This window comes from Acinetobacter sp. GXMZU3951, assembly GCF_054457875.1.
In genome coordinates this window covers 230,687-271,470 of the sequence record NZ_JBTLFO010000004.1, presented here as the reverse complement: position 1 = coordinate 271,470, position 40,784 = coordinate 230,687, and the positions used below count along the sequence as shown (strand labels likewise).

39 protein-coding genes and 1 riboswitch (1 of these 40 cut by a window edge) are annotated in these 40,784 nt (G+C 42.0%); of the genes, 15 read left to right on the top strand and 24 right to left on the bottom strand.

What is annotated here, in order from left to right:
• The 9 genes from ACX17N_RS09055 to ACX17N_RS09015 all read right to left on the bottom strand — a co-directional run.
• Positions 1-168 (bottom strand): CoA-transferase (locus ACX17N_RS09055; protein WP_458892252.1); only part of this gene is annotated, 168 nt, incomplete at its 3' end.
• Positions 169-198: 30 nt separating this feature from the next.
• A complete protein-coding gene (gene benE, locus ACX17N_RS09050) occupies positions 199-1,419 on the bottom strand; it encodes a benzoate/H(+) symporter BenE (protein WP_458892233.1) in 1,221 nt (406 codons plus the stop codon).
• A 55-nt stretch (positions 1,420-1,474) separates the two neighbouring features.
• On the bottom strand, positions 1,475-2,260 hold the full coding sequence (gene benD / locus ACX17N_RS09045; protein ID WP_458892232.1) for a benzoate diol dehydrogenase BenD: 786 nt from the start codon (positions 2,258-2,260) through the stop codon (positions 1,475-1,477).
• A gap of 52 nt (positions 2,261-2,312) precedes the next feature.
• Entirely contained in the window at positions 2,313-3,329 is a 1,017-nt protein-coding gene (gene benC, locus ACX17N_RS09040) for a benzoate 1,2-dioxygenase electron transfer component BenC (protein ID WP_458892230.1), read from the bottom strand.
• Between the two features lie 94 nt (positions 3,330-3,423).
• Positions 3,424-3,915: a benzoate 1,2-dioxygenase small subunit gene (gene benB / locus ACX17N_RS09035; RefSeq protein WP_458892229.1), complete on the bottom strand. Its 492-nt coding sequence runs from the start codon at positions 3,913-3,915 to the stop codon at positions 3,424-3,426.
• On the bottom strand, positions 3,912-5,300 hold the full coding sequence (gene benA, locus ACX17N_RS09030; RefSeq protein WP_458892228.1) for a benzoate 1,2-dioxygenase large subunit: 1,389 nt from the start codon (positions 5,298-5,300) through the stop codon (positions 3,912-3,914). The genes benB and benA overlap by 4 nt, the downstream gene beginning before the upstream one ends.
• Positions 5,301-5,375: 75 nt before the next feature.
• Positions 5,376-6,296 (bottom strand): catechol 1,2-dioxygenase, encoded by a 921-nt coding sequence (catA, locus tag ACX17N_RS09025; RefSeq protein WP_458892227.1) that lies wholly within the window; start codon positions 6,294-6,296, stop codon positions 5,376-5,378.
• 155 nt (positions 6,297-6,451) lie between these two features.
• Complete coding sequence (catC, locus tag ACX17N_RS09020; RefSeq protein WP_458892226.1) at positions 6,452-6,742, bottom strand: muconolactone Delta-isomerase; 291 nt, start codon at positions 6,740-6,742, stop codon at positions 6,452-6,454.
• Between the two features lie 13 nt (positions 6,743-6,755).
• Entirely contained in the window at positions 6,756-7,865 is a 1,110-nt protein-coding gene (locus tag ACX17N_RS09015; RefSeq protein WP_458892225.1) for a muconate/chloromuconate family cycloisomerase, read from the bottom strand.
• Between the two features lie 115 nt (positions 7,866-7,980).
• Here ACX17N_RS09015 and ACX17N_RS09010 point away from each other — a divergent pair, with 115 nt between their 5' ends.
• Positions 7,981-8,895 carry a LysR substrate-binding domain-containing protein gene (locus ACX17N_RS09010; protein WP_458892224.1) on the top strand — a complete coding sequence of 305 codons (915 nt, stop codon included), beginning with the start codon at positions 7,981-7,983 and terminating at the stop codon, positions 8,893-8,895.
• A gap of 19 nt (positions 8,896-8,914) precedes the next feature.
• Here the strand turns inward: ACX17N_RS09010 and ACX17N_RS09005 are convergent, their stop codons facing one another.
• Complete coding sequence (locus ACX17N_RS09005; protein WP_458892223.1) at positions 8,915-9,823, bottom strand: alpha/beta fold hydrolase; 909 nt, start codon at positions 9,821-9,823, stop codon at positions 8,915-8,917.
• Between the two features lie 21 nt (positions 9,824-9,844).
• A complete protein-coding gene (locus tag ACX17N_RS09000) occupies positions 9,845-10,381 on the bottom strand; it encodes a PadR family transcriptional regulator (protein ID WP_458892222.1) in 537 nt (178 codons plus the stop codon).
• Between the two features lie 134 nt (positions 10,382-10,515).
• Between ACX17N_RS09000 and ACX17N_RS08995 the strand changes: the two genes are divergently transcribed.
• Genes ACX17N_RS08995 through ACX17N_RS08980 form a run of 4 tightly spaced genes read left to right on the top strand, consistent with a single transcriptional unit; the run spans position 10,516 to position 14,867 of the window.
• Positions 10,516-12,543, top strand: coding sequence for an FAD-dependent oxidoreductase (locus tag ACX17N_RS08995; RefSeq protein ID WP_458892221.1), 2,028 nt, complete (start codon positions 10,516-10,518; stop codon positions 12,541-12,543).
• A gap of 48 nt (positions 12,544-12,591) precedes the next feature.
• Positions 12,592-12,999, top strand: a complete 408-nt coding sequence (locus ACX17N_RS08990) for a nuclear transport factor 2 family protein (protein ID WP_458892219.1) — start codon at positions 12,592-12,594, stop codon at positions 12,997-12,999.
• A 40-nt stretch (positions 13,000-13,039) separates the two neighbouring features.
• Positions 13,040-13,756 (top strand): SGNH/GDSL hydrolase family protein, encoded by a 717-nt coding sequence (locus tag ACX17N_RS08985; RefSeq protein WP_458892218.1) that lies wholly within the window; start codon positions 13,040-13,042, stop codon positions 13,754-13,756.
• Positions 13,757-13,775: 19 nt separating this feature from the next.
• Positions 13,776-14,867, top strand: coding sequence for a YheT family hydrolase (locus ACX17N_RS08980; RefSeq protein WP_458892217.1), 1,092 nt, complete (start codon positions 13,776-13,778; stop codon positions 14,865-14,867).
• Positions 14,868-14,941: 74 nt separating this feature from the next.
• Here ACX17N_RS08980 and ACX17N_RS08975 read toward each other — a convergent pair whose 3' ends face one another.
• On the bottom strand, positions 14,942-15,346 hold the full coding sequence (locus ACX17N_RS08975) for an internalin (protein ID WP_458892216.1): 405 nt from the start codon (positions 15,344-15,346) through the stop codon (positions 14,942-14,944).
• 227 nt (positions 15,347-15,573) lie between these two features.
• Between ACX17N_RS08975 and ACX17N_RS08970 the strand changes: the two genes are divergently transcribed.
• The 7 genes from ACX17N_RS08970 (at position 15,574) to ACX17N_RS08940 (ending at position 23,483) form a co-directional block, all read left to right on the top strand.
• Positions 15,574-17,211, top strand: coding sequence for a CTP synthase (locus tag ACX17N_RS08970; RefSeq protein WP_458892215.1), 1,638 nt, complete (start codon positions 15,574-15,576; stop codon positions 17,209-17,211).
• 35 nt (positions 17,212-17,246) lie between these two features.
• Complete coding sequence (kdsA, locus tag ACX17N_RS08965; protein ID WP_458892214.1) at positions 17,247-18,104, top strand: 3-deoxy-8-phosphooctulonate synthase; 858 nt, start codon at positions 17,247-17,249, stop codon at positions 18,102-18,104.
• Between the two features lie 60 nt (positions 18,105-18,164).
• Entirely contained in the window at positions 18,165-19,454 is a 1,290-nt protein-coding gene (gene eno / locus ACX17N_RS08960) for a phosphopyruvate hydratase (RefSeq protein ID WP_241625177.1), read from the top strand.
• A gap of 17 nt (positions 19,455-19,471) precedes the next feature.
• Positions 19,472-19,873, top strand: coding sequence for a cell division protein FtsB (ftsB, locus tag ACX17N_RS08955; protein ID WP_458892212.1), 402 nt, complete (start codon positions 19,472-19,474; stop codon positions 19,871-19,873).
• Positions 19,833-20,555, top strand: coding sequence for a 2-C-methyl-D-erythritol 4-phosphate cytidylyltransferase (ispD, locus tag ACX17N_RS08950; RefSeq protein ID WP_458892211.1), 723 nt, complete (start codon positions 19,833-19,835; stop codon positions 20,553-20,555). The genes ftsB and ispD overlap by 41 nt, the downstream gene beginning before the upstream one ends.
• A 126-nt stretch (positions 20,556-20,681) precedes the next feature.
• Positions 20,682-21,818: a rod shape-determining protein RodA gene (gene rodA / locus ACX17N_RS08945; RefSeq protein WP_458892210.1), complete on the top strand. Its 1,137-nt coding sequence runs from the start codon at positions 20,682-20,684 to the stop codon at positions 21,816-21,818.
• Positions 21,819-22,008: 190 nt separating this feature from the next.
• A riboswitch (glycine riboswitch) is annotated at positions 22,009-22,099 on the top strand.
• Positions 22,100-22,238: 139 nt separating this feature from the next.
• Positions 22,239-23,483 carry a D-amino acid dehydrogenase gene (locus tag ACX17N_RS08940; RefSeq protein WP_458892209.1) on the top strand — a complete coding sequence of 415 codons (1,245 nt, stop codon included), beginning with the start codon at positions 22,239-22,241 and terminating at the stop codon, positions 23,481-23,483.
• Positions 23,484-23,608: 125 nt separating this feature from the next.
• Here the strand turns inward: ACX17N_RS08940 and ACX17N_RS08935 are convergent, their stop codons facing one another.
• Positions 23,609-24,259: an A1S_1983 family putative colistin resistance protein gene (locus ACX17N_RS08935; protein WP_458892208.1), complete on the bottom strand. Its 651-nt coding sequence runs from the start codon at positions 24,257-24,259 to the stop codon at positions 23,609-23,611.
• 97 nt (positions 24,260-24,356) lie between these two features.
• Here ACX17N_RS08935 and ispF point away from each other — a divergent pair, with 97 nt between their 5' ends.
• The gene (ispF, locus tag ACX17N_RS08930; RefSeq protein ID WP_458892207.1) at positions 24,357-24,848 is read left to right on the top strand and encodes a 2-C-methyl-D-erythritol 2,4-cyclodiphosphate synthase; all 492 of its coding nucleotides are present in this window, start codon (positions 24,357-24,359) and stop codon (positions 24,846-24,848) included.
• Here ispF and ACX17N_RS08925 read toward each other — a convergent pair.
• From ACX17N_RS08925 to ACX17N_RS08905, 5 genes are all read right to left on the bottom strand, one after another.
• Positions 24,836-25,360, bottom strand: coding sequence for a protein tyrosine phosphatase family protein (locus tag ACX17N_RS08925; protein ID WP_458892206.1), 525 nt, complete (start codon positions 25,358-25,360; stop codon positions 24,836-24,838). The two genes, ispF and ACX17N_RS08925, sit on opposite strands and share 13 nt — an antisense overlap.
• A gap of 59 nt (positions 25,361-25,419) precedes the next feature.
• Positions 25,420-26,511 carry a 3-deoxy-7-phosphoheptulonate synthase gene (locus tag ACX17N_RS08920; protein ID WP_458892205.1) on the bottom strand — a complete coding sequence of 364 codons (1,092 nt, stop codon included), beginning with the start codon at positions 26,509-26,511 and terminating at the stop codon, positions 25,420-25,422.
• A 126-nt stretch (positions 26,512-26,637) separates the two neighbouring features.
• Entirely contained in the window at positions 26,638-27,528 is an 891-nt protein-coding gene (locus ACX17N_RS08915) for a sulfite exporter TauE/SafE family protein (protein ID WP_458892204.1), read from the bottom strand.
• Between the two features lie 425 nt (positions 27,529-27,953).
• Positions 27,954-29,510, bottom strand: a complete 1,557-nt coding sequence (locus ACX17N_RS08910; RefSeq protein ID WP_458892203.1) for a PepSY-associated TM helix domain-containing protein — start codon at positions 29,508-29,510, stop codon at positions 27,954-27,956.
• 359 nt (positions 29,511-29,869) lie between these two features.
• Positions 29,870-31,969 carry a TonB-dependent siderophore receptor gene (locus ACX17N_RS08905; RefSeq protein ID WP_458892202.1) on the bottom strand — a complete coding sequence of 700 codons (2,100 nt, stop codon included), beginning with the start codon at positions 31,967-31,969 and terminating at the stop codon, positions 29,870-29,872.
• Between the two features lie 222 nt (positions 31,970-32,191).
• On the opposite strand from ACX17N_RS08905, the gene lpxB reads away from it, so the two are divergent.
• On the top strand, positions 32,192-33,391 hold the full coding sequence (gene lpxB, locus ACX17N_RS08900) for a lipid-A-disaccharide synthase (RefSeq protein ID WP_458892201.1): 1,200 nt from the start codon (positions 32,192-32,194) through the stop codon (positions 33,389-33,391).
• Here lpxB and ACX17N_RS08895 read toward each other — a convergent pair.
• The gene (locus ACX17N_RS08895; protein WP_458892200.1) at positions 33,384-34,304 is read right to left on the bottom strand and encodes an AraC family transcriptional regulator; all 921 of its coding nucleotides are present in this window, start codon (positions 34,302-34,304) and stop codon (positions 33,384-33,386) included. The two genes, lpxB and ACX17N_RS08895, sit on opposite strands and share 8 nt — an antisense overlap.
• 205 nt (positions 34,305-34,509) lie before the next feature.
• On the opposite strand from ACX17N_RS08895, the gene ACX17N_RS08890 reads away from it, so the two are divergent.
• Positions 34,510-35,709: an alkane 1-monooxygenase gene (locus ACX17N_RS08890; RefSeq protein ID WP_458892251.1), complete on the top strand. Its 1,200-nt coding sequence runs from the start codon at positions 34,510-34,512 to the stop codon at positions 35,707-35,709.
• Positions 35,710-35,784: 75 nt separating this feature from the next.
• Here the strand turns inward: ACX17N_RS08890 and ACX17N_RS08885 are convergent, their stop codons facing one another.
• From ACX17N_RS08885 to ACX17N_RS08865, 5 genes are all read right to left on the bottom strand, one after another.
• Positions 35,785-36,270 carry a GNAT family N-acetyltransferase gene (locus ACX17N_RS08885; RefSeq protein ID WP_458892199.1) on the bottom strand — a complete coding sequence of 162 codons (486 nt, stop codon included), beginning with the start codon at positions 36,268-36,270 and terminating at the stop codon, positions 35,785-35,787.
• Between the two features lie 84 nt (positions 36,271-36,354).
• Positions 36,355-37,554 (bottom strand): acyl-CoA dehydrogenase family protein, encoded by a 1,200-nt coding sequence (locus ACX17N_RS08880; RefSeq protein ID WP_458892198.1) that lies wholly within the window; start codon positions 37,552-37,554, stop codon positions 36,355-36,357.
• A 21-nt stretch (positions 37,555-37,575) separates the two neighbouring features.
• Positions 37,576-38,862 (bottom strand): acyl-CoA dehydrogenase family protein, encoded by a 1,287-nt coding sequence (locus ACX17N_RS08875; protein WP_458892250.1) that lies wholly within the window; start codon positions 38,860-38,862, stop codon positions 37,576-37,578.
• A gap of 231 nt (positions 38,863-39,093) precedes the next feature.
• Positions 39,094-40,467 carry an ABC1 kinase family protein gene (locus ACX17N_RS08870; protein WP_458892197.1) on the bottom strand — a complete coding sequence of 458 codons (1,374 nt, stop codon included), beginning with the start codon at positions 40,465-40,467 and terminating at the stop codon, positions 39,094-39,096.
• A 144-nt stretch (positions 40,468-40,611) separates the two neighbouring features.
• Positions 40,612-40,784, bottom strand: partial view of a hypothetical protein gene (locus ACX17N_RS08865; protein WP_458892196.1) — the 3' portion only. It continues 130 nt past the right edge of the window; 173 of the gene's 303 nt are visible here — the last part of the coding sequence; the start codon falls outside the window, past its right edge; the stop codon is at positions 40,612-40,614.

The following is a 40,784-nucleotide window of genomic DNA, read 5'->3' as shown; positions in this document are numbered from 1 at the left end:
GCCGGCGTTGTTGCTGACAATGGTCAGGTCTTTACGTCCAAGCTTGATCAGCCCGTCAATGAGTTCAGCGGGTTGGCCTGCTGTGCCAAAACCACCGATCATGATGGTTGAGCCATCGGTGATTTGGGAGAGCACCTCAGTCAGAGATGCATTACTTTTGTCAATCATAATATTTCCTAGACCATAATGTAGGTCAGATTAACTTTTACTTGATTGGGTGGATGAAAGCGGGGCTGGTTCTGTGGAACGTTTGGTTAAAATTACATGTGCCAATAAACCAATACAGATGCCCCAAAAGACGGAACTCAGCCCTAGAAAATGCATGCCTGATGCTGTGGCCAGAAAAGTAATTAAGGCAGCATCACGGTGGGCTTTATTTTTCATGGCAGCACTCATGTTGGTTGCGATCGCGCCAAGGAGTGCCAAACCTGCTAAGGCAGCCACCAGCTCTTTAGGGAGTAAGCTAAACAGCATCACGATACTGCCCGCAAAAAGCCCACCTAGAATGTAGAAAATCCCGTTGGCAATCCCTGCGATATAGCGTTTTTCTTTTAGCTCGTGCGCATCCTTACCCATACATAAAGCAGCGGTAATGGAAGCCAGAACGATGGTAATACCGCCCACACAGGCCACAGCTAAGGACGCAATGCTGGTGGTCATAATGATGGGCTTGGCAGGGGTGTCATAACCACTGAGTTTCATAATGGCCATACCAGGTAAAAACTGACCCGTTAGACTTACCAAAATGAGCGGGAGTGCCAGATTTAAAGTGGAATTCCACGTCCATTCGGGTTGAATGAAATGTGGAATCGCCAGTGAGAATTGCATGCTGACAGGATTCATTTTGCCCAAGAACAGGCTGAGTGCGACGCCCGCACACAAGACCCAGACCATGGCATAACGAGGACTGAACCGTTTTGCAAACAGAAAGGCCACAAGCATGCCAAACACGATCACAGGCATGCTGTCGGTGGCTAAGAAAAGCCCAAGCCCAAATTGCAATAGAATACCCGCCATCATCGCTGCTGCAATATCTTGAGGAATCCAAGCCAACAACTTGTCAAAATAACCTGAAGCACCAATCACAAAAATAGCAACCGCAGTGGTGATATAGGCAGCCACCGCTTCATTCAGTGAAATATCTGGAAATAGGGTCACAAGCAGGGCTGTACCTGGTGCAGACCAAGCCGTGATGACAGGAACTTTGAATTTAATGGAGAGCAAGATGCCTGCCAGTGCCGCACCAATGGATATTCCCCAAATCCAGGAAACCATCATATCGGTAGACACTTGGGCTTGCTGTGCCGCCTGAAAGAAAATAATCAGTGGTCCTGAATATGAAATCAGAACCGCTAAAAATCCTGCCACACTGGCTGAAATTGACCAATCACGTTTTAAGCGCTCTAACAGGTGTACCATTGCATTGCCTCCATGCTGATGTGTTCAATGTTCCTGTAAAAATCAAATGATCAGGTTAACCCTGATCACCACCACCTACAGGTACGACTGTACCTGTCATATAAGAAGATTCATCTGAGGCAAGGAATAAGATGGCATTCACTTGCTCTTGAATGCTGCCGTAGCGACCCAAGAAAGTACGGTCAATGGTTTGATCGACCACTTGCTGCATCCACTCTTTTTCGGATTCAGACAGTGGGTTTGCATTACGTGGCACCTTACGTGGTGGCGCTTCTGTACCGCCAGTCGCGACAGCATTTACACGAATACCATCTTTGGCATGTTCAAAGGCAAGGGAAGCGGTTAGGCCATTCACGCCACCTTTTGAGGCCGAATAAGGCACACGGTTAATGCCACGTGTTGCAATTGAAGAGACGTTTACAATTGTCCCTTGCTGATTTTTAATCATTTCTGGTAGGACTGCTCGGCAGCACCATAGGGTTGGGAACAATGAACGATTCACTTCCTTGATAATTTCTTCTTCAGAAAACTCTTGGAACGGTTTCATCCAGATTGCCCCACCCACGTTGTTAATCAGTACATCAACACGCCCGTAGGTATCTAGTGCTTTGGCAACCACAGATTCTGCGCCTGCAAATGTTTCAAGGTTGGCTTTTACCGTTACGGCATCGCCACCAAGCTCTTCAATTTCTGCCAACACTTCTTCTACATAAGGAGAAAGATCAGCCATAACCACTTGAGCACCTTCGCTCGCCACTTGTACCGCGACACCGCGACCGATGCCTTGGGCGGCACCAGTGACGATGACCACTTTGTTTTCAAATCTTTTTGAACGGTTCATTTTGTTCTCCGACTTCTAGAGGATGTCTAACAATAGAGGATGTCTAACAAACTTAGTTGGCAGAGAATTTTTCAAATAGGAAGTTTGCCGGTTTAACACCTTCTGCATCTAACCAGCCGCGAACCGCTTCAACCATAGGGACAGGGCCACATAAATAGATATCGACATCGCCAGCGTTGAGCCATTCATTCTCGATATGACCTGTGACATAACCTTTACGCGCATGTGCAGACTCTGGATTGGCCACTACAGTGCGATACTCGAACCAAGAGAATTTGTCTTGAAGTTCGTTTAATTTTTCAATCGCGACCAAGTCAAAATCATTGGTTACGCCAAAGACTAAACGGACGGGCTGTTCTGACCCTTTTTCTTCGAGTACTTGCAACATCGACATGAAAGGAGCAATGCCTGTACCACCCGCCAACATCAGCACAGGACGTACGACATTACGTAAATAGAAGCTACCAAATGGGCCGGTAAAGGTCATTTTGTCGCCTGCTTTTGCATTTTGGCTTAAGAATTCACTCATTTTGCCGTTTGGTACGTTACGGACCACAAAACCTGTTAAGCGGTTGCCTGGCTTAGAGCTAAATGAATAAGAACGGGTTTCTGTTGTACCAGGAATACCCACATTCACATATTGACCTGCCAAGAAGTGAATGTCAGGTTGACCTTCATCTAACTGAATATCAAAAGTAATGGTCGAGTCTGATAAGTTTTCGACACGTGACAAAGTACCTTCAAAGGCATGAATTTCAGTTTTACATACATCCGAGGTTGCTTGAATTTGGAATACGGCGTCTGAAGTGGGTTTACATTGACAGGCCAGAATGTAGCCTTGTGCAGCTTCTTCAGGGGTCAGTGCATCTTCAATATAAGTTTCTTCAGGCATGTCATACGAACCTGATTCACAAAACGCGCGGCACGTTCCGCATGCACCGTCACGGCAGTCCAAAGGAATATTGATCTTTTGACGGTAAGCTGCGTCTGACAGTGTTTCACCATCGGTAACAGAAATAAAACGTGTAACGCCATCTTCAAATTGAAGTGCAATATTGTGGTTTGACATGGCTGAATATCCTATATAAATCTTTGAAACTTGACCTTCCAGCCAAGATTCCATCTGGCTGAAAGGGTTTACCTTGCTGTAAATGAATACAGTCTTAGAGGTGATAAATATCAATTACTTGGTTGATGTAATCGTTTTTCAGCACCACGTACTTGCTTAAAATTTGCGGTTTGTCACCCGAAAAATCGATTTCATAGCGTGACATCCCAAAGTAGCTGTAGTTAGTTTTGTAACGGAAACTCAAGGTATTCCAGTTAAAACGTACAGTCACTTTATCGCCATCACGTTCAACAATTTCGATGTTGTTGATGTTATGGCTCGTACGTGTGTCTGGCATGGTTGCAGAGGAACGCTCAGTTTTAATACGGAACACACGGTCTTCTAAACCTTGACGGTCTGGATAGTAAATTAACGAGATTTCAGACTGAGGGTCTTGGGTTAAACGGTCATCGTCATCCCATGCTGGCATCCAGAAAGACGCAGTAGGTGCATAGCACTGTAACCAATCATCCCATTGCTCATCATCTAAAAAGCGCGCTTCTTGATAAAGGAATTGGGCAATATTTTCTAAAGTAATCGCGCTCATGCGTTTTCTCCTTCAGTTGCTGCCGCAATTTCTTTTTCAGTTGCGATGCCTTGTTTAATCAGTTCTAACCAGTGCTGGTGCTGAGCAAGGTATAAGCCTTCATCTTCAGTTTTAATGCCAGAGAGTTTTGGTTTTAAGCCAATTTCGTTGGCAGCATCATCGGGACCTTGAATCCAATGCTTAGAACCACGGCACATATCGTTCCACTCAAGCGCGATACCTGCGTAACCCGCTTGGCATGCACGGAATTCTTCAAGATCGTCTGGCGTCGCCATACCTGATGCGTTAAAGAAGTCTTCGTATTGACGAATACGGCGTGCGCGTGCTTCTGGCTCTTCACCAACAGGGGCAATACAGTAAATCGTCACTTCAGTCTTATCGACAGAAAGCGGACGCAATACACGAATTTGTGAACCGAACTGATCCATGAAGTACACGTTTGGATAGATACACAAGTTACGTGAACGTTCGATCATCCATTTCGCCATTGCTTCACCGTATTGTTCGGTGTATTCATCTTTCTTGGCAAAGTTAGGACGGTCTTCAGGGTTCGCCCATTGCGTCCAAAGTAGCATGTGACCATTTTCAAAGCCGTAAGAACCACCGCCTTGTTTACCCCATGAGCCTGCGCTCATGGCACGAATATTGTCACCCGCTTCTTTTTCTTTACGTTGCTGAGTAGTTGCAGCATAGTTCCAGTGCACGGCAGACACGTGGTAACCATCGGCACCATTTTCAGCAGTTAACTTCCAGTTACCTTCATAGGTGTAAGTCGACGAACCGCGTAAAACTTCAAGACCTTGTTGTGATTGACCCACAATCATGTCAATAATTTTAGTGGCTTCACCGAGGTATTCTTCTAAAGATGGAACATCTGGGTTTAAGCTACCAAATAAGAAACCTTTATAGCTTTCAAAGCGGGCAACTTTTTTCAAGTCATGTGAACCGTCTTTGTTAAAGCAATCTGAATAGCCCGCATCGGCAGGGTCTTTCACTTTTAATAACTTACCCGAGTTGTTAAAAGTCCAACCGTGGAATGGGCAAGTATAAGTTGCTTTGTTACCACGTTTGTAACGACATAACTGTGCACCACGGTGTGAACATGCATTGATCATGGCATTCAATTCGCCATTGCGGTTACGCGCAATGATAATTGGCTGGCGACCAATGTAAGTGGTGTAGTAGTCGTTGTTGTTTGGAATTTGGCTTTCATGTGCCAAATAAACCCAGTTGCCTTCAAAAATGTATTTCATTTCTAGGTCAAACAGAGCTTGGTCTGTAAAGACTGAACGGTGTAGTTTAAATTCACCAGATTCAAAATCATCAACCAGTAATTCGTCAATGCGGTCTAAGTGGCTGGTATTAATTACAGGAATACGAGGCATGTCCTTTCTCCGACTTTCCAAGGAGGGGAAGTCATCGGGATGAATTTCAATCATCACATCCCGATTCCATTTAAATTATGCGCTTGCGCGACGACGCTCAACTTCAGTAGAAGGCGCACCTTCTTTATCATGCTGAAGAGCAATGTTGAACTGGATGTGTTTGAAAGGCGCTTTCAATCCACGACGAGCGATCTCAGCTTCATCTGTTACGTCTATCGCTTCTGCAACCAGACCTTCACGTGTACCGAATGCGAAGTCATCCCAAAGGTATTTGTCACCTTCGATGTTGAATTGAGTCGTGAGCTTACGGTAGCCAGGTGCAGAGATGAAATAGTGCACGTGTGCTGGACGCTGACCGTGACGCGAGATTTGGTTTAATACACCTTGCAGTGGACCTTCTGGGTTTAAGCCATACCCTACAGGCATCGTTGTTTGTGCAACATATTGGCCATTTTCGTCAGTAAAGATTGAGCGACGAAGATTAAAGTGGCTTTGTGACTTATCAAAGAATGAATAGTTACCGTGGCTGTTTGCATGCCATACTTCAACTTTGGCATTAGGAATGATATTGCCTTCAGTATCTGTAACCGTACCTTCAATGATTAAAGTCGGGATTTTGCCTTCTTCTGAACCATCGTCCATACGGGCAAAACCAGTCGATTCAGGCGCACCCGCCACATACAGTGGGCCTTCAATAGTACGCGGTGTACCACCTGTTAAGCCTGCTTTCGCATCAGCTTCGTCAGCACGTAAGTCTAGGAAGTGCTCAAGACCGACAGCAGAGCCCATCAATGCAAATTCGTCTGCTTTTGCAATATCAATAATCTTTTCAATACCTTTCCAAACTTCTGATTGGCTTAAATCTAAGTCTTCAATCGCTTGGAATAAATCTGTAACTAAACGGACAAGTACTTGTTGTACTCGTGCATTGACTGGACCTTCAGATGTGTCAACGTTACAAGCTTTAACAATATTTTCAATGGTTTGACGATCCATTTCGTTACTCCTTGGATGTATGCGCTTTGGTGGCGAATATCTCTGAACTTTAATAAGAGATAATTGGCTGCCACGTTCCTTGTTTACTCGGTGTGTTAAATATCTATATCTTTTTGGTTGCTGGAAAAATGACTGATTCCAGTGCCTGTGTTGTATCAGCTGTCATCTTCACGAATAGATGAGGGGTGACGATTTAATGCCATCACTTCAATATTCATGTAAGGGTAGAGAGGAAGGACTTGTAAAATGTTGTGAAGTTCTTCATTGCTCTCGACATCAAAAATACTGATGTTGGAATACTGGCCCGTAATGCGCCAAATATGACGCCACTTGCCTTGACGCTGTAATTCCTGTGAATAAGCTTTTTCTACAGCTTTAATGTCGTTGACCGTTTCAGCTGGCATGTCCAATGGAATGTTTACATCCATACGTACGTGGAAAAGCATGGGTTTCTCCTCATTATTGACGACGTAAGTTGTCAATTTTGTCTTCATCAAGCTCAATACCCAGTCCAGCTGTGGCCGGTAACATCAGCTCAAAATTTTGATATTGCAGGGGGGTCTTTAAAATTTCTTCGGTGAGTAATAGTGGACCAAACAGTTCGGTGCCATAGGCTAGATTGTGAAAAGTGGAAAAGACTTGTGCCGATGCCATCGTGCCAATCGGCCCTTCAAGCATGGTGCCACCATACAGATCAATTCCTGCCAATTTGGCAATTTTCCCGACTTCGCTGGCTTCGACCAAACCACCTGATTGCGCGATTTTCACGGCAAATACCGAAGCACCATTGCGTTTTGCAAGTCGATAAGCACTGTCAGGACCCATCAATGATTCATCTGCCATAATGGCAATATCAAAACGGCGGGTAAGACGCTGCATGGCATCAATGTTGTCAATTGCACATGGCTGTTCAATTAAATCGATACCGCCATCTTGTAGGCGTTGAATGCCTTTAATGGCTTCAAGTTCGGACCAAGCACGATTCACATCTACTCGAATGGAAATGTCTGGACCCAGTGCTTGTTTAATCGCTAAAACATGTGCCACATCTTCTTCAACACGACGTGAACCAATCTTTAACTTGAAGGTATTGTGTCGTTTGCAAGCAATCATTTGCTGTGCTTCAGCAATATCTTTATCAGTATCACCAGAGGCCAAGACCCATAGCACAGGGACGCTATGTCTTAAACGACCTCCAAGCACTTCACTGATTGGTAAACCTAAACGTTGTGCTTGAATATCAAATAAGGCGGTCTGAATGGCGTTTTTCGCAAAGCGATTGCCATTGATATTTCGTTTCAATGTTTGTATGGTTTGCGCCACATTCAAACCGGATAAAGATTTCAGTAATGGGGCAAAATAAGTTTCGATATTGGTTTTAATACTCTCGGGACTTTCTTCGCCATAGCCTAAGCCGCCAATCGTGGTTGCTTCGCCCCAGCCCACAAAGCCATCTTCGGTGGTGACTTTGATCAGGACCAGCGTTTGAGTTTGCATTGTTGCTACCGCCATTTTGTGTGGGCGGACAGTTGGTATTTCTACAAGCAACGTTTCAATCGATTTATACATCTTTCGGCTTCGCTATCTTGATTTGTCTAATTCATGTGGTATACCTTAAAAGAATGAATTAATCCTGTCGAAGATCATTTTTGCATTTTTTTATATTTTAAAGGTATGAAGTCTTATGGAACTTAGACACCTACGCTATTTTGTAGCGGTTGTAGAGGAACAAAGCTTTACCAAAGCTGCGGAAAAACTATTTATTGCTCAACCACCACTTAGTCGGCAGATTCAAAATCTGGAAGGAGAGCTGGGAATTCAATTATTTGAGCGAGGGAGTCGACCTTTACAGACCACGCCAGCAGGTCAGTTTTTCTATCAGCATGCGGTCAAACTTTTGTCTAATGCTGAAGAAATCAAGTCGATGACCAAGCGCGTGGGCATGGTCGAACGGACTGTTACTATGGGCTTTGTTGGCTCTTTGCTGTACGGTTTATTGCCAAGAATTGTGTACTTGTTTCGCCAGCAGCAACCTCAGCTTAAAATTGAACTGATTGAAATGAGCACTAAAGATCAGATTCAAGCCCTCAAGGAAGGGCGTATTGATGTTGGTTTTGGACGATTAAGAATCTCAGATCCAGCCATTCGTCGGGTATTGTTACGTGAAGAACCGTTAATGGTCGCTGCACACAGTAGCCATCCATTGGCATCACAAAAACAAGGGGTATACCTTGCAGATCTGGTTGAAGAGAGTCTGTTTTTATATCCAAGTCATCCCAAACCGAATTTCTCTACGCAAGTCAGAGGCTTGTTTTCTGAGTATGGCTTAGAGCCAAGAACTTTAAGGGAAGTACGAGAAATTCAGTTAGCACTGGGCTTGGTGGCTGCGGGCGAAGGGATCTGTATTGTGCCTGAAAGTGCCTGTAGCATTCAGTTTCCGCACCTGAATTACATTCCTTTGTTGGATGATGCTGCGGTGAGTCCCATCTTCCTCGCTATCCGAAGTATGGATGAAAGTGAAGATATCCGCTCCTTATTTGACTGTATTTATCAGGTCTATGACCTTGAAGCAATCAAATACGATCGGGCAGTGCTTTAATACAACTTTAGTCTTATGCTTAATGATAGTCTGAAAGAAAGCGGGAGATTTCTCGCTTAAATTTAAACGGTTCATTAATCAAAATAGCATGTCCTGAACGTTCAAAAATGACCTGTCTGGCATTTTTAACACTGTTGGCGACAATTATTTGTCCCAGAGAAGGATAAAGCGTCGATTTTTCACCAATAAAAAAGGTGGTTGGACAATCCAGTGCCGCAATAGCATCTCGATAGTCTTCATCATGATATAAATAGTTATTGATATACCATGCCAGATAGTCGAGTCGATGCAGTGGCAATAGATGTTTTTGTAATTTATCGTACTTTAATGCGGTGTTCCACAGCACCGGACTAAAGGCGTTGCTATTTTGTAATAGGCTGAATTTACTCCAGATTTTAATAAATTCCTGACGGGAAGCTGGTTCAAGATCTTCTAGACTGTGCACAGGAGGTAAGGCCGAAAAAAATAACGAAATTTCTGCCAAGACCTTTTTAAAAGCAAGATGCTGCTGACTTAATAAACCATAGGGCCAGTGTGAATCTACGCTTATTTTAGGGGCTTGATCAATATGTAAATAGCGATTCAAATACTGTTTTAAGTTGCCATACTTCATGCCATGCATCGCAGTTGTTGCGCCCATAGAAAACGCAATGACAGCAAATTCCGAATACTTTAATTGTTGGATTAAGGCCTCTAAATCACGCCAATGGCTGGAAATGGCATCTATTTCAGGTATACGGCAATCTTTTGAACGACCAAAACCACGCCAATCTGGAATAATGAACTTAAATTGTTGACTGTTCTGAATTAAAAAAGGCATCCATTGCCAACTTTGCATGCCTAAACCGGATAAGACCAGTACAGGTTTACCCTGACCAAATTCACGAACATACAATTGTTCCTGATCGGGCATGCGGTAGTAAGGCATATTAATGTTCTCTTGCTTTTGTTAATCGAAATTTTTTAGACCTGTAATCATCGCCTCAAGCCATTGAATCCAGCCAACTTCTAGGTCGATCCCTAACTGTAAAATCATTTTATGAATATATAAAGTCCGATTTTCATTTTCTGACGATGAGAAATCTTTATTATAAATTTGTTGATAGATTTGGAGTTTCTCTTGGTGTAGTAGCAAATGACGTTCGAGTTCTGGCAATACGGTTGCTTCACCCATTTGCGCTTCTGCTCTTAAGCGAACCATCAGTTCTTCACGCAACTGTGCAGGCGGACTTTGCTTGACCATCCAGTCCGCCAGTTCTGTCCGACCCAGTTGTTCGACTTGATAAGTCTTTTTTCGGCTGGTCGCGCCTTCATCTTCAATCGTCGAGATCCAGCCTTTTTGCTGCATGGCACTCAGTTCACGATAAATTTGCTGATGTGTGGCATTCCAGAAAAAGCCCATAGAGCGGTCAAAACGTCGTGCCAGTTCAATTCCTGTACTTGGTTTTTCAATCAGACTGGTCAGTAGGACGTGAGCTAAGGACATAAGTAAGCATAAATAAACTTAAGAGAAAGACATTATGCAACATGTTGCATAGATTTCAAAATTAGATTATAAATTAGTGCAACAAGTTGCACAAAAGCAAATTTAGCCAGCACATTGCAAGCCATGGAGGTCTCATGTCCAATTTTCCACATTTACTTGCCCCATTAGATTTGGGATTTACCACGCTTAAAAACCGCGTATTGATGGGTTCTATGCACGTTGGTCTAGAAGAAGCCCCAGGTGGTTATGACCGTATGGCAGCGTTCTATGCTGAGCGTGCAAAAGGCGGTGTGGGGCTGATTGTGACTGGCGGTATTTCACCGAATGATCATGGTTTAACTTTTCAAGGTGGTTCTAAGCTCGATACGCGTGAAGAAGCTGAACACCATAAAGTGATTACTCAAGCGGTACATGATGCGGGCGGTAAAATTGCGCTACAGATTTTGCATACGGGTCGTTATTCATATCAAAAAGATATTGTTGCACCTTCTGCGATTCAGGCACCGATTAACCCAAGCCGTCCTAAAGAATTAAGCTCGGCTGAAGTCCAGCAAACCATCGATGATTTTGTGAATTGCGCCAAACTTGCTCAGTATGCAGGTTACGATGGTGTGGAAATTATGGGGTCTGAAGGTTACCTCATTAATGAATTTATCGCTGCACGTACCAACCACCGCGATGATGAGTGGGGCGGCAGCTATGAAAAGCGTATCCGTTTCCCTATTGAAATCGTGAAGCGTACCCGCGAAGCCGTGGGTGAAAACTTTATCATCATCTATCGTTTGTCAATGTTGGATTTGGTCGAAGGTGGTTCAAGCTTAGATGAAGTGATTCACTTAGCCAAAGAAATTGAAAAAGCTGGGGCAACGATTATCAATACGGGTATTGGTTGGCATGAAGCACGTATTCCAACAATTGCCACCAAGGTGCCACGAGCAGCATTTACTTGGGTGACCAAGAAATTAAAAGGCAGCGTTAAATTACCGTTGGTGACGTCTAACCGTATTAACACCCCAGAAATGGCAGAGCATGTCTTGGCTTCTGGTGATGCAGATATCGTGTCGATGGCACGTCCAATGTTGGCAGATCCTGAGTTTGTGGTGAAAGCGGAACAGGGTCGTAGCGATGAAATTAATACCTGTATCGGTTGTAACCAAGCCTGCCTCGATCACATTTTCTCGATGAAAATTGCAACCTGTTTGGTCAACCCACGTGCATGTTACGAAACTGAACTAATTTTCAAAGAGGTGAATCAGCCAAAAAACATCGCAGTGATTGGTGCTGGACCGGCGGGTCTAAGTTTTGCGACTTATGCAGCAGAGCGTGGTCACAATGTCACCCTGTTTGAAGCCTCGAATCAAATTGGTGGTCAGTTCAATATTGCCAAAACTGTACCAGGCAAAGAAGAATTCTATGAAACTTTACGTTACTTCAAGCGCAAAATTGAGTTGTTACAGCCGAAGATCAAGTTGCAATTGAACCATAAGGCGACTTATGAAGAACTGAGCCAAGCCAATTTTGATGATATTGTTGTGGCGACAGGGGTAACACCACGTGAATTAAGCTTCGAAGGCATCGATCATCCAAAAGTGTTGAGTTACATCGAGGTATTAAAAGAGCGTAAGCCAGTCGGTAAGCGTGTCGCGGTGATTGGCGCAGGCGGTATTGGTTTTGATACCTCAGAATACTTAAGCCACGAAGGCGAAAGTGGTAGCTTAAACCCACAAAAATTCTATGATGAATGGGGGATTGATACCGCTTACAGCAATGTTGGTGGTTTAAAACAGCCTGATGTTGAAGCTTCAGAACGTGAAATCTTCTTGTTGCAACGTAAACCAACGACTGTAGGTGCAGGCTTAGGAAAAACTACAGGCTGGATTCACCGTACAGGTTTAAAAAACCGTAATGTACAAATGATTGCGGGTGCCAGTTATGAAAAAGTTGATGACCAAGGTTTACATATCATTGTGAATGAAAAACCAATGCTCTTGGAAGTTGATCATGTGGTGGTGTGTGCAGGACAAGAGCCATTCACAGCCATGTTTGATCAGCTGAAAGCAGAGGGTAAAACCGTACACTTGATTGGTGGTGCCAAAGAAGCCGGTGAATTGGATGCGAAACGTGCAATTCGTCAAGGTGCTGAACTTGCAGCAGCAATTTAAAATTGAGGGGGCCTTCGGGTCCTCTTTTACTTTTAGGAAAATAAAGCAATGCAACTAAAACAAACTCAAAATGCATTACAACAATGGCACCAGATGATCGCTACACGCGACATGAGCCTATTAAATGAGCTTTTGGCGGATAATGTGGTGTTTCGTTCACCAGTGGCTTTTCATCCTTATGAGGGTAAAGCAGTCGTCCAGTTTATTTTGAGTAATGTAATCCAAATCTTTGAGAACTTTACTTATCACCGTGAATTTATCACTGAAGATGGTCAATCTGCTGTTTTAGAGTTTTCTGCCAATGTAGGCGATAAAAAACTGAAAGGTATTGATATGATTCAGTTCAATGAGCAAGGGCAGATTATAGATTTTGAAGTGATGTTGCGTCCGAAAAGTGGATTGGAAGCTCTTGCTGCGCAAATGGGGCAACGAATTCAACAATTTCAACCCAACTAAAATAGGTGCCTAAGTCACCTGATCATCTGAGGTTATATCAATGTGGTTAAAGCTCTCGACAGCGGCTTTGTTGCCTGTATTGCTGATACAGGGCTTGAAAGTTCGTCACAATACACCGCGCCTTGCCGAAGCCAGCGGTGATCGAGAGGGTATTTCAGGTCAGGGGCAACCTTTATCCTTATTAATTTTAGGTGATTCAGCCGCTGCTGGTGTCGGGGTAGAGTCGCAAAAAGAAGCCTTGTCAGGGGTAATCTTGTCCTGCTTAGAAGACGAATATCTGGTGCGCTGGAAATTACATGCAAAAACGGGTGATACCACTCAACAGGTGACTTCTGCGCTGCAACTTTTAGCACCACAACCCTATGATGTGGTCGTGACCTCAATTGGTGTGAATGATGTGACCAAGCTTATTTCCGCGAAAAAATGGTTAAGACAACAACAGCAACTGTTTTTAGAAATCCAAAATCGCTTTCAGCCCAAACTGATTATTGTCTCTGGCGTGCCCCCGATGCAGCACTTTAGCGCTTTACCTAATCCATTGGCATGGCTGTTTGGTCAATATGCTGCACAAATGAATCAAAAGTTGCAGCAATGGTTAGCACCTCAAACGCAGTACCAGTTTCTTAACTTTGATATTCAAACCTTTCAAAGCTTGAATTTGCCCATGGCAAGTGATGGTTTTCATCCCAGTAAAGAAATTTATGCGCTTTGGGGGCAGCAGATTGCTGCATTGGTCCGGCAATCTTTTCACTCATAGTCAGAGGTTATAGATGAATATGAGCATATCGAGTTTAAAAAAAATTAAAAGTATCGGTTCAGCATGGTTAGATGCAATGGTGGGTGCTGAACAACCTAAAATGTATTATGACCCGCAAGGGGCAAGTAAAAGTATTTTAGAAAAGTTACCGCAACTCCAGCAGAAATATCGTCCTACACCGTGGTTGTCAAATACACATGCACATTTGTTGTATTTCGATGTCATTAAAAAACGCAGCATTCAGCTAAAGTATGATCGAATCGATCAGCTCAGCATGCAAGATGGCGGTATTACCGCAGTCGCTTGGTATGGACTTGCATTACCTGCAGAAACGCCAACCATTGTGCTCTTACATACCATTACCGGTAATTTAAGCAGCATGCGTGAGTTGGTCCGTGATTTACATCAATATACTGGATGGCGTATTGCCTTGTGTTTGCGGCGTGGTCATGCCGATTTACCTTTACCCGTACCTAAAATGAGCTTGTTTGGTTCAACTTCGGATTTACGTGAACAAGTGACCTATATTCAACAGCAGTTTCCACAGTCTGCACTGTATGCTGTGGGTTCATCGGCTGGAACAGGGTTATTGGTGCGCTATTTAGGAGAACAAGGGGCGGATACGCCGTTTAAAGCGGCTTTTGCCTTATGCCCTGGCTATAACACCGAACTAGGATTTGACAATATTCATCCATTTTATAGCAAGGTCATGACCAAAAAGCTGTTTAATACTTTTATTCATCCTTATTTGTCCACATGGCAGCCTGTAGCATCGCTTCCGAAGGTTTTGGCGGTTAAAACGCTGGCTGAATTTGAAAAAAGTTATTTTGAATTGGCCGGTTTTCAGGATTATGCGAGTTATACTCAAGCCATTAATCCGATACACGTATTTCAAAATATTCGAATTCCTTTAATGGTCTTAAATTCAGAGGATGATCCTGTCTGTCATATCAAGAATTTTGAACCGTATAAGTCGCTGATACAACGTATGGAAAATATCATTGTAGTGACCACTAAAAAGGGCAGTCATTGCGGTTTTTATGAAGGTTTCACACAAACCCGTTCTTGGGCAGCACGACTGATGGCTGATTATCTTAAATTGCATGCCTAGCCTAAAGTTTAAGTATTTCTTACAGACAATAAAAAACCAGTTCAATTGAACTGGTTTTTTTAAAGCATTCAGAGTTATTTATTGTCTAATGCTGGGGTTGCAGCAGCAATTGCAGCAGCGACAGCATCATCTTCAGATTGAGCTGTACTATTTGGCTTTGTCGGTTGCTGTGCAGAAGGAGCAGGTTTCTCTTCTACTTTAGGTGCTTCAGTCACTTGAGTCGCAGGTTTAGGCGTTTCTTCACGACGAATTTCAGTGGTGGTATTCGCAGTTTGTTGGCGCTCTACTTCAACTTGGGCAGGAATGACAACTTCTTCTTCAGCTTGAGATGCTTCTAAAGGTTGGAACTGTGCTGGTTCAGATGCAGCTTGATTGGTTTCAACTTGCTGCTCGTCATCTTTAGGTTCTTCTTTTTTCACACACGCGGTCAGGAACAAGCCCATTGCAAGGGCGCCACAAATTAAAAGTTTCTTATTCATAATTGCACAAAATAAAGCATAAATAGAGTGCGCGTAGTATAACAGTAAAATAACAGATGAAAAATCCTGAGATTCCCTACTAAATTTTTATCGGAAATGCTGATAGAATAGCCAATTGTTTATTGATCTATGAATTGCTGCTAATTGACTTTGCTTTCTTGGTACAGAGTAAAGTAAAATCGCACAACATTGTAGGCCGATTTAGGCTCCATTGTACGAGAAACTTAATGACCCATTTTATTTTCGTTACTGGTGGTGTAGTTTCATCACTAGGTAAAGGTATTTCAGCTGCTTCAGTTGCTGCACTTTTAGAAGCCCGTGGTTTAAAAGTGACCATGGTCAAAATGGATCCATACATTAATGTCGATCCAGGGACGATGAGTCCATTCCAGCACGGTGAAGTTTTTGTCACAGAAGATGGTGCTGAGACTGACTTGGATTTGGGTTATTACGAACGTTTCTTACGTCGTGCGAAAATGACCAAGCTCAACAACTTTACTTCTGGTCGTGTTTATCAAGACGTACTGAATAAAGAACGTCGCGGTGATTACTTAGGTGGTACTGTTCAAGTAATTCCACACATTACAGATAATATTAAAGAACGTGTTCTTCGCGCAGGTGAAGGATATGACGTTGCCATCGTAGAAATTGGTGGAACAGTCGGTGACATCGAATCTCTCCCATTCATGGAATCCGTACGTCAACTGATGGTGGAATTAGGTCACAAACGTACCATGCTGATGCATTTAACGTTGTTACCTTATATTAAATCTGCTGCTGAGTTAAAAACCAAGCCAACACAGCACTCTGTTAAAGAGTTGCTTTCTATTGGTATTCAGCCAGACATCCTGATCTGCCGTACTGAATACGATGTAGATGCAGATACGACGCGCAAAATTGCACTATTTACCAACGTTGAAGCACGTGCGGTGGTGGTGTGTAAAGATGCGAAAACCATTTACCAAATTCCACGCACATTCTATGAGCAAGACGTTGATGATTTAATCTGTGAACGTTTTGGCTTTAATGACTTGCCAGAAGCGGATCTTTCAGATTGGGACAATGTGGTAGAAGCATTGTTAAATCCTGAATATACCGTACGTGTTGCAATGGTCGGTAAATATGTAGAACTTCCAGATGCCTATAAATCTGTGAATGAAGCATTATTGCATGCTGGTATTCAAAACCGCGTTAAAGTGCAAATCGATTATGTGAATGCTGAAGACCTTGAAAGCCAAGATGTTGCAACTGTATTGAAAGATGCTGATGCGATTCTTGTACCGGGTGGTTTTGGTGAACGTGGTACAGAAGGCAAAATGAAAGCCATTCAGTATGCACGTGAAAACAATGTGCCGTTCCTTGGTATCTGTTTAGGTATGCAGCTTGCAGTGATTGAATTTGCTCGTAATGTAGCAGGTATTGCAGATGCAACTTCTACAGAATTTAACCGTTCAACGAAGTCACCACTCATTGGTTTGATTACCGAATGGTTAGATGAGCGTGGTGAAGTACAACAGCGTAGCCTAGAGTCTGACCTTGGTGGAACAATGCGTTTAGGTGCGCAGAAGTCTGAACTGGTTGAAGGCACTAAAACACGTGAAGTTTACGGCAAAGCGGAAATTGTAGAACGTCACCGTCACCGTTATGAAATGAACAACCGTTTCATTCCAGCGATTGAAGCTGCGGGTATGAAAGTTTCAGGTTATTCTCCAGTTCAACATTTAGTTGAAACTGTTGAAATTCCTCAACATCCTTGGTTTATTGCTGTACAATTCCATCCGGAATTTACAAGTTCACCACGTGATGGGCATCCATTATTTGCAGGTTTTATTGGTGCAGCGAAAGCAAAACATCAAAAAGCTTAATAAGGTATGTCTAGGACTAAACTAGGAAAGTTTAAATGTCACAATTAAAACCACAAGAAATTGTACGTTTAGGCGATATACAAATGGCAAACCACTTGCCATTTGTACTATTCGGCGGCATGAACGTATTAGAATCGAAAGATTTAGCTTTTGAGATTGCAGAAACCTATATTGATATTTGCAAACGCTTAGATATTCCTTATGTATTTAAGGCAAGTTTTGATAAAGCAAATCGTTCGAGCTTAAACTCATTCCGTGGTCCTGGTTTGGAAAAGGGCATTGAATGGTTAGGGGACATTAAAAAGCATTTTAATGTGCCAATCATTACCGATGTCCATGAACCTTATCAGGCTGCACCAGTGGCTGAAGTTGCTGACATTATCCAGTTGCCTGCTTTTTTAAGCCGTCAAACGGATTTGGTTGAAGCGATGGCAAAAACCGATGCCATCATCAATATCAAAAAAGCACAGTTCCTTGCACCTCACGAAATGCGTCACATTTTGCATAAGTGTTTAGAAGCAGGAAATGACAAGCTGATTCTTTGTGAACGTGGTTCTGCATTTGGCTATAACAATCTTGTTGTAGACATGTTGGGCTTTGACATCATGAAAGAAATGAATGTCCCAGTGTTCTTTGATGTGACCCACGCTTTACAAACACCAGGTGGCCGTGCTGATTCTGCAGGTGGTCGCCGTGCGCAAATTACGACACTTGCGCGTGCTGGTATGGCAACAGGTCTTGCAGGTTTGTTCTTAGAAGCTCATCCAGATCCTGAAAAAGCCAAGTGTGATGGTCCATGCGCATTGCGTATGTCGCAGCTTGAGCCTTTCTTGGCGCAGCTTAAAGAATTAGATACCTTGGTTAAAGGTTTCGACAAGCTAGATACACACTAAATTATAGACTCATTGATGCCTTCTAAAGCATCTCGTTATTAATCAACTGAGGAATTATTCATGAGCCAAATCGTTGACATTCGTGCACGTGAAATTTTGGACTCTCGTGGTAACCCAACCATCGAAGCAGACGTTATCCTAGAATCTGGCGTTGTAGGCCGTGCATGTGCACCATCTGGTGCTTCAACTGGTTCTCGTGAAGCTTTAGAACTTCGTGACGGCGACAAAGCACGTTATTTAGGTAAAGGTGTTAAAAATGCGGTTAACAACGTAAACACTTTAATCCGTGACGCTTTAGTTGGTAAATCAGTATTTGAACAAAAAGACATCGATAACACGATGATCGCGCTTGATGGTACTGAGAACAAAGAAAAACTAGGTGCTAACGCAACTCTAGCTGTTTCTTTGGCTGCTGCACGTGCTGCTGCTACTGAAAAGAAAATTCCTCTTTTCCAATACATCGCAGACTTACGTGGTCAAACAACTTTGAGCATGCCTGTACCTATGATGAACATCATCAATGGTGGTTCACATGCAGACAACAACGTTGATATCCAAGAGTTCATGATTGAGCCAGTTGGCTTCACTTCATTCTCTGAAGCATTACGTGCGGGTGCTGAAATCTTCCATTCTCTAAAATCAGTTTTAAACAAAAAAGGTTTAAACACTGCTGTAGGTGATGAAGGTGGTTTTGCGCCGAACTTACGTTCTAATGAAGAAGCAATCACGGTTATTCTTGAAGCAATTGGTCAAACTGGTTACAAAGCTGGTTCTGATATTATGCTTGCGCTTGACTGTGCATCTTCAGAATTTTACAAAAATGGTCAATATATCCTTGCAGGTGAAGGCAATAAAGCATTCACAAGCAATCAGTTCTCTGACTATTTAGCAGGTCTTGTAAACCAATATCCAATTATCTCTATTGAAGATGGTTTGGATGAGTCTGACTGGGAAGGTTGGTCTTACTTAACGTCAATCCTTGGTGACAAAATCCAATTGGTGGGTGACGATTTATTCGTAACGAATCCTAAGATTTTACAACGTGGTATTGATCAAAAAGTAGGCAACTCTATCCTGATCAAGTACAACCAAATTGGTACTTTGACTGAAACACTTGATGCGATCTATCTTGCAAAAGCAAATGGTTACTCAACTGTTATTTCTCATCGTTCTGGTGAAACAGAAGATTCAACCATTGCGGATCTTGCTGTAGGTACAGCAGCGGGTCAAATCAAGACTGGTTCACTTTGCCGTTCTGACCGTGTTGCAAAATATAACCAATTGCTTCGTATTGAAGAGTTGACTAATGCAATCTATCGCGGTAAAGCTGAGTTCAAAGGTTTGAACTAAGCGATTGAATGCTATCTATGTTAAATGTATTTGACTCCGTTGCGAGTAAATTACTATTGGGCCTTGCGATCGTACTGATCGCAGGGTTTCAGTATTTATTCTGGTTTGGTGAAGGTGGCTATCATGATCACCAGCAACTGACCCAAAAAATCCAACAACAAACAGAAATTAATGATGAGCTTAAAGAGCGCAATCGCGTTTTAGCTGCTGAAGTTTATGATTTAAAAAATGGTGTTGAAGCCATAGAAGAACATGCACGTTTAGATTTAGGTTTAATTAAGCCGCGTGAAACTTTTGTGCAAATGAGTACGATCAGTACCCAATACAAACCGATTTATATTGATCCAAACGCCAAGATAGATACACGCACCAATGAAGATGACAACGCCATCCCACCAGAACCAGCAAATGCACAATAAACTGTGGGTAGTGATTCCTGCTGCGGGCTCTGGACGTCGCTTTTCTCAGACAGAGCTTAAACAATATCAACTGATTGATCAGAAAACAGTATTGGAACATACCGTAGAGCGTGTCAATACTCTTGCTTTAGCGGGTTATGTTTTGGCTGTGTCCGAAGATGATGCTGTCATCAATACATTATCTTTGGCGTCTTCTGAGCGAGCACATTTTTGTGCGGGTGGTGCAGAGCGTGTTGATTCGGTTTTAAATGCGCTCAATTATTTATCTGAAATTGCCGCTGCAGATGATTGGGTGTTGGTACATGATGCTGCGCGTCCTTGTGTGACTACAGCATCTTTGCAGGCTTTGATTGATTCTGCCATGCACACCGATCAGGCAGCAATTTTGGCAATACCAGTACGTGATACCTTAAAGCTGGTACACACCGAAACCGTCATCAGCAAAACAGTCAGCCGCGAAGCTTTGTGGCAAGCACAAACACCGCAAATGGCTCGATTAGGTGTATTAAAGCAAGCAATTCAACATGCACTCCAAGATGGTCAAGTTATTACTGATGAAGCCAGTGCCTTGGAATACATGGGGTATTCGGTGAATGTGGTGCATGGCCGCTCAGACAATATCAAGATTACTTATCCAGATGATTTGCAGTTAGCTCGCTTAATTATTGCGTCACAAAGCTGAACTTTTGCCGCCTTATTGACAGCAAATTTCGGAGTTACGAAATAATTTTCCAGAACGTGAAATTAAGCATTCACTCTCTAGTACTTTAAATTTATACTTGGCGCTTTTAGCTGTTTTGTCTTTCTGATGATACCTTCACAACAGTATCGTTTTTTACGTCAGTCCTTACGTGATGGGCGAAGTATTAAAGACGATTCCTCCAAATGGCACCGCTTGCATTTAGATCCTTGGTTATTAGGTTTCTTGGTGATTAATTCCATTATTGGCTTAATGGCGGTATATAGCGCCACTGCTGAAGATATGGGAATGGTGCTTCGTCAGGCCACCAGTTTTGGTGTAGGTTTTATATTACTGTTTATCTGTGCTCAGATTCCGCCAAAGGTTTATCAGGCCACGAGTCCATATTTTTATCTCATCTCTGTCGTACTATTGATTTTGGTCTTGGTGGTGGGGGATACGAGACTAGGGGCCAAGCGTTGGTTGACTGTACCGGGTATTGGCAGTGTTCAGCCCAGTGAGTTTATGAAGTTTGCGATGCCACTGATGATGGCATGGTATTTTGCGCGTAAGCCATTTCCTCCTAAGCTGATTCATATTATCGGTGCACTGATTATCATGTTTGTGCCGTTTGTATTGGTGGCTTTACAACCCGACTTATCCATCGGATTGATTATTCCTGGTATTTTTGTTTTGTTCCTGAGTGGTATGTCTTGGCGACTGATCTTGGGTGCATTCGCAGCACTGGCAGTCGTTACCCCTGTACTCTGGATGTATGTGTTGCAAACCTATCAAAAGAAACGTGTCTTAACTTTATTTGATCCTGAATCTGATGCTTTAGGGGCTGGCTGGAATATTATTCAGTCTAAAATTGCGATTGGATCTGGCGGTCTAATGGGTAAGGGGTATTTGGAGGGAACGCAGTCACATTTGGGGTATTTGCCAGAACATCATACCGATTTTATTTTATCGACTTACTCGGAAGAGTTTGGCTTTATCGGGGTGATGTTTTTATTTGTCCTGTATGCAGCTATTATTTTTCGTTGCATGATGATTGGTCTGAATTCATTCCATAACTATGGTCGCTTACTGGCGAGTTCAATTGGTTTGACCTTCTTTTTCTTTGTGTTTTTAAATTCAGGCATGATTAGCGGAATTTTACCAGTAACTGGTGACCCATTACCATTAATGAGTTATGGTGGTACTGCAGTTATTGCACTACTTGCGGGCATGGGAATTGTCATGTCGATTCATACACACCGCTAAGTTGTGCATGATGCTAGCCCCCTTAGGGGGCTTTTTTGTATTTTAGAGTGGTTTTTTAAAAATAGTATTAATTTATAATATGCTGATTTAAAACAATAAAAAATAAAATTGAAAAATAATGCATAATTAATTACTAAAAATGTTTATTTGTTGCTCGCTAATGGTATATATATTGCTCATATTATAAGAAGCAATTATTGCAGGAGAGAAGCACTGTCATAGTGCTCGCCGAAGGAGCAACGACCCCGGAAACTCTCAGGCAGAAGGACTGTAATAATTTCAAAATCTGGAGAGAAGTGCATAAACACAAGAAAGGCACTCACCGAAGGGGATGGTTGTATCTGATATGACCGAAGCTCTCAGGTACCAATGACAGATGGGGCATAAACAAGGAATGCATGCATTTCGAAGGAGTGCTTTATGCCACATATTATTGTTATTGGCTCTGGAATTACTGGGGTAACTTCAGCTTATGAATTATCTCAATTAGGTTACGATGTTACCGTGATCGATAAACATCTCTATCCTGCTATGGAAACCTCTTTTGCCAATGGTGGTCAGCTTTCTGCATGCAATGCTGAAGTTTGGAATCAAAAGTCGACCGTGCTAAAAGGCATTAAATGGATGACGCGCAAAGATGCCCCGTTGTTACTAAACCCTTCCTTTGATGTACATAAGTATGCATGGTTGGTCGAATTTCTGGGCAATATTAAATATTATGAAGAGAATACCCGAGAAACGGTTAGATTGGCATTGATGGCACGTAAGCGTTTATTTGATATCGCGGATCAAGAAGATATTCAATTCGATTTGGAAAAGCGCGGAATTCTGCATTTTTATCACAATAAAGCAGATTATGAAGTCGCAACCCGTGTGAATGAATTGCTACGCACTGGTGGTCTAGAACGTCATGCGGTAACACCAGAAGAAATTAAGCATATAGAGCCAAGCCTGACAGGGGATTATTATGGAGGGTTTTATTGCCCGGGGGATGCAACTGGGGATATTCATAAGTTCACTGCAGGTCTTGCCAAAGCGACACAGAAATATGGAGTGAAATATCGTTTTGGCTTGGACGTAACCGATGTTCGACATCATGACCAAGGCATCACGGTGGTTTGTAAAGCCAGTGACGAAAATATGAAGTCAACGGAGTCGGAAACAGAATATTTAGAAGCAGATGCTATTGTGGTTTGTGGGGGCGTAGGAAGTTATCAGCTAGCACATTTGCTTGGTGATAAAGTCAATGTTTATCCAGTGAAAGGATATTCGATTACTATTAATTTAGAGGATCAGCAAAGTGTACAACATGCACCGTGGGTCAGTTTGCTGGATGAAAGTGCCAAGATTGTGACTTCACGATTAGGTGAGAGCCGTTTAAGAATTGCGGGTACAGCGGAATTCAATGGTTATAACCGTGATATTCGTGCAGATCGTATTCAACCTTTGGTCGATTGGGCGAATAAGAACTTTGATATCTCTACTGAAAGTGTGGTGCCATGGGCAGGCTTACGCCCGATGATGCCAAATATGATGCCGATTGTACGTCGTGGGCGACGTGATCGCGTGTTTTATAACACGGGGCATGGTCATTTGGGGTGGACGCTGTCCGCAGCGACTGCGGTGATGATTAGTCAGGAAATTGCATCGGCATATCCAGCCTAATACAACTTTCGTAAAAAAGCACAGATTGATTCTGTGCTTTTTTATGGCAATTATTCAGTCGTGAACATCGCAGCGAATAATTAAAAGTGATCGAAAAACTTGAACAGGGTTGGCTTTGTTAAGTTTTAATCATACAGTCGATACACGCCTGTAAAGCGTTCGCAGCCTTTTTGCTGAGTTTTAATGGTTAAAATAGCCCTTGAGTAATCAAACTGATAGTTACAGTCATGCTCATTATCTACAATATTTTGCTTCTTATCGGTAGTGGTATAGGCCAGAAAGGAAATGGTCTGAGTTTCTTTTTTATTATTGGGATTACGATAAGCTAAACCCTCAATTTTAATATTGTCCTTACTGAGCTGATGAATTTGAAGATGTACGGGATTCTTTGCAATCTTGCCATTTTCAAACTTTAAATAATGTTGGGTCAAACTCTGATTCAGTGATGTATAAAAGTTTAAGTCGTCCGTGCGCAGTTCAAATTGCTGATTAAAGCAAGATGAGGTTTTACATTGCTGGATGCGTTTAAACCAGAGTTGATGAGTATCTTCTAAGAGTCGTAAAGGGGCATCACTAATTAGAAAAGCAGTGACATACTGGTTTTGAAGCTTTTGGCGCTGTTGTTCAAAATTGCTGGAGCAAAGCGTTTTTATAGCGGAGCTATCAGGCTGGCTACAGTTAATTTCTTGCGCATAGCTAAGACTACTGTAAATACAACCGATACCAATGAAAGATGCTATAGTTCTAAAGAATTTAATGTCTGTATTCAACAACATGATCGCTTATACTTTCACAACACTGTGCTGGTGTAACTATAGCGAAGTCGAAACATAGAATACAAGATTTCAAACATTTATTTCTCAGGGAGTACTTATGGTCGCACAAATTCGAATTGGTCAGGGAATGGATGTCCATGCATTTGAAGAAGGTGAATTTGTCACTTTGGCGGGCGTTAAAATTCCCCATATGCAGGGTTTAAAAGCCCACTCAGATGGGGATGTTGTATTACACGCCTTATGTGATGCTTTATTGGGTGCGCTGGCATTGGGGGATATCGGTCAGCATTTTCCAGACACTGATCCAGAGTTTAAGGGTGCTGATAGTCGTGTGTTATTAAAGCATGTGTATCAATTGATTTTAGATCGTGGTTATGTCTTGAATAATGCCGATATGACAGTGGCGTGTGAACGTCCTAAGCTGGCAAAATTTAATTTGCAAATGCGTCAGAGTATTGCGGACGTGTTAGACGTGGATGTTACTCAAATTAGTATTAAAGCAACAACCACGGAAAAGCTTGGATTTACTGGGCGTCAGGAAGGAATCTTGGCAACAGCTACGGTTTTAATTAGTCATCAAGCAAAATGACCTGCACTCATGAGTGACTGTTGTAACTCTTTAGTAGCTTTACGACCTTGCAGTTGTAAGGCTACAGCATGCATAAGTCCAGTCCAGGTTTCATTGGGTTCCCAGACCTTGTGTAACAGCTCTTGGGCTGTCGCGATATCCATATCCATATAATACTGTCGATACAGATACATTAAGCTGCTGACTCGCAAGTTTTTAGTGCAGTGTACCCAAACCATTTGTTCTTGCACCAAGTGATTGAGCATGTCTAAAACCAATAAGCATTGTTCATCCGACGGGGTATCCCAAAGAATTGGAATGTGGATGTAATTCAAGCCTAATTCCAAGCAAACACGATCTTCCTGTGGCAGGTGATTGTCTGCATCATTTAAAGCCAGATTAATTACGGTGGTAATACCATATTCTTTGATTAGTTGTAACTGTTCAACCGTGGGTTGTCCCGAGCTAAATAAATGTTCATGTACAAATTGGAAATGGTCGATTTGGCTTAAGGCATTTTCGAGTTGATTCATAACGCTGACTTTGCTTGGCAGTAAAACAAAACGCCATCCTAAAGGATGGCGTTGAAGGCTTAACGATTAGGTAATACATCTTTTAAAGTATTATGCATTTCTAGCAGTACTTTTTCAGTGGTATCCCAGTCAATACAACCATCGGTAACGGATTTACCGTATTCTAAATCACATAAGTTGTCTGGAATATCTTGGCGACCACCTTTTAAGTGGCTTTCAACCATAATCCCGACAATCGATTTGTTGCCATCTACAATTTGCTCTGCAATGTTTTTAAGCACCAATGGTTGTAGGAAGGGGTCTTTATTTGAGTTGGCATGACTGGTATCAATCATAATTTTGGTGCTGACTTTGGCTTTTGCTAAAGCATTTTCAGCCTCGGCAACAGAACCTGCATCATAGTTTGGTTTGCCATTACCACCACGTAATACGACGTGCGCATAAGGGTTACCGCTGGTACGAATCACCGAAACCTGACCCAGTTCGTTAAGACCTAAGAAGCTATGGCCATGTTTAACTGATTGCATCGCATTGGTAGCAACAGTTAAGCCACCATCAGTTCCATTTTTAAAGCCAACAGGAGAAGAAAGACCTGAAGACATTTCACGGTGAGTTTGGCTTTCTGTGGTACGTGCACCAATGGCAGACCATGAAATCAAATCTTGGTAATACTGTGGTGAGTTAGGATCGAGTGCTTCTGTTGCACAAGGTAAACCTTTTTCATTTAATTCCAACAGCAACTGACGACCAATGCGAAGACCTTTTTCAATATTGAATGAGTCATTCATGTCTGGATCGTTAATTAAACCTTTCCAGCCCACAGTGGTACGTGGTTTTTCAAAATACACTCGCATGACGATATAAAGTGTGTCTTTCACTTTTTCGCTGAGTACTCTTAAGCGGTCAGCATAATCATGTGCAGCAACGGTATCATGAATAGAACATGGACCAATTACGACAAAAAGACGCTTATCTTTCCCATCTAAAATATTACGAATGGTTTCACGACCTTTAAGCACAGTTTGATATGCATTTTCAGTTAACGGCAACTCTTTTTTTAGCTCTGCTGGCGTTACTAAAGGCTGAATGCTTTTCACATTTACGTCGTCAATGTCTGATTGAGTAATAGGGGTTGGCTGTTGTGTATTCATTGCTGTCACTAGATCGATCATACAAGAGTTTTTTTAGTTGCCTGAATATAACACGATTTAATCAGTCTTTTACTATACAAAAGACCAATAAAACCGTGAAATAAACAGATTAATCGCATAGATAGTTTAAACACTGTGTGATTTTTCAACAGTATAAACCATCGCGGTGCTTGGTTTTTGTACAGGTTTGGCTTTCACTGGGTTAATCATAAAATTTACACCCAAAGCAAAAAGCGTGATTCCGAGAATCTTACGGATAATTTTTTCAGGTAAACGCGAGCTAATCAGCGTGCCGATCACAATGGCAGGAATAGAACCCACCAATAACCAGCCCAACAGGTTAAAATCGACATTACCAGAACTCATATGCCCAAGACCTGCGACGAGTGTCAGTAATACGGCATGTACTACGTCAGACCCAATAATCCGAATCATGGGTAAATTCGGGAACATAATCACCAGTGCCATAATGCCAAAGGCACCCGCACCGACTGAAGATAATGTGACAAAAATTCCGAGCACAATACCCATGATAATGATATATGCACGTTTATCTTTGGCTTGGAAATTTACTCTTTCCAAGTCTTCAGTCATGTCTAAGCGTTCATCTTTACGGAATTTATTGAAAAACCGTTCAATATGACCGCGGAAAATAATTGATACACCCGTAAGGGTCAGCATGAAGCCTAAGACCATGGTGAGCACAGCTTTATACTGTGAGGATTGGCTTAAATAATTTTCAAGGACCCAATGGGTGGCAAAAGAGGCAGGAATACTGCCGACTGCGAGCCAAATCACGATTGGCCAGACAATATTCATTTTTTTCGCATGCACCATTGAGCCGCAAAACTTGGAGATCGATGCATAGAGAAGGTCGGTTCCGATGGCAATGTGAGGCTCGATTTTAAAAAGGCTAATCAGAATCGGGGTCATAAGAGAACCACCACCGACACCCGTAATCCCTACACATAACCCAACCAAAACACCTGCAAGAATATATTCAACAGAACCAAACATGAATAGAAGCCAAATATGATAAACCACGCATATGTTATGACTTTTTAAGATAAGTGTTTGTCTTGATAAATGATTTACTTATGCAAAAAAACGCTAAAGCTTTCTGTGGCGCATAAACAAGATAAATCAATGATTCCGCATTTTGGCTTTGTTTTTGTTTTTTAAATCATTGATTAATAATATTAAAAGCAAAATGACAGGGCTGGCAAACAACCACCAGCTGACGAAACCAATTGAAATGCCAAAAGTTTCAATAAAAATGCCCGCGGCTATAAAAAAAAGAATATAGGCAAGACTACGGGTACATTGGGGAAACCGTGTAAAAAAATGCCACGCGGATTGCCGACTTTTTCCAATCTGTTTAGCACTTATTAAATATAAGCACCACATGCCAGTCAGAATGCAAAGCATGCCCAAAAGAATCATCATGAAGCATTAACCTCTTGAGTCGCTGCGATTTTCTTCGCTATTTTTTGTGTGGCCTCCATTTGAATAGGATGAATATTCTTGTAAATAAAGATCGCTAAAATAGCGAGAAGCAGGATGAACACGTCGATTCTTAAAAACGGCCAATAGCTGCTGAAGCTATCAATATATTGATGCTGCAAGAGGTAAATGGCATTGAAAATGACCAGACCTAAGGCAAGTAGGATGAAACAAATCAGTTGTGAGCGCCATAACCATAGTTTAGGCGTGCAAAGTGCAGCGATGAGGCTTAAACACCAAAGCATAAAAAAGGTATAGATCTCGTAATTGGGTAAATTGGCGGTTAGATAGACTAGGCGGTTGCAGAGCAAATAACCCAGCATGGCGATGGGTAAACCGACAAAAGTTGCCAGATTGAGTCGATCGACCAGATAGTGCCCAAAATGAAATTGTGCTGATTTGTTTTGAAGCTGTCGTTTAAGACTCCAGAGGAGTAAACCTGAAGCAATCATGCAACAGCCCAATAAGCCAGAGAAAAAGAAGGCCAGTCTAAGTGCGGGTTGGGCAAAAGTGGCCATATGTAAGCCATAGACACCAAAATTTAAAGTTGCAATTGCACTGTCATTACGTGTGTTGTGGATAATTTGTGCATCTGCACCGCGTAAAGTGATTTGCGCTTGGTTGCCAGTGATGCTGTGATCTTGTAATTGAGTGAAGGTATACACAGCTTGATTGGTATTAGGATATTGCACGGCAATGGAACGAAGTTCTTGTTGTCCCCATTGTTGCTCAACGGTATGTAATAAGCTTGTCATATTCAAATTGGGTTGCGCTAAAGCAGGTGCATCTTGTTGAATGGCTTGGCTACGAATTTCTGTGAAGTACTGGTAAGGGTTATCGGGGTAAAGTGCTTTCATTCCCCAAGGCAAATATAAATAGAAAAAAATGGCTAAACCCGTGAAGGTGATCATTAAGAAAAAAGGTAAAGCAATCACGGAGCTGACGTTATGGAAGTCTAGCCAGGAGCGTTGTGATTTAAAGGTACGCAGTGTAAAAAAATCGGTGAAGATTTTTTTATGCGTGATGATGCCTGAAATTAATGCGATTAGCATGATGAATGCAGCGAAGCAAACCACTAAGCGGCCAATTTGAATGGGCAAGCCAAACAGTTGATAATGAAATCGATAGAAAAAATCGCCACCTTCAGTCGCTGAAAGAGTCAACTCTTGCCCAGAATTTGCATCAAGTATTTTACGTTCATAGCCACCATCTGCTTTTTGCCAATAAATGCTATTCACTGGTGATTCTGCTGTGGCGACCGCTATAAACCAGGATTTGGCATCGGGGGCATGGCTGTGCAAATATTGACTGGCAGTCTGAATGGCAACTTGTTGTTGGATTTCGTATTTTGCCAGTTCTGGCTGCATCCATAAGTTAATTTCATGGCGGTAGTAAGATGCAGTCCCCATAAGAAAGATCGCAAAGATCACCCAGCCCAGTAGTAACCCTGTCCATGAGTGTAACCATGCCATGGATTGTCGAATACTTTTATGCATGAGTTAACGTATTCCTAGAAATAGAAAAAATACACAGCCCAATACTCCACAACTTATAACCGTAAGCCGAAGCAATGATTGAACACAGAAACTGGTTATGACAAATGCAGCATAAAAAATAATGCTGATAAATGCAGACAAATAAATGGCTTCTGCTTTAGGCAGGTGATGATGCATCAAATAAGTTAAATCTAGACTGAGTAGCCCAGCGCACATAAAACCTATGACAAAAGCCACAACAACGCGATACAGCACTTGCAGGCGATAAGTATAGGAAAGAGATGGTGCTTTACGCATAGAGGGCTCACTCTGAAAATACAGAAAAGCCAAGCCTGAATGTTCAGGCTTGGCCGTTAAGATTAATATTTAAATTTTAAAGCAACGGTATAGTTAGTAGAAGCACCATAATATCCTTGTCCACCAGAAAGCCCAGTCAGATATTTTTCATTGGTCAGGTTGTTGCCATTTACTTGCACTAAGACATTTGGATTCACTTCATAGCTCGCCATTAGATTGAATAAAGCATAAGCATCTTGAGTAATCGCTGCATAAGAGGTGTCTTGAATGTCATCTTGCCATTTTACGCTGGCACCAAGTTTGAGTTTAGGCAATTGCGGTACGGTGTAAGATGCTAAAGCGTTGATGGTTTGGGTTGGAATATTGACACGGGCTTTTTCACCAGATTCCATGTTTTTTAGACTAAATGTGGAGAAACCGAAGACAAGGTCGAGATTATCCGTCATTTTTCCAGATAGACCAATTTCTACGCCTTGCGAGCGTACTGTGCCAATATCAGACGTATATTTGTTATAGGTCGCATCCCATAGGGGATTTAAGGCGAAATTATCTTCGTCAGTTCTAAATATAGCAAAATTACCTGTGAGAGCACCATTGAGCCATGAACTTTTGACACCCAGCTCATAACTTTCACCTTCAACAGGAACCGCGGTTTGTTTGGTCGCAAGGTCAATTACCGTTTGCGGTCGGAAGATAGAGGTATAGCTCATATAACCCGTATATTCAGGTGTGAAGTTATAGGTCAATCCCGCATAAGGTGAAACTTTATCTTCCTTGTATTCCAGTGTGTCAATTTCAGTATAGTTCGCACCCAGAATGAGTTTCAAATCATCATTAAGATGCAAACGTGTAGCAGTGTAAACCGACTTCATTACACGTTCTTCAGGTGTTGCTGTGTAGAACTCGCCCCACGTGGGTTCTGCAGGTGACCAGCTGGCTTGATCAGTCGTATAAGTTCCTAAACTACTGCCATACGAATAGACACTTTGAGCTGTATATTTTGACCAGTTATAACCGATATTGGCTTCATGACGTTGCCCAAAAAGCGGGAAGGTCCCTTGAATATCCGCATTGGCGGTGGTTTCTTTAAATTTCTGATTATAAATTTCTGGATAGAGATAAATGCCAGAAGTATTGTCTGTTGCAGATGGTGAACCGCTTAAATACAGCATTTTGTCACGCACTTCTGACTCTTTTAGATTGTAGCCGAGTCTTAATTTCCAGTCACCAGCCAGTTGTTGTTCGATATTGGCAAAATAGTTGTCTATGTCCCAGTCATAATAGGTCCAGGACGGTGCATAGTTATAGCTACGCGAATAATTTAACGGCTCTCCCGCTGTATTGACTAGAGGTAATGCGCCCCATTGAGAACCGTTGGCATATTGATGAGTTTTGGAATAGCCCACGGAAGCAACGGTGCTATCCGTTAGGTCTGCTTCAAGAATCCCTTGAAAGCCATTTTTTTCTTCTGAATAACGATCGAGGTATGAATCTCCAGTTTTTTCATAGCCAACTAAACGTCCACGTAAGCGCCCATCTTGAGTTAGTGAACCTGAAATATCTGCTTCATAACGCTGCGTATCCCAAGATCCATAGCTGATTCCTACATTGGCTTGAAACTCTTTAGTTGGGCGTTTGCGAATATAGTTGATGGTTGCACCTGGATCTCCTAGGGCATTAGTCAGGGCATCGGCACCTTTGACCACTTCAATACGATCATAAAAATAGCTGTCTGCATCACTATTATTGTAGTTATAGCTATCGACCTGAGGAATCCCAATCCCATCTACGAGAATATTTGAAATATCAAAACCACGCGCCGTATAGGTGGTGCGGTTGGTTTCCAAACCTGTGACGGTCACCCCTGGGGTATTGTTTAAAATATCTCGTGTTGAGGTGAGGTTAAAGTCATCCATTTGCTGACGCGTTACCACATTGACCGTTTGCGGTGTTTCCTGCGTATCTATATTTAGCTTGGTGGCACTACGACTTGATTTAATGATATAGGCTTTGGTTTTTTCAGAACTCTGATCGCTATTGCTTTCTGCTTGTAGCTGAATAGTGGAGAGGGTCGCAACATCATCTTCAGCATAGCTTAAGTTGATCTGGGTAATGGTGAGAGCCAGTAGAGAATACTTAAACAGCGCAGTTGGTTTAGACATGATTAATGGTAATGCAAATAATTATCATTAATATTATTTGTAATTTTAATAATGATCAATTGTAAGATTATTGCAAATCTAGATTAAATACAGAAAATTCATAGCTAAATTAGATTTTAGTTGGCGGTTTAGATTTGTGCTTTATCCGTTCGCATAAATTTTTCAAATGCCATGGCTATGCTAGAATATTCATGTGTTTAACTTTGAACAGAGCATAAAGTCTTGAACAACAAAAAACTAAAAATAGGCATTGTCGTCGGTGAGGTTTCTGGCGACACGCTGGGAGCTAAATTAATCCGCAGTTTTCGTGAGCAAGGTATTGATGCTGAGTTTGAAGGAATTGGTGGTCCGCAAATGATCGCTGAAGGATTTCAGAGTTACTATCCCATGGATATTTTATCGGTGATGGGTATTGTAGAAGTCTTAAAAGATATTAAAAAGTTATTTGCAGTGCGTGATGGGCTAGTTGAAAAATGGTCGAAAAATCCAGTGGATGTTTTTATTGGAATTGATGCTCCAGATTTTAATTTACGGCTCTCCAAAAGTTTAAAACAAAAGCAATTACCAATTAAAACTGTGCAGTACGTCAGTCCTTCGGTTTGGGCATGGCGACAAGGGCGGGTTCACGGGATTAGAGCCAGTATTGATTTAGTCCTGTGCCTATTTCCATTTGAAAAAGCGTTTTATAAAAAATTTGATGTGACTGCCGCGTTTGTAGGGCATCCTTTGGCGAGTCAGTTGCCATTAAAAAATGATTTGATTGAGGCAAAGCAGGAGCTTGGCTTGGCAACTAATCAAAAGCATATTGCCTTATTGCCGGGGAGCCGCCGTGGTGAAGTTGAGCGTTTAGGGCCATTGGTATTACAAGCGGGAGAGATTCTGAGTCAAAAATATCCAGACTATGAGTTTCTTATTCCAGCCATTAATGATGCACGTAAACAGCAGATTGAACATTTACTGCAACATTATTCAGATACCTTCCGCGCTAAAGTCCATTTATTGGAAAATAGTGACACCGAATCGAAAATTGGTCGTCAGGTCATGAATGCTGCGAATATTGTTGCTTTGGCGTCAGGAACAGCCACTTTGGAAGCCATGTTGTTACATCGTCCCATGGTGACATTTTATAAGCTCAATTCTTTGACGTATTTTATTGCGAAATTATTAATAAAGATTCCTTATTATTCATTGCCGAATATTATTGCGGGCAAAAAAGTAATTCGAGAGCTCATTCAAAATGATGCGACACCTGAGAATTTAGCCCATGAAATTGAAAAACTAATGAACATTGAGGTATCGCAAATTCAAGTTATGCAGCATATTACCATGCATAAACAGTTACTCTCAGGCAATAGTGAAGATCCAGTACAGGCCATTTTAAACTTGCTGAATTCGGGCAATAACGCTGCAACTACTACATAAATTGTTGTCGATATTGACTTGGGGTTACTTCAAATTGTTTTTTAAAACTTTGACTGAATGCTGTTTCTGAGGCGTAGCCAACCAAGTGGGCAATTTGCTGAATGTTGTATTGTCCGTGCCTGAGGTAGCGAGAGGCAACCCGAAGCCGATGTTGTTGTAAATAGGCAAGCGGTGTTTCTCCAACCATTTGGCTAAAAAGTTGTGCAAATTTGGAACGAGACATACAGCACTGTTCGGCAAGCGTTTCTACCGTCCACGCTTGTTGCGGGTGTCCATGAATTGCAGCTAAGGCATTGGAAAGCTCGGGATGGGATAAAGCACTTAACCAGTTTTGACCATCCTGCGATTGCAAGATGTAATCTCTGACACATTCAATAAAGAAAATACTAACTAAATGATCCAAGATTTTGTCGCGTCCTGGCTGTAATTTAAAGGTTTCCACCGCTAAAAACTGAAGACCAATTTGTAACCATTCTGGAATGCTTTGACCATTAAGCTGATGTAAATGAATATAGTGCGGTAGGGCATTTAATAACGGACGTGCCATCATACTGTCCATATGGCAGCGGATCGCCAAGATGACCGTTTGCTCACCTTGACCACTACCAAATTCAATACTTTTTTCACCTGTTTCATCAAAGCGGTGGGTGATATTCAGAGTATCCGCAAAGGGATGATGTGTGTTAAATGCAGTATGACTGACTCCAGAAGGAATCAGGATTAAATCTCCGGCATAGGCTTGAACCTGTGTAGATCCATCTAATTCAATCATGGCTTTTCCGCTCACCATGACATAAGCAACCATGGCACTCTGGTCCTGATAGCAAATACACCAGTCACCTTGTGCCTTTAAATAGATATATTCCGACTTGTTGAGATGAATATCATCAAAAATTTTACTCAGTGCATCCATGTCTTATCTTGCTGTTTAATTAAGTGAAATATAAAAATTTTCTAAATACTTTATATGTGCTTTTAGGTCATTCTATATCATTTTAAGCCAAAGACTTTGGCGCAGTTATTTTGGACGCTGACAACTGTTGAAGCAGCTTGAATTAGGAAAATATATAGATAACAAAATAAGAAGGAAAGTATTGCAGATGAATGCAACAGTAAAAATGACTGAACAGAATGGATTGCCATTAGCAAAGAAAAAAGGTTTAGCTTTAGATAAAAAACGCTATTTGTGGGCGATTAGCCCTGCCTTACCAGTAATTGGCTTGGGAATTCTAGCGGGGTACCAATTTGCACCACGCCCCCTGAAGAAGGCCTTTGCTTTAGGTGGGCCATTATTATTACACGTCATTATTCCAGCCATAGATGCGCTGATTGGTCAGGATAACAATAATCCCAGTACCGAGGATGTGCAGCTACTTGAACAAGACCCGTATTACTCACGTTTAGTAAAAACCTTCATTCCGCTACAGTACGCTGCAAATATTTATGCCTGTTATTTAGTTGGACGTAAGCAAACATCCTTCGTTGATAAAATATTATTGGGTATTTCCATGGGGGCAATTAATGGGATTGCCGTCAATACGGCCCACGAGTTAAGTCATAAATCCCATCGACTGGATCATATTTTATCGCATTTGGCACTGGTGCCCACCGGCTATAATCACTTTCGGGTCGAGCATCCTTATGGTCATCATAAACGTGCAGCGACTCCAGAAGATCCGGCTTCTTCCCGAATGGGGGAAACTTTTTATGAGTTTTTGCCAAGAACGGTAATCGGCTCGTTTCACTCTGCAATCGACATTGAAAGTAATCGTCTGAAACGCAAAGGCAAAACCTTCTGGTCTAAGGACAATGAATTGTTACAAGGCTGGGGCATGAGTGCCACATTTCATGCCAGTATGATCAAAATGTTTGGTGGAGGTATTCTTCCATATTTAGCGACTCAAGCTTTATATGGCATCAGTTTATTTGAAATCATTAATTATATTGAACATTATGGCTTACTGCGCCAAAAAGATGAAAATGGAAAATATGTACGGACCATGCCTGAGCATAGCTGGAATAACAACAATATTGTAACTAACTTATTTTTATATCAATTACAGCGTCATTCGGATCACCATGCTTACCCAACGCGCCCATTTCAAGCTTTACGCCACTTTGATGAAGCCCCCGAGCTGCCAAGCGGTTATGCCAGTATGCTGTTACCCGCGATGATTCCACCATTGTGGTTTAAAATCATGGATCAACGCGTTTTTGATCATTATGAGGGTGATTTAAATAAAGCCAATATTTATCCAAAACGCCGTGCTAAAATTTTTAAAAAATTTGCAATGATGGATCAATCGCTTCATCCATAAGCATGCGCTATACCACTCAGCCTCAAGTTTGAATGACATCAATGGAGTGCAATTGATGTCATTTTTGCATGGTGGCTAGAGTGTTTTTTCCATCCAGATTTCACAGGCGTGGCTGTGACCGGTATGGCCTTTGGGGGCTTGTAAATGTTGAAAGCCTAATTTTTCATAAAGTTTTACGGCTTGCCATAGCGATGAGGTTGTTTCCAAATAACAGCATGCATAGTGATGTGCTTGAGCAAATGTAAAGCATTGTTCAAGGAGTTGTTTGGCTAAGCCATGTCCACGAAGTTCTGGTAAGAAATACATCTTTTGAATTTCAAGTGTTTCGCTATCCCCTTGGAGTGGAGACAATCCACCACCACCTAAAATCTCACCTTGGGTATTTTCGATCACCCAGTATTGAGCATTCGGCTGACTATAGACCTGATATAAATTATCTAAAATTGGATCGGCAACGGCAAAACCGGACTCTGCGGCAAGTCCATATTCTTTGGAAACTTCACGGATAATTTGTGCGATTCGGGCATTATCTCGTTCTTGAATGGGGCGAATTTGAAACATGGATTGAGGTGAATATGATAAACGATGGATTGTTATAACAAAAAATCCATCGTTTGTATGGTGGGACAGGACGTAGATAGAAAATTATTTCAACTCACTAGAGCTTTTTCCAAGTTCACGTCGGGCAATAATGAGTTGTTGAATTTGCTGTGTACCTTCAAAAATATCCAAGATTTTTGAATCACGTGCCCATTTCTCTAAAAGTTCGGTTTCGGTATAGCCGACAGATGCTGCGAGTTCAACACATTTCAGGGTAATCTCATTACCTACGCGTCCTGCTTTCGCTTTTGCTATGGAGGCTTCTTTGGAATTTGGCATTTTGTTATCCGCCATCCATGTCGCTTTTAACATCAGGAGCCGAGCCGCCTCCCATTCGGCTTCCATCTTATGAATTTGTGCCACCAGATTCGAACATTGTAGATAGGGGGTTGCATAGTGTGGGTCAAGTTGATCCTGAAAAATCTCTTTGATGCGTTGCAGTGATGCTTTGGCACAACCAATGGCCATAGCTGCCACCAGAGGGCGGGTGTTGTCAAAGGTTTCCATCACCCCTGCAAAACCCTTGGCCATATCAATGTCTGCATTGCCGAGGAGGTTTTCAGTTGGTACACGACATTGGTCGAAGCGAATCACTGCAGTATCCGAGGCTTTGATGCCCAGTTTATGTTCTAAACGCTCAACAGTCATGCCAGCTGTACCTTTAGGCACCACAAAAGATTTAATGGCGGCACGCCCTAGCTTTTTGTCCAGTGTTGCCCAGACGACTACCGAGTCAGCACGCGCTCCAGAAGTGACAAATATTTTTTCGCCATTCAAAATGTAGTCGTTACCATCTTTGCTTGCTGTGGTGCGGATGGCTGCTGAATCTGAACCGCAATTCGGCTCGGTAATCGCCATTGCCGCCCAAGTGCCCTTAAAGCGTTCGAGTTGCTCATCATTTGCCACTGCGGCAATCGCTGAATTGCCCAGTCCTTGTCGTGGCATGGAAAGCAGTAATCCTGTATCGCCATAACACATTTCTACAATTCCTAGGGCGGTAGACATATTGACGCCATTTTTATTGTTATCATCTTGCGTACCACGCTTACCTACAGCAGCACCGGCATTAATTCCTTCACCGCCATCATTCATGCCATCCAACAGCGATGCCAACATATCTAATTCTTTAGGGTAGGCATGTTCAGCTTTATCGTATTTACGTGAAATGGGCCTAAGTACATTAAGTGCGACTTCGTGAGCCTGATCTAATAAAATTTTGAATTTTTTAGGATTTTGTAAGTTCATGCAGGATGCCTTTTTATTATTTTAAGCGTGTAAGCCAGAATGCAGAATTGCAGTTGCACGTAAATCGCGGTACCAGCGTTCTACTGGATGTTCTTTGGTAAAGCCGTGTCCCCCTAAAATTTGTACACCATCGGTGCCAATTTTCATGGACTTTTCAGCGCAGAGTAAGCGGGCTAAATAGGCTTCTCGATGAAAATCTTGCCCAGCTTCTGCCAAGCTTGCTGCATTCAAAACCAGCATGCGCATGGCATCAATTTCAATGGCCATATCTGCAATCATAAATGCCACACTTTGACGGTGTGAGATGGGTTCGCCAAAGGCCGTTCGCTCATTGGCATATTGAATACAATAGTGTTTCACCGCTTCACATGTACCGACAGCCATGGCACACCACATTAAATTGCCTAAATCGATAAATGCCGCATAATCAAAATCATCATCTCCCAACAGTTCAGCAGGGGTCTGGTTAAATTGTAAGGTCATGGTTTCAGTGGCTTTTAAACCCATAGCAGGGCATTTTTTAGCAGTTATAGTGGCATCACGTTTCACCACAAAAATTTCAGGCTGTCCGAGATATTCTGCACTGACCAAAAATAGATCGGCACTTTCTCCAAGCAATACCAAAGTTTTTTCGCCCTGAATTACAAATTGCTGATTCACCCATTGTGCTTTGGTTTTAAGTTTGTGTGGATTAAAAGCCGGGGTATTTTCTTGTACAGCAAAGCTGGCACGGATGCGATCATCCTCTGCAAAAGCCTTAAGATAGGTAGCTTGAACTTGAGGCGATCCCCACTGGGTCATGGCATTAATCACACTAAAAGTAGAAAGCATGCCAGCAGTTAAGCTAAAGTCGCCTTTGGCCAAATGTTCTGCGATCAGAATGTGGCTGACAATGTCTTTTTCAGTGGCAACACCGCCCAAGACTTCGGGTAAGGCATAATAATTCAGCCCCAAATCTTGTAGGTATTGCCATAAAACTTCTGGAAATTTTTCTTCATGATCTGCCTGATGTGCAAGCGAATAAAGGACTTCTGAAGCAAATTGGCTCATGGCATCACATGTCAGTTGCTGCTCTTCAGTCAAGTTCAGATCAAACAAAGCTTTTGATTGATTCGATAAACGTTGCCTAGGATGCTGCTCAGTTTTAGTGAATAATTTTTGTGTTTGACTCAGCGTTTTGAAACTTGTTTTTGAACCTTGATATAAAGATTTTTCTACAAATTTTCTCAGTTTAAGCTGATCGAGGACATCACTGCCTGCAATTTTAGTGATCAGCGACAAGCCTAGTCCCTGAGCTTTATTTACCATATTTGTCATTATTTTCATTCCATATGTGCAGGATTGCTATTTTTATGCTGACATGTGGCTATTTAAAAAACTATGTCATTGTTGACATGTACGATTGTCAAAGATAAACGGTCAGTTGAATTTTAATATGAACTTAAAATTTTGATTTTTATATGAATTATAAAGCGAACAAGATGTAGGCTAAGGAAGCAGTTGACTAGAATGACGCGATGGTCATTCTAGTCCAAACTATTAAATGAATGATTTAATCATATCGCGGACATTGGTCTTGGCATCAATTACCGTCATGAAAGTATAAGCCCCAATAAACTTGCGACTTATAAACATAAACTCTTTGGGTGGAACACTAAAATAGCGTGAAGCCATTGATTTAGACGCTTGTTGCATCACTCGACTATGGAGTTGGCTTTTTTTCCAGTCATAACGATATTGTTCATCCATAACGCCAGCGGGAAGTTCTTTATTATTGGCAGGGCAGCTAAAAGCTTCGGTGGCCAGTAAAAACACTTTTGCCATATCTGGCTTAATACTTTGAGGAATAGAGTCAAAAAACTCATAGCCCGTCATGGCATTGACCATGGCTTGCGGATCGTGCTGATAACCTGCATGAATTAAATTTCTTGCCACACTTAAGAGGTGTTGATCGAACTGACGAATCGCACCAAAGTCCAACAATACGATTTGATCAGGTTGTTGCTCACCATCTCCTAAGCGAACCAAATAGTTGCCAAAGTTCGGATCGGTTTGCATTTCACCCCATTCAAAAATTTCTCTTACTGCAATTTCTAAAGAGGCTTCACCTAAGCGGTTACGACGGTCTTGTGGTAAAGACAGCATCACAGGACTATTAATTGGCACACCACGTTCAAAGGTCATGCACAAAATTTGGTCGGTACAAAACTCATCAACAATTTCAGGCACGATATAACGCGGATCATCTTTTAGACGTTCGGCAAAACGTCGAGTTGTGGCGGCTTCAATATCATAATTCACTTCACGATGCATCATATCGCGAACTTCTTCAAACCATTGGTCAAACTCACGGGTTTGCGGAACCATGCGCGTGAGCTTCAACATATTCTTGAACAGGCTCATATCTGAATCAATGGCATCAGCCACACCAGGATATTGAATCTTCAGTACCAATTCTAATCCATCAGATTTACGTGTCGCACGGTGAACTTGAGCCAGTGAAGCGGTGCCTAATGGTTCATGATCAATCGTCAATTCATGAATTTTCTCGCCCAACTGCTGCTCTAAATGATGCTTGATTGCAGGCCAAGCCAAGGCGACAGTTTGATTATTCAGCGTATTTAAGGCTTGTGTGATTTCTTCAGGTAAAAAATGCTCGCCATACAGCGCCATCATTTGCCCAATTTTCACAATTGAACCTTTCAGTTTGCCAATTTCAGCCACCAAATAGTCGGCTTGTTCTTTCATGGCTCTTTTACGCTTTTTTTCTTTTTCAGCTTCGCTGGAAAACATGGATGTCGCGTTTGAAGCTGCCCAACGTGTCCCAGCCAGTAAGGATGCTTTTGCAATAGATAAGCGACGATCCATAGAGGAGGTTTTCAGTTGTTTGAGCTTATCGTTCTGATCTGACATTCAATGCAATCCTTAATCAGCAATTCACAGAAAAGTTAATTGTAACGGATATTAACGTGTCTTCACGTATTAAAAAAGTTCAAGTTGCTGAATGGCTCAGTTAATTTTAAATTTACACTCGATTTTAACGCTGAATAAAAATCATTACATGTGAAATTTAATCTTGAGGCTTTCTTTTCTAGAAAGTTGCAATTTATGCGTCTGAATATAAGTGCTAATCATTTCCTGTACGCTGATATGGCTAAAACCATGAGCATAACCTTTCACGATCACAATACTGGGTAAGCTAAAAAATAAATATTTGGCGTCATCTAATG

What these genes read in the sequence shown, in the direction of transcription:
- benE (WP_458892233.1), bottom strand. Translation starts at nt 1,419, where the DNA reads ATGGTACACCTGTTAGAGCGCTTAAAACGTGATTGGTCAATTTCAGCC.
- benD (WP_458892232.1), bottom strand. Translation starts at nt 2,260, where the DNA reads ATGAACCGTTCAAAAAGATTTGAAAACAAAGTGGTCATCGTCACTGGT.
- benC (WP_458892230.1), bottom strand. Translation starts at nt 3,329, where the DNA reads ATGTCAAACCACAATATTGCACTTCAATTTGAAGATGGCGTTACACGT.
- benB (WP_458892229.1), bottom strand. Translation starts at nt 3,915, where the DNA reads ATGAGCGCGATTACTTTAGAAAATATTGCCCAATTCCTTTATCAAGAA.
- benA (WP_458892228.1), bottom strand. Translation starts at nt 5,300, where the DNA reads ATGCCTCGTATTCCTGTAATTAATACCAGCCACTTAGACCGCATTGAC.
- catA (WP_458892227.1), bottom strand. Translation starts at nt 6,296, where the DNA reads ATGGATCGTCAAACCATTGAAAATATTGTTAAAGCTTGTAACGTTGAC.
- catC (WP_458892226.1), bottom strand. Translation starts at nt 6,742, where the DNA reads ATGCTTTTCCACGTACGTATGGATGTAAACATTCCATTGGACATGCCA.
- ACX17N_RS09015 (WP_458892225.1), bottom strand. Translation starts at nt 7,865, where the DNA reads ATGTATAAATCGATTGAAACGTTGCTTGTAGAAATACCAACTGTCCGC.
- ACX17N_RS09010 (WP_458892224.1), top strand. Translation starts at nt 7,981, where the DNA reads ATGGAACTTAGACACCTACGCTATTTTGTAGCGGTTGTAGAGGAACAA.
- ACX17N_RS09005 (WP_458892223.1), bottom strand. Translation starts at nt 9,823, where the DNA reads ATGCCTTACTACCGCATGCCCGATCAGGAACAATTGTATGTTCGTGAA.
- ACX17N_RS09000 (WP_458892222.1), bottom strand. Translation starts at nt 10,381, where the DNA reads ATGTCCTTAGCTCACGTCCTACTGACCAGTCTGATTGAAAAACCAAGT.
- ACX17N_RS08995 (WP_458892221.1), top strand. Translation starts at nt 10,516, where the DNA reads ATGTCCAATTTTCCACATTTACTTGCCCCATTAGATTTGGGATTTACC.
- ACX17N_RS08990 (WP_458892219.1), top strand. Translation starts at nt 12,592, where the DNA reads ATGCAACTAAAACAAACTCAAAATGCATTACAACAATGGCACCAGATG.
- ACX17N_RS08985 (WP_458892218.1), top strand. Translation starts at nt 13,040, where the DNA reads ATGTGGTTAAAGCTCTCGACAGCGGCTTTGTTGCCTGTATTGCTGATA.
- ACX17N_RS08980 (WP_458892217.1), top strand. Translation starts at nt 13,776, where the DNA reads ATGAGCATATCGAGTTTAAAAAAAATTAAAAGTATCGGTTCAGCATGG.
- ACX17N_RS08975 (WP_458892216.1), bottom strand. Translation starts at nt 15,346, where the DNA reads ATGAATAAGAAACTTTTAATTTGTGGCGCCCTTGCAATGGGCTTGTTC.
- ACX17N_RS08970 (WP_458892215.1), top strand. Translation starts at nt 15,574, where the DNA reads ATGACCCATTTTATTTTCGTTACTGGTGGTGTAGTTTCATCACTAGGT.
- kdsA (WP_458892214.1), top strand. Translation starts at nt 17,247, where the DNA reads ATGTCACAATTAAAACCACAAGAAATTGTACGTTTAGGCGATATACAA.
- eno (WP_241625177.1), top strand. Translation starts at nt 18,165, where the DNA reads ATGAGCCAAATCGTTGACATTCGTGCACGTGAAATTTTGGACTCTCGT.
- ftsB (WP_458892212.1), top strand. Translation starts at nt 19,472, where the DNA reads ATGTTAAATGTATTTGACTCCGTTGCGAGTAAATTACTATTGGGCCTT.
- ispD (WP_458892211.1), top strand. Translation starts at nt 19,833, where the DNA reads ATGACAACGCCATCCCACCAGAACCAGCAAATGCACAATAAACTGTGG.
- rodA (WP_458892210.1), top strand. Translation starts at nt 20,682, where the DNA reads ATGATACCTTCACAACAGTATCGTTTTTTACGTCAGTCCTTACGTGAT.
- ACX17N_RS08940 (WP_458892209.1), top strand. Translation starts at nt 22,239, where the DNA reads ATGCCACATATTATTGTTATTGGCTCTGGAATTACTGGGGTAACTTCA.
- ACX17N_RS08935 (WP_458892208.1), bottom strand. Translation starts at nt 24,259, where the DNA reads ATGTTGTTGAATACAGACATTAAATTCTTTAGAACTATAGCATCTTTC.
- ispF (WP_458892207.1), top strand. Translation starts at nt 24,357, where the DNA reads ATGGTCGCACAAATTCGAATTGGTCAGGGAATGGATGTCCATGCATTT.
- ACX17N_RS08925 (WP_458892206.1), bottom strand. Translation starts at nt 25,360, where the DNA reads ATGAATCAACTCGAAAATGCCTTAAGCCAAATCGACCATTTCCAATTT.
- ACX17N_RS08920 (WP_458892205.1), bottom strand. Translation starts at nt 26,511, where the DNA reads ATGAATACACAACAGCCAACCCCTATTACTCAATCAGACATTGACGAC.
- ACX17N_RS08915 (WP_458892204.1), bottom strand. Translation starts at nt 27,528, where the DNA reads ATGTTTGGTTCTGTTGAATATATTCTTGCAGGTGTTTTGGTTGGGTTA.
- ACX17N_RS08910 (WP_458892203.1), bottom strand. Translation starts at nt 29,510, where the DNA reads ATGCATAAAAGTATTCGACAATCCATGGCATGGTTACACTCATGGACA.
- ACX17N_RS08905 (WP_458892202.1), bottom strand. Translation starts at nt 31,969, where the DNA reads ATGTCTAAACCAACTGCGCTGTTTAAGTATTCTCTACTGGCTCTCACC.
- ACX17N_RS08895 (WP_458892200.1), bottom strand. Translation starts at nt 34,304, where the DNA reads ATGGATGCACTGAGTAAAATTTTTGATGATATTCATCTCAACAAGTCG.
- ACX17N_RS08890 (WP_458892251.1), top strand. Translation starts at nt 34,510, where the DNA reads ATGACTGAACAGAATGGATTGCCATTAGCAAAGAAAAAAGGTTTAGCT.
- ACX17N_RS08885 (WP_458892199.1), bottom strand. Translation starts at nt 36,270, where the DNA reads ATGTTTCAAATTCGCCCCATTCAAGAACGAGATAATGCCCGAATCGCA.
- ACX17N_RS08880 (WP_458892198.1), bottom strand. Translation starts at nt 37,554, where the DNA reads ATGAACTTACAAAATCCTAAAAAATTCAAAATTTTATTAGATCAGGCT.
- ACX17N_RS08875 (WP_458892250.1), bottom strand. Translation starts at nt 38,862, where the DNA reads ATGGTAAATAAAGCTCAGGGACTAGGCTTGTCGCTGATCACTAAAATT.
- ACX17N_RS08870 (WP_458892197.1), bottom strand. Translation starts at nt 40,467, where the DNA reads ATGTCAGATCAGAACGATAAGCTCAAACAACTGAAAACCTCCTCTATG.